Raw genomic sequence first — 57,671 nt, forward strand, 5'->3', positions numbered from 1 at the left:
CAAATGATTATGTATTTAAAGACCAGCTTCCTGTTGCTCCCTTAAAGATTGCAGCACTGGAAAGCTGCAGGGAACTGGCTGAAAAAGTAAATGACCATATTGTTGGTTTCCGCAGAAATGATATCGAGGAATTAAAGCGCCGGGAAGCCGATCTTCACTACCGGGGATACGATGTCAATTCTTATCTTCTTGACTGTGAATGCCCTCGCTTCGGAAGCGGAGAAGCAAAAGGGATTATCAATGAATCTGTTCGTGGGACAGACGTTTTTGCAATGGTGGATGTGACCAACTACAGCATTCCCTATACCGTCAATGGTTATATCAACCATATGTCACCGGATGATCACTTCCAGGATTTAAAGAGGATTTTAGGTGCCTGCTGTGCCACTGCCCACAGAGTAAGTGTTATTATGCCTTTCTTATATGAAAGCAGACAGCACAAAAGAAGCAAAAGAGAATCCTTAGATTGTGCAATGGCTTTAGAGGAACTGGTTCATATGGGCGTCACCAATATCATCACCTTTGATGCTCACGACCCAAGAGTCCAGAACGCCATTCCTTTAAGCGGATTTGATAATTTCATGCCAACCTACCAGTTTATCAAGGCAGTACTCAAACAGTATCCGGATTTAAAAATTGACAAAGAGAAAATGATGGTTATCAGCCCGGATGAAGGTGCCATGGACCGTGCCGTGTATCTTGCCAACAACTTAAGCGTTGATATGGGTATGTTCTATAAAAGAAGAGATTACTCCAAGGTGGTGGGCGGACGCAATCCTATCGTTGCTCATGAGTTCCTGGGTGCCTCTGTGGAAGGCAAGACAGTATTGATCGTAGATGACATGATCTCCTCCGGCGAAAGCATGCTGGATACTGCCAAGGAATTAAAAGAACGCAAAGCCGATAAAGTGATCGTATGCTGTACCTTCGGTCTCTTTACCAATGGATTGGACAAGTTTGACGATTATTACAGAAAAGGTTACATTGACCGGGTCGTTACTACAAACTTAAATTACCGTCCAAAGGAATTATTTGAAAGAGAATGGTATGTGGAAGCTGATATCAGCAAATATCTGGCTGCAATTGTGAATTCATTGAATCACGATGTACCCATCAGCACTGCACTTAGTTCCACAGAAAAAATCCAGAATCTTTTAAGAAAATTCAAGGCTTAATTATTTAATCAATGACTGCAGCATATGAGAATGAAAAACACTCATTTGCTGCAGTCATTTTATTGTTGCGGACCGTTATTCTCTGAAAGTGAGAGAAATGCCGCAAGATTTCCTCTCTCATTGCCTGTCGTCCGGTGGGAAAACAGATAATCAGAATTGCAGTGTGTACAAATATCCGTAATCTGAATATTTTCTTTTCTCAGACCAGCTTCTAAAAGCACGATCTCATTTGCCCGCCAAAGATCCAGTAAGAACTTTCCATTTTCTTTTTCTGTCAGAATGTCCTTCCAGTATGTTTCTTCAAAACTTTTCCGGAATGCCTCAGCCACATCATTTCCCACCTCATAGCAGGTTCTGCATATGCTTGGGCCAATGCAGGCGATCAAATCTTCCGGTCTGGTTCCAAATGACTCTTCCATCCTTTTTACCGTTACATCTCCCATACGTTTTACCGTTCCCCGCCAGCCGGAATGACTGAGTCCAATGGCTTTATGGACCGGGTCCAGAAAGTAAAGAGGAACACAATCCGCATAAAATGTTACCAGGGTAATTCCAGAAACATTAGTGATCAGTCCGTCCACATCTTTATATTCCCGTTCCTTTGTGATTCCCTTCCCCGCATCAGACTCGGTCACCCGCTTTACATTGGTGGTATGGGTCTGGTAGGACAACACCATTTTCTCTGGATCAACTCCCAGGGCTTTTGCCATGCGCCGGTAATTTTCATGTACATGGTCCGGATTATCGCCGCGGGTAAACGTAAAATTCATCGTAGCATACTTTCCCTGGCTGACACCTCCCATTTTTGTAGAAAATCCCTGTTTTACAAGCCCTGTTTTCTCCAGAATGGGAAAAGATAGAAAGGGGACTCCCTCCACCGTTTTATAAACCAGGATTTTATTATGTCCTTTCCGCTTCCATATATCGTTCATCCGCTTCCCTCCATTAAAATGCATTTTTAATCAGTCTGATTTCCTCCCCCAAAATGGCTACCACATCAAACCGGCAGGGGATATCTTCCTCCGGATGATGGCGATATAAGTATCCTCTGGCACCATTTTGGAGCCTTATCTGTTTTCTTTTGCCTACAGCTTCCGCCGGATCTCCTTTTGAAAGGTTGAGCCGGTACTTTACTTCAACAAAGACCAGTTCTCTTCCATCCTTTGCGATGATATCAATCTCTCCAAGCTTATCCCGGTAATTGCGTTCTATTATTTCATAGCCGAAGCTCTGCAAATAGGAAGCTGCCATACTCTCATATTCATTCCCGATCTCTCTGGTACTCTTCTTCAAAAGCCTAACGCTCTCCTTCATTCACAAATTTTTTTATAAAGCTCCGTCTATGAATTGGACAAGGCCCATACTCCTTTAATGCACTGATATGTGCTGCCGTCCCATACCCCTTATGTTTGGCAAAGCCGTATTGGGGAAATAATGTATCATACTCTTCCATCATATGATCTCTGGTGACTTTTGCCATAATGCTGGCCGCTGCAATGGACACGCTCTTTCCGTCTCCTTTGATGATGGGCACCTGTTCCATGGTAAGTCCGGGAATGGTAACCGCATCATTTAAAAGAACGTCCGGCTGAAGGCCCAGCTTTCCAACTGCCAGTCTCATCGCCTCATAAGTCGCCTGCAATATATTGATCTCATCAATCCTGTCAGCTCCTACCACACCAACAGCAACTGCTAACGCTTTCTCCTGAATCTCCAAATATAACGCTTCCCGCTTTTTTTCAGACAGCTTTTTGGAATCGTTTAAGTATAAGATCTCACAGTCTCCCGGCAGTATGGCGGCGCCTGCGACTACCGGGCCTGCCAAAGGTCCTCTGCCGGCTTCATCAATGCCGCAGACGATGATATGCTCCTCATACCGGGATTCGTATTCCTTCATCTTCTCTAAACGTTCCTGCTCTGCCTTAAGTTTTTCTTCTGTTAATTTTCTCATTTCCTCTGCTCCCACATTTTGATTGAAAAACAGGGCCGCCCTTTTAAGAGCCGCCCGTGTATTTTTGTATTACTCTTTTGAAGGAAATTCCATGGTCATTCGGCCAAGTTTCCCGTTTCTGAAATCATCAATCAATAAATTGGAAGCCTTAATAAGATCCAGTTCTCCGCCTTTTGCAAGACAGGATCTGGCTCTTGCCACCTCTTCCAATATATGAAACGGTTCTTCCGTTTCTATCCCATACCGTTCTTTCAGTACATTGGGATAATGCTTCACAAGAAAGCGGATCAGTTCCATTGCCAATTCATCTTTGTTTAAAATCTCATCATTAATAGAGCCGATCAAAGCCAGCTTAATCCCTACCTGCTGATCTTCAAACCTGGGCCAGAGAATTCCAGGAGTATCAAGCAGTTCCAGACTCTTATTGAGACGGATCCACTGGTTTCCTTTGGTCACTCCCGGCTTATTGCCTGTTTTTGCACATGCTTTTCCGGCAAAGGAGTTGATAAATGTAGATTTCCCTACGTTTGGAATTCCTACTACCATGGCCCGGACGGGACGGTTTAAAATTCCTCGTCTTCGGTCCCGCTCAATCTTTTCTTTACAGGCGATCTGAACCACATGATTGATCTGCTTCAAACCGGAACCGCTTTTGGAATTTACCTTTACCACGTGGCAGCCCAGAGCCTCAAAGTATTCCGTCCATGCCCCGTTCAAACGCTCATCCGCAAGATCGGACTTATTGAGAAGGACCATCCGGGCTTTCCCGGCTCCCAAATCATCAATATCCGGATTCCGGCTGCTTAACGGCACTCTTGCATCTACCAGTTCTATAATCAAATCAATTAATTTGATATCTTCCTTCATAGCTCTTTTGGCTTTGGTCATATGACCTGGATACCATTGTATATTCATAACATTCCTCTATTTTGAACGAATTAATTCCATCTTTACAAAAGGCATAATCCGAAACCAGACTCTTCCCTGGATCTGACTGCCGCTTACATTGCCGATATTGGAAAACCGGCTGTCCTCACTGCTGTCTCTGTTGTCTCCCAACAGAAAATATTCATCTTCTCCCAGCTTTACAGGCTTTTCTGCCAGTCCAGCCAGAGATACCCGGCCAAGACCTGCCGGTTCTTTCAGCTTCTCACCATCAATATAGATCTCATCGTTTTTAATCTGCACAGTTTCCCCCGGCAGACCAATGACACGTTTTACATTCATCTTCCGGTCTTCTCGCTGAAACACAACCACATCAAAGCGGCCAGGATGACCGAAATCATATGCCAGCCGGTCCATCAAAACCACATCCTCTGATTGAAGGAGGGGATCCATGGAATGTCCAGCGATTACAATCTGAGTGCCAAAAGCATAGACCAGAAACCACGCAAATGCAATCACAACTACAATATCAACAATCCAGTTGACTACATGGCGGAGCTTATTATTGTCTTCACTATGATAAAAATCCATATCAAACACCCCACCTACTAAAGAAAGGGACAATTTACATTGTCCCCTCACATGTTCCGGAATTATCTAACTAATTCTTTAACCTTAGCAGCCTTACCGATTCTGTCTCTTAAGTAATTCAGTTTTGCTCTTCTTACTTTACCCTTTCTAACAACTTCGATGTTGTCTACGGAAGGGGAATGTAATGGCCAGGTCTTCTCAACGCCGATACCGTTTGAGTTCTTTCTTACGGTAAATGTTTCTCTTGCTCCGCCGTTCTGTCTCTTAATGACAGTTCCTTCAAAAATCTGGATTCTTTCGCGGGATCCCTCTTTGATCTTGTTGTATACCTTAACGGTATCACCAACATGGAACTCCGGTACGGACTGCTTTAACTGTGCTGCTTCGATATTCTTAATAATTTCGTTCATTGTGTGAACCTCCTTGATTTTATTTGATGTTCTTAATACTTCATACTGAAATCCGTAACAGAGGAGCATCGCCTTTTCATCACAACATTCTGTATTTTATCATAAAGGACTATGGAATGCAAGTCCTTTCTCTCTTAAATTATTCCCGGTTTTCCTGCTCTTTTTCAAGTTCTTTCAAATATTCTTCTTCTTTTTTTGACAGGACGGCTCCTGCCAGTAAATCGGGTCTTCTCTCTAAAGTTCGTTTGATGGACTGCTCCCGTCTCCAGGTATCAATCTTCTTATGATGTCCGGACAAAAGCACCTCCGGAACCCGCAGTCCCTTGTACTCTTCCGGTCTGGTGTACTGTGGATATTCCAATAAATTGTCATAAAAGGATTCAAACTCTGCAGAAGCATCGTTATTCAAGACTCCGGGAATCAATCTTGAAATGCAGTCGATCATGACCATGGCAGGAAGTTCTCCGCCGGTCAGAACATAATCGCCGATGGATAAGTAATCCGTGGCAATCAGTTCCAACGCCCTTTCATCAATTCCTTCATAATGGCCGCACAGGAACACCAGATCCTCCTCTTTTGCAAGCTCCTTAGCAATCTTCTGATTGAATACCCGTCCCTGGGGAGTCATGTAAATCACACGGGGCTTCTTGCCAATTCTTTCGCAAAGGTCATCATAAGCATCGCAGATGGGCATTGGCTGCATAACCATTCCCGCTCCGCCTCCATAAGGATAATCATCCACATGACGGTGCTTGTCCGTTGAATATTCCCGGATGTCAATGGCCTCAATGGAAAGTAAGCCTTTTTCCGCCGCTCTCCCGATGATACTGGTATTTAGTCCGTTTAAAACCATTTCAGGAAACAGCGTTAATATGTGATAATTCATTCGTACCGCTCCTCCATCTTAATCCAGAAGACCATCCATGATGTGGACAGTAACCGTTTTGTTCTCCAGATCCACCTTTAATACGCATTCCCGGATTGCAGGAAGCAAAACTTCCTTTCCATCGGTTGTCTTCACTTCGTAAACATCATTGGCACCTGTCTTCAGTACATCTGTCAGAGTGCCAAATTCATTGCCGTCTTCCGTAATGACACGGAGACCGATCAAATCAACGATAAAGTTCTCATCCGGTCCAAGGTCTACTGCCTGGTCTCTCGTGATCAACAAGTCTTTGCCCTTGTATTTTTCTATCTCATTGATGGAATCATATCCTTTAAATTTAAGGATTACCATGTTTTTAAAGAATTTTACTCCCTGGATCTCTAAATCCATCTGTTCCCGTCCGGTATCCAGGATTACTTTTTTTAAATTTTTAAAACGGCCTGCGTCATCTGTCGTTGGAAAAACCTTAACTTCTCCCTTTACCCCATGGGTAGAGGAAATCACACCGACTCTCAACAAATTTTCCATCTGTCTCTCCATGTCATACAAAAGAAACCGGATAAGCCTACCCGGTTTTTTCGTATATTTTCACATACCTCTTTTAAAGAACAAAAGAAGACCGTCTTCCCGACAGGCCGGCGGTCTTTCAAGGTTACTGAATCTCTACAGTAACCTTTTTGTCTTCTTTGGAAGCTGCTGCTTTTATAACGGAACGGATTGCTTTTGCAATTCTGCCCTGTTTGCCAATAACCTTACCCATATCGGAAGGTGCAACTGTAAGCTCAAGAATGACTTCATCATCCTTTAAAGTCTCAGTAACAGCAACCTGATCTGGATTATCAACCAGTGCTTTTGCAATTACTTCTACTAATTCCTTCATATGCTTCACCTCTCACTACTGGATACCGGCGATCTTTAAAAGCTTGCTTACAACTTCTGTTGGCTGAGCACCTGTTGCTAACCATTTCTTAGCGTTCTCTTCGTTGAACTTGATTACGCTTGGTTCTGTGTTAGGATCATAGTAACCAACTTCTTCGATAAATCTGCCATCTCTGGGAGATCTGGAATCTGCAACTACAATTCTATAAAAAGGAGCCTTTTTCTGACCCATTCTTTTTAATCTCATCTTTACTGCCATTGTGAAATTCACCTCCTTAAATCTTAAATTTAAAAACTATATATAGCGAACGCAGATACCTGCCTTGCTAACATCAAAGTAAATTAAAACGGTAATTTGAGTTTGCCAAACAATCCGCCGCCATGACGTTTGCCTCCTCCCATCAAACCGGGAAGCTGTTTCATCATCTTCTTCATCTGGTCAAACTGTTTGACGATACGGTTGACTTCGCTGATATCCACGCCGGCACCTTTCGCCACGCGCTGCTTTCTGGAAGCATTCTTCATAAGCTCCGGATTGGTCCGCTCTTTGTCTGTCATGGAAAGAATGATGGCTTCCACACGGTCCATGGCTTTTTCATCAATATCAATATCTTTCAATTGATTCATGCCTGGCATCATGCTCATAATGCTGGCCATTCCGCCCATATTCTTGACCTGGCTCATCTGTTCCAGGAAGTCATTATAATCAAATTCCGCTTTTCGGAGCTTTTGGGATAGCTCTTTTGCCTTTTCTTCGTCGACCTGGTTTTCTGCCTTCTCAATCAGAGAAAGGATGTCTCCCATGCCAAGAATTCTGGAGGCCATACGATCCGGATAAAACTGTTCTAAATCAGAAAGCTTTTCGCCCATACCCACATAAAGAACCGGCTTTCCGGTAACCGCACGGATCGAAAGAGCCGCACCTCCTCGGGTATCTCCATCAAGCTTTGTAACGATAACACCGTCAATGCCAATCTTATCATTGAACATTCCGGCAACATTCACCGCATCCTGTCCAGTCATGGCATCAACCACCAAAATGGTCTGGTCAACCGCTACCACCTCTTTGATTTCAATCAGCTCATTCATCATGTCCTCATCAATATGAAGACGTCCGGCTGTATCGAGAATCACCACATTCTGATCATTCTTTGCGGCAGACGCAATGGCTGCCTTAGCAATGTCAGCCGGTTTATGATTTTCCCCCATGGAAAAAACCGGGACACCCTGCTTCTCTCCGTTGATCTGGAGCTGCTTGATTGCGGCAGGACGGTAAACGTCACAGGCAACCAGCAGAGGCTTTCTGCCCTTTGCCTTTAACTTACCGGCAATCTTGGCTGTGGTTGTGGTTTTACCGGCACCCTGAAGACCGGCCATTAAAATGACAGTGATATCACTGGCAGGCTTTAACTGGATTTCTGTTGTATCAGAGCCCATTAAGTTTACCAGTTCTTCATTCACAATCTTTATTACCATCTGTCCCGGAGTCAGGCTGTTCTGGACATCTTGTCCAATGGCACGCTCCTGTACAGCACTGATAAACTGCTTTACAACCTTAAAGCTAACATCGGCTTCCAACAAAGCCATTTTGACTTCTTTAAGTGCTGTTTTTACATCGGCCTCAGACAAACGTCCTTTGCCTCTCAAATTCTTAAATACGTTTTGTAATTTGTCGGATAAGCTCTCAAAAGCCATCTAACGCCCTCCTAATGAGCTTCCAGCTCGATGATTTCGCCCGATATCTCTTCGATGCGATGGATCAGATCCATGTTCCTGCTCCCGGAAAATTCTTTCGTCAGGTGTTGGATTTCTCTGGCCAGTTTTTTTGTCTGTTCAAACTTCTCCATAAGATGAAGCTTTTCTTCATAACCTTCCAGAATCTTATTGCACCGCTTGATCAGGTCATGTACCCCCTGGCGGCTGATTCCCTGTTCCTCTGCAATCTCACTTAAAGACAGGTCGTAAAAAACCACATCTTCATAGACGTGTCTCTGATGCTCCGTTAAAAGCGCACCATAGAAATCATACAGCAATCCTTGTCTTGCAATCTTTTCCATATCATCACCTGTGATATCATACAATATTTTTTCTATGGTGTCAAGTATTTTTTCTTTACACCCTTTCCGTCTGCTGGTTTGTTATCCTCTGACGCAGGGGAGCGGAAAGAAAATTCTTCATAATATAGTATAGTTTTTTGCTGTGAACAATATAGCTTCCATGACTTTCTCCCGGTAAAATCCTTAGAGCACTGTGCCTGATCTGAGAGGCAAGATAACGGGTATGAGCCTCACGGACCATGTCCTTTTCCCCTGCCAGTATGAGTGTCGGCACAGAAATCTGCCGCAGTTCTTTTCCCGTAATGACAGGTTCTTTTTGTATCATCCGTCTCCGGTGATCTCCTGTCACTGCTTCTGTGACCGCAAAAATTTTAAGCCACCAGAATTTTAAACCACGGGGGCAGAAATTGGCACCGCAAAGCACCAGTTTTTTAAAAAGTCCCGGATACCGGATGCCCAAAAGAAGGCCGATGATTCCACCGTCGCTGAAGCCGCAGAAATAAGGATTTTTTAGCTTCAATGCTCTGGCAAACGCTGCTACATCCGCTGCCATGGCTTCATACCCAATTGATTTTACACGCATGCTTTTTCCATGGCTCCTGGAATCCAGCAAATATACGGTATAACTTTTTTTGAGCATCTGCGCCGTTTCATAAAAAATACGGTGATCCTGTGCGTTCCCATGGACAAGAATTATGGGCCGGCCCCTTCCTGCCTTCTCATAAAACAGTGTAACTCCATTTACCTCAATATACACGAAACAGCTCCTTATCCGGCCGGTACAATCTCGATCCAGTATCCGTCCGGGTCACTGATAAAATAAATGCCCATTCCAGGGTTCTCAAAGCAGATGATCCCCATCTCATCATGCTTTTTATGGAGTTCATCAAATTCATCTACATGGAAAGCCAGATGAAATTCGCATTCTCCCAGGTTATAGGGTTCTTTTCTGTCTGTCAGATAAGTAAGCTCCAGTGTAAAATCGCTGATTCCGTCTCCAAGATATACTAACTTAAAGGAACCGTCGTCCGCAACTTTTTCCCGGACAGGAGTAAGTCCCAGAGCATCGTTATAAAATTTCAGGCTCTTATCCAAATCCAGGACATTAAAATTAAAATGGTTGAATTTTATCATATTTTTCCCCTTTCTTCTTTTAAATAAAGGCTGCTGCAAAATGGAGACCAGATATTCTTCTATCTGCATTCTGCAACAGCCCTGTAACATGACTATTTGGTCGGCACAAGCGCCTTCACGCCACCCATATATGGCTGTAACGCATCCGGAATCTTAACGGTTCCGTCTGCCTGTAAGTTGTTCTCTAAGAAAGCGATTAACATTCTTGGGGGAGCAACCACGGTGTTATTCAAGGTATGAGCAAAATACTTTGTTCCATCTTCTGCTGCTACCCGGATTTTCAGTCTTCTTGCCTGAGCTTCTCCTAAATTGGAGCAGCTTCCTACTTCAAAGTACTTTTTCTGTCTTGGAGACCAGGCTTCCACATCCACGGATTTCACCTTTAAATCCGCAAGGTCACCGGAACAGCACTCCAGAGTTCTTACGGGAATATCCAGGGAACGGAATAAATCAACCGTATTCTGCCATAACTTTTCATACCAGTCCATGCTTTCCTCCGGCTTGCAGACCACAATCATCTCCTGCTTTTCAAACTGGTGAATGCGGTATACACCTCTTTCCTCCAGGCCATGAGCCCCCTTTTCCTTACGGAAGCATGGAGAATAACTGGTAAGCGTCTGAGGAAGTTTGGATTCCGGAAGAATGGTATCAATGAATTTTCCGATCATGGAATGTTCACTGGTCCCGATCAAATATAAGTCTTCGCCTTCGATCTTATACATCATGGCATCCATCTCGGCAAAACTCATAACCCCTGTCACAACTTCGCTGCGGATCATAAACGGGGGAATACAGTATTTGAATCCACGATTGATCATGAAATCTCTGGCATAAGAAATCACAGACGAATGAAGTCTTGCAATGTCACCCATGAGATAATAAAAGCCGTTTCCTGCGACTTTTCTTGCACTGTCAAGGTCAATTCCATCAAAGCTTTCCATAATGTCCGTGTGATACGGAATCTCAAATTCAGGAACCACCGGCTCACCGTAACGCTGGACTTCCACGTTCTCACTGTCATCTTTTCCAATTGGAACACTTGGATCAATGATATTGGGAATGGTCATCATGATTTTTTTGATTTTTTCCTCTAAATCACGTTCCTTTTCTTCCAGAGCAGCAAGATGATCCGAAGCATCCGTAACTTTCTTCTTCATCTCCTCTGCTTCCTCTTTCTTTCCCTGTCCCATCAAGGCCCCGATCTGTTTGGAAAGTTTGTTGCGCTCTGCTCTTAAGGCATCCCCTTCCTGCTTTGCCGCACGATTCTGCTCATCCAGTGCAATGACTTCATCCACCAATGGCAGCTTGCTGTCCTGAAACTTTTTTTTGATGTTTTCCTTTACAATTTCAGGATTTTCTCTTACAAACCTCAAATCTAACATGGTATTCCTCCTGGTTTCTCATAAATATTCTTTTGCGGAATCAGATCCACATAATAATCTGCCGTTGATTATACTACAAAAAAAGGGCAAAGAAAAGCCCTTTTCCTAAATTCCCCTTTTGCAATCTCATTCTCAGCTCCGGATAAGCACAGAAAGCAATTCTTCAAAGCATACCCCGTTTTCCCTTGGTACATTCAGCTGGTCCGATTTTATGATACAGCGTTTTACAAAATCAGCTGCTTTTTTTACCCCAGCCGTCAAAGGAACGCCTTTTACCGCCTGGGCAGCAACAATACTGGAAAAAACATCTCCCGTTCCCGGGCGTTCTCTTCCCACACGCAATGAACGGAGAAAATGTCCGGTCCCATCCTTTTGAAGGACCACATTGGTAATAAAGCCGCCTTCTGTCACTCCGGTAATCACCACTTCTTCCGGTCCCATCTGCTGTATCTCAGATGCCATCCGGATCAGCTCCGCCCGCTTCCAGCCATCTTTTCGGTACTCCCGTCCCGTGAGAATACATGCTTCTGTCAGATTGGGAGTCACGATATCTCCATATCCAACCAGCTCCTTCATCCGGCTGCACAGCAATGGCGTATAGGTCTCATAGGCTTTTCCGTGATCTCCCATGATCGGGTCAATGATCACCTTGGTATCCGGCAAAGAAAATTCCTTTATCATATCAATCACAATCTGGATTTGTGCTTCCGATCCCAAAAAACCGCTGTAAATACCATCAAAAGAAAGGTCCAGTTTTTTCCACTGTTCAATGTATTTTGGCATCTTTTCCGTATAATCATCAAAAAAATAAGTGGGAAAGCCGGTATGATTGGATAATATGGAGGTAGGAACCGGACAGCACTGGATCTTTAAGGCGGAAAGAATGGGTATGACTACGGTCAAAGAGCATCGCCCATAACCGGAAAGATCATTAATGACAGCAATTTTTTTCTGTTGTTTTTCTGACGTCATAAGAACTCCTAATGAATTTTTGAATATAAACCGGACTTGACCAGAGCATTCCTAAGCGGCAGGTAGATAACAACGGAAACGATGGCCGAAGTCACTGCATTGATCAAAGTAGCGGCGGCATTCCATACCAGAGAAACCTCTGCGGCAGGTTTTCCAAGAATCAATAACTTATAAAAATAACCGACCAAAGGATCAAAAATCACATTGAACAAAAGTCCCCCGGCGGCAGCCAGAGCAGTCCAGACAAGGATATGCATTTTATCGGAAGATTCCCCGATTCTTCCCAGTCGATGGGCCAGAAAACCGGTAATCAGACCAATGCATAACTTTAAAAGAAAGGTTTTGGGTGCATAGATTGCATAGACCGGATCAAAGAGATCCCCTATGGTCATTCCGACAGCACCGCCCAAGCCTCCATAAAGGCCCCCGAGAAGCAAAGCACCTAAAACACAGACTGCATTGCCCAGGTGGATGGAAGTGGCATCTCCTCCCGGAAGCGTGATCTTAAACTGCAAAAATGTGAACACCACATAGGACATTGCTGCAAAAAGTCCGGTGAGTGCAACCTTATAAATTCTTTTACTGGATTGATTCATAAATCGTTCCTCCCTTGCTGCATTTGCTGACCCTATCTTACCATGCAGGTGGAATGATATAAATATCCAGTTTTAATATATTAAACCATACCAGTCTAATCGTGGGATTCCACACAGATCAGAGTCCCGGAATCAAATTCCACTTTGCCGGATGCCCCCATCAGCTCATTGCTGATACAAAGACTGGTTCCGATGGTAATATCCTTTTTGAAAAGCGGATACTTAAATCCGGTGAGGGTAATGCCTTTTACCTCTTCGCTCAGAGGAAGGAAGGAAATGTATTTTCCATAGATCTTATCCGCTTCAAAGGTACGGGACTTCTCTATGACTGTGATCCAGTTTCTTTCATCTGCAATCGCTGCCTCCACCCCTTTTTTTAAGCAGGCATAAAGGAGATGGAGATTCCCAAGAAAATGATCCTGTCTTCCACCGGTGGCTCCCAGTAAAACCAGCTTTGTGCAGCCAAGTCTGATTGCCGTATTTAATGCCAGTTCCGTATCTGTCTCGTCTTTTTCCGGTTTATGGATTTCCCACGTGATATTCTCATGTTTGTTCTTATAATCCTGAAGCACCGATTCCTCTACGGAATCAAAATCTCCAACGATAACCTTGGGAGTCAGATTCAGCTTAAATACAGCATTGAGGCCACGGTCGACTGCGATCACCATGTCAAACTGTCTGTTTTCCAAAAAACCTTTGGCAAATTCATAGTCCAGAGGTCCTCCCGTTACAATCAAGCCTGTAATGTCTTTATTCACCGCTCATATTCCCCGAATATTTTCAAAAACTCTTTGGTGTTGGCAACAGCATCGCCTTTAAAAACGGCAGAACCTGCTACAAACACATTCGCTCCCGCTTCAATCAGCTGCCGCACATTTGCACATGTGACACCGCCGTCAACCTGGATATCTGTTTCAAGCCCCCGTTCCCTGCACATGGCTCTTAAAGCTTTAATCTTTGGAAGTGTATAAGGAATGAATTTCTGACCTCCGAATCCGGGATTTACGGACATGATAAGTACCATGTCAACCTCCGGCAGAATGCAGTCAAGGACAGAAAGGGGAGTTGCCGGATTTAAAGCGATTCCTGCTTTTAAGCCTGCTTCCTTAATTTGATTTACGGTACGGTCCAGATGGACGCAGGCTTCCGCATGGACGCAGATCAAATCAGCTCCGGCTGCTTTGATGTCGCTTACATACCTTCCCGGTTCCTCAACCATCATATGCACATCGAATACCCGGTCCGTGCAGCTTCTCAAACTGCTGATCACCGGCATCCCAAATGAAATGCTGGGTACAAATGCACCATCCATTACATCCAAATGAATATAGTGTGCTCCGGCTTCCGCTACCGCTGACACCTGCTGTCCAAGATTTTTAAAATCCGCAGCCAATATAGATGGGGCTAGTTTTAACATATTAATATCTCCTTTTTTCTTTCAGTTCCTGATATAAAAGCCGGTAATTCTCATAACGGTTCCGGCTGATGGTTCCTTCTTCCACCGCATCTTTCACACCGCAGTCTCTTTCTCCAATATGGACGCATCCGAGAAAACGGCAGTTTTCCTCATAGGCCTCAAACTCCGGAAAATAATTCTTTAAATGGCCGCATTCCATATCTTCGATATACATGGAGCTAAATCCAGGGGTATCCATCATATAGGTACTGTCCCCCATATCGAAAAGCTCCGAATGTCTGGTCGTGTGCTTCCCTCTTTGTATCTTTTCGCTGATGGTTCCGGTCTCCATCTCCGCCTGAGGATACAAAAGATTGGTAAGAGAGGACTTTCCTACACCCGAAGGACCTGCAAGAACCGTGGTCTTTCCCTTTAGGAGAGTCCTTATCTCTTTTATTCCCTGATTTTTCCGGGTACTGGTGAAATACACCGGATATCCTGCTGTTTCATAAATCTGTTTAAGCTCCAGCATCTTTTCATCGCCTGTTAAATCAATTTTATTAAAACAGATATTGACAGGAACCTCCTGAACCTCCATCATAACGAGGAAACGGTCCAGAAGGTTTAAATTAGGTTCAGGATGGGTTATGGAAAACAACACCAGAGCCTGGTCCACATTGGCAACAGAAGGACGGATGAGTGCATTCTTACGGGGAAGGATCTCATCAATGTTTCCTTTCCGTTCCGCTTCATCCAGTATGGTAATACTCACATCATCCCCTACCAGAGGTTTTAAATTCTTGTTGCGGAAAATTCCTTTTGCCTTGCACTCGTAAAGATTTCCGTCCATTGCATGTACATAATAAAATCCTGCAATTCCTTTCAATATTTTTCCTGTCATATATAATCCCTTACGATTGTGGTACCGGAACAAATGTGATGGAATAAGAATCAATCACTTCTCCAGTCTCCACATTTACAATTTCTACGGTTCCGCTTGTGACACCGTAAGCTCCTTCAATATTTTTAAATGATACGGGAAGCATCTGGTCACCATTCATAGTGACCGGTCCCATAAGTTCCCTTATCACATCTTTTCCGTTCACCGACTGCCGAAGCTGTATCTTGAGAGTCAGCTGGGTGCTTCCGGAGCCTGGTCCAATGATTCTCTGTAACGAATAGGATTTGTCAATGGAGGCTAAGTATCTGTATTTTGACTGTTGAGCGGTTCCGGTGCTGACAACATAATTCACCGCACTCCCTGCTTCTAGCTGCGTGCCTGCCGCCGAGGACTGGCTGATGACATTTCCTCTTGGTACCGTTTCAGAGGCGGCCTCCGTAATCGTACCTTCTGCCAGGCCAGCATCCGCAAGCAGCTCTCCAGCCAGTTCCCTGGTCTGGCCCGTAATATTGGGCACGGTTACCGGGTTTATGAGCGCAGGACCGCTGCTGGATACAATGGTTACCGTCTCTCCTTCTTTTGCTTCAAACGGACTGTAACTGATGACATAGCCGTTTGATACGCTGTCGCTGCTCTTTTGTTCCACTTCTACTTTCAGACCTTTTGCTTCCAGTGTTGACTTTGCAGTTGCCGCGTCCATTTTTTCAAGCCCAAGTTTTGATAAATCAATGGTGATGTGCTCCGGGCCTTTACTGATCACAACATATACCGCTGAGTACTTGTCAACCACAGTTCCGGCAGATGGTTCCTGAGAAACAATATCCCCTTCGGCAACGGATTCTGAAAACACATAATCACTGGTCTTCATATACAGACCGCCGCTGTTCTTTAATTTCTGCGATGCTATATCTGCAGCTAGTCCAATGACATCCGGCATCTTCACACTCTTATCGCTTAAAGTTTCTTCTTTCGATACCTCCGCCGTTGATTCCGGCATTTTAGAAGAACCGGAGCGAAACAAACCGCCGATCTTGGCAAAAACAACAAGCAGCACAATCACAATGATCACCGCAACTAAAATTCCTGCAGCAGTCAGAAGCTTTTCGATCTTGGGATTAATATCTTCCTCCGAATCTTCTTTTTTTGTTCTGCCTGCCGGCATCTGGGCATCCTGTTTTCTTTCCGGACGGCGTTCATTTCTCTGCTCCTTCTTCCGGTTGCCGGGAACATCAGAGGGCCGGTCTGACGAAACTTTTCTTCCCGAACGGATCTGCTCCAGCTCAGGTTTCCCAATGATAACCGTCTGGGAATCGTCTATCTGAGGATTGTGATGGACAAAATCTCCATCCGGGTCCACCAGCGCATGCCGTAAATCCGCAATCACTTCAACCATACTTGCATATCGGTATTCCGGTTTTTTTTCTGTGCTTTTTAAAATAATGTTCTCAAGCCCTACGGGAATGTCTTCGTTATAATAACTGGGCGGAGTAATGGGCGTTTCCAAATGTGCCAGGGCTACGGTAACCGTATTATCTCCCTGAAAGGGGACTCTGCCGGCCACCATCTCATACATGGTGATGCCCAGAGAGTAAATATCACTTCTTACATCGCTGTATCCCCCTCTTGCCTGTTCCGGTGATATGTAATGGACAGAGCCTACCGCAGTGGCACTAAGAGTCTGGGAAGTAGCGGCCCTTGCAATCCCAAAATCCGCCACCTTTACCTTGCCATCTCTGGCAATGATAATATTCTGTGGTTTGATATCCCTATGTATGATGCCCTGTTCATGTGCCGCAGAAATCCCCTGAGCCACCTGCATGGCAACACCAATGGCTTCCTTGACATCAAGGCAGCCTTTTTTTGATATATAATTTTTTAATGTAATTCCTTCAATCAGTTCCATTACGATGTAATGGAGATTCCCCTCATCCACAACGTCGTATATATTTACAATATTGGGGTGGGAAAGACGGGCGGCTGCCTGAGCCTCCATCTTAAATTTACTGACGAAACCACTGTCAGAACTGAATTCTTCTTTTAATAATTTTATGGCAACAAGGCGGTTTAATTTATGGCACAGGGCCTTAAACACATTTGACATGCCGCCGGAACCGATCTGTTCCAGTATTTCATATCTTTCTTGTAAAAATGTGCCAGGTCTTAGAATCATAAGCTTTCCTCCCCGCCAACTTCCGGATCAATCAAAACAACTGCTATGTTGTCTTTCCCGCCATTGTCATTGGCTACTGTTATCAATTTCTCTGCCTTTTCCTTCAGGTCCAGCTCTGAGCAGATAATTTCTTCCATCTCAGCGTCCTCCAGCATATTGCTGAGTCCATCGGAACACATAAGTATATAATCTCCCGGTTCCAGGCTGACCTCAAAAAAATCGATCTCCAGCTTATCTTCCGTACCAACTGCTCTTGTAATAATGTTCTTTTTTTCCCGGTAATCCCGGCTTCCCCGTTCCATCTGACCCAGGGAAACCAATTCTTCCACATAGGAGTGATCCTTCGTAATCTGCTTCAGCTGATTCCTGACCAGATACAGCCGGCTGTCTCCCACATTGGCTACATACATAGAGGAATCCTCGATCACAGCTGCCACCAGGGTCGTACCCATGCCATTCAATTCTGCCTTTTCCCTGGATTCCTTATAAAGCATACCGTTGACTTTTTCAATTCCCTCCCGCAAAAGAGGGATGATCCCGGTTTCACTGGCCTGTTTTAAATGTTCCACCAGATGTTCCGAAATATATCTGGAAGCATAATCTCCGGCCTGATGACCGCCCATTCCGTCTGCAACTATAAAAAGGTTAGGCAGCAAACCGACTGTTTCGGCAGAGGCATAGACATAATCCTGATTGGCCGTACGGACTCTTCCGATATCGGTCATAGCGTAAGCCTTCATCGTTTCTATCTCCCTTCCTCTTTACTCCTGATTGATAAAACTCTTTCTAAGCTGTCCACAGGCACCGTTAATATCACGTCCCATTTCTCTTCTTATAGTAACATTAATTCCGTTTTTTTCAAGATAATTTTTAAAGTCCAGGATCGCCTTCTTGTCTGATTGCACATAATCCCGTTCTTTGATCGGATTTACCGGTATGAGATTTACGTGGCCATGGATGCCTTTTAAAAGAGCAGAAAGAGCGGCAGCTTCTTTTAAATTATCGTTGACTCCGCTTACCAGGCTGTATTCAAACGTAAGCCTTCTTCCTGTTTTTTCAAAATATTCCTGACAGGCAGGCAATACCTCCGTCAAAGAATAACGGTTGGCAATGGGCATCAGACTCCTTCGCACTTCATCGTTAGGAGCATGAAGAGAAAGTGCCAGCGTGATCTGAAGATCTTCCTCTGCCAGTTTCCGGATTCCGGGCACAATGCCGCAGGTCGATACCGTAATATTCCGCTGACTGATATTCAAACCGTTTTCATCGGTGAGAAGGTGGATAAAAGCAATCAGATTGTCATAGTTATCCATAGGCTCTCCAGACCCCATGACCACAACGTTGGAAACCCTTTCTCCCGTAGCTTTCTGAATCCGGTATATCTGATCAAGCATCTCGGAAGGGGTCAGATTCCGTTCCAGACCATCAAGGGTGGAAGCACAGAAACGGCAGCCCATGCGGCAGCCCACCTGGGATGAGATGCAGACGGAATTGCCGTGTTTATATTTCATTAAAACACTTTCAATGATATTCCCATCGGAAAGGCCAAATAAATACTTTCTCGTTCCGTCTATTTTTGAAATTTTTTCCTCTACGACCACAAGGGATGTAAATGCTGCTGACTGCAGCAATTTTTCTTTCAGAGATTTTGGAAGGTTGGTCATTTCATCGTAATCAGAAGCCAGTTTCTTGTGCATCCACTCATAAAGCTGTTTTGCACGGAACGGTTTTTCTCCAATTGACATCATATAGGAAGTCAGTTTCTCCAGATTCAGAGATTTTATATCTGTTTTTACCATTTTATTTTACCTTTTTATAAATGCCGAAAGAAAGAACCCGTCACAAGGGTGGATTCCCGGCAATAACTGAATATATCCGTGTTTCATCGTATCAGCCGTCAGCTGATCTCCCAGCATTCCGGTTAAGTCCATAGGGTCAAATGGAAAGTGTTCAAGAAACCATCGGACATTTTCTTCATTTTCTTTTTTATTGATCGTACATGTGCTGAATACCAGTTTTCCGCCGGGTTTTACATAGGACTGGACCACAGTAAGTATTTCCCTTTGAAGGGAAGCCAGGGACGCAAGGTCCTCTTGTTTCAAACGGTATTTGATATCCGGCTTTCTGCCAATGATTCCAAGACCGGAACAGGGCAGATCCGCAATTACAATATCGGCTTTTTCTATGGATTCCTGATCTGAAACCAGCGCATCCTGAACTTTTGTCCGGATATTTTTAAATCCGCACCGGTCAATATTCTCCTTAATAAGGCTTACCTTATATTCGGTCAAATCCCGGACCTCCACCATGCCTGTGCCATGAAGCTTATCTGCCATATGAATGCTTTTCCCACCCGGAGCACCGCAGACATCTATCACATAATCGCCTTCTTTGGGGGCTGCCGCTTCTCCGACAAAGACTGAGCTTAAATCCTGAACCTGAATCAAGCCATCGTTAAAAGCTGCAAGCCCTTCCAGATAATCATAGTTTTCCAGATAGAGCACGCCTTCTGAAATACCGGACTCCGTTACATTTACTCCTTGTCCCTGCAGGCTTTTTATAATCTCTTCTTTGGAAGACCTGGCAAGATTGCAGCGGACCGTTGTCTTTTTGTTCTTTAAAAACGACTCCATCATGGTTACGGCTGTCTCTTTTCCATAGGCCTCCTCCCACATGGATACGATCCAGTCCGGCATGGAATAACGAACCGAAGCGTTGGGCCAGCTTAAGTGATCTTTATTTCTTGAAATATTGCGCAGAACTCCATTGACAAACCCCTTTAAGCCGGTGAACTTTCTCTTTACGGCAAGTTTCACAGCCTCATTGCAAACCGCAGAATCGGGTACGCGGTCCATGTATAAAAGCTGATAGACCGACATCCGCAAAATGGTGCGGATGACGGGCTTCATTTTCTTAACCTTTGTATTGGAAAAAGAATCAATGACGTAATCAATCTGGAGTAAATATTCCACGGTTCCCTCTGCAATTCTGGAGATAAATGCCCGCTCCGGTTTATCCAGATACTGATATTTATTCAGTGCCTGACGCAGGATGATATGGCTGTATCCCGACCGTTCCAATATTTCTATCAGGATATCAAGTGCAATTTCCCTGCTGTCTGTCTCTTTAGTCATCGTTTCTTCTTCCTCCAACTCCTCCGAACAGGAATATAAGTCTGGCAAGCTGCAGCACCGTTGCTGCCAAAGCAGCCACATAAGTAAGAGCTGCCGCTCCGAGAACTTTTCTGGTATGCCCCAGTTCCTCAGTTCCTAAAATTCCTACCTGTCCAAGCAAGTCTACCGCTCTCCTTGAGGCATTAAATTCCACCGGAAGTGTTACAAGCTGGAATAGAACTGCTAAAGAAAACAAAATCAGCCCCACATTTACCAGAGGGGAACCAACTCCGCCGATAAAAAAGCCCAGGAGAATAATAGGAAAAGCTGCCTGGGAGCCAATATTGGCCACCGGTACAATGGCACCTCTAAGCCTTAATGGAACATATCCAGTGTTATGCTGCATGGCATGGCCGCACTCATGGGCTGCAACCCCAATGGCTGCAACCGATGTGGAACCGTATACAGAATCTGACAAATTCACCGTCTTACTCCTGGGATCATAATGATCGGTCAGCTGGCCGCTTACCTGGCGGACTTCAACATCGTATATCCCCTGGGAATTTAAAAGGCGTTTTGCCGCTTCCGCACCAGTCATACCGGACATGCTTCTCACTTTTGAATATTTATTATAAGTGCTGCTTACTCTGGCAGATGCCGCCATTGATAAAACGGCTCCGATGATTACAAAAATTAAGGTAGGATCCAAATAATATCCCATCATTCCTCCATAAAACATAATCAAACACTCCTTTCAAAAACAGTACCTTCCGCAATGGAATATCCCCGCAGAAATGCGCCGACATCCATGCGCTTTTTTCCCTGTAACTGCAGTTCACAGATGGATAATCCGCCTTTTCCGGTCTTTACAACCAAACGATCCCGTCCGGCTTCCACCACCTGTCCGTAAACTCCTTCATACTCCTTATCCACCACAGAGGCTTCCCAAATCTTTATTACCTTATTATTCCAGGAGGTATAAGCGCTGGGCCATGGATTCAACCCGCGGACCAGGCGTTCAATGGCCTGGGCCTCCATCGACCAGTCAATGTCACCCATGGATTTTTTAATCATCCCCACATAGCTTGACTTGGTGTCATCCTGAGGCGTACGGACTGCGGTTCCTTCTTCCAATTTCTTTAAAGTCTTTAAAATCAGCGTGCCTCCCACTTCACTTAATCTGTCGTGAAGACTTCCTCCTGTTTCTTTTGGATTCAAAGCAAGAATCTCCTGATCCAGCATATCTCCGGTATCCAGTCCTTCCGCCATCATCATGGTGGTTATACCGCTTTCCTTTTCCCCATTGATCACTGCATGCTGAATGGGGGAGGCTCCCCGATATTTCGGCAAAAGGGAAGCATGAATGTTCACACAGCCATATTTGGGAATATCCAGAATGCTTTTCGGCAGTAATTGTCCAAACGCTGCAACCACCATAACATCCGGCGCCAGATCTGATAAGATTTTAACAAACTCTGGATCTCTTGCCTTTACCGGCTGGTAAACCGGAATGTGAAACTCCAGCGCCTGTTCCTTAACCGGAGTCATCTGAATTTCTTTTCCTCTTCCTTTTGGTTTATCCGGCTGAGTGACTACTGCGACCACATCATGGCCGGCTTCTACCAACGCCTTTAAAGCCGGTACGGAAAAATCAGGCGTTCCCATATAAACAATACGCATAGCTACTCTTCAACCTCCATGTCTTCCTCCAGCTCGGAGACATCTTCTAACTCGCCTTCTACTTTATCCACATATAGATCACCGTTCAAATGATCGCACTCATGGCACACGGCACGGGCCAGAAGCTCTTCCCCTTCCAGTTCAAAAGGCTTCATCTCAATGTCATAGGCTCTTACTTTTACATAATTAGGTCTGGTAACGATACCGGATTTTCCCGGCACGCTCAGGCAGCCTTCCGGTCCTGTCTGGCTTCCGGATGTCTCTAAAATCTCCGGATTAATGAGCACGTACTGATTGCCGTCCTCCACATCAATGACCACGATCTGCTTTAAAATGCCGACCTGGGGGGCGGCAAGACCGACTCCGTTGGCTTCGTACATGGTTTCAAACATATCTTCAACAAGCTCTATAATCCTCGGCGTAATTTCTTTTACCGGTTTGCAGTGTTTTCTTAAAATTTCATCTCCAATGGTTCTAATCTTTCTAATGGCCATTTTCACTTATCCTCTCATTTACGAAAAATCATATTGTATCATGATCTGATCAAACAACTCCGGATGAGTCTCTGAGAAACCATCAATCTGATCCCTGATTTTTATTAGTATATCATAGTTTTCATGTTTCAAGTATAAAATTTTTCTATATATATCATTAATTTTGTATACAGAAGCCTCTACCGGTCCGATGATCTGTACCCTTTCCTGCTCTGCCTGGGGCATGATAAATGCAGCGGCGGCATCAGATCCGTGGGTTAAAAGTTTCTCCTCTCTGGAGGAAAACTGAACGGTAAAAAGCACGTTTGCCGGAGGATATTTCATCAGACGGCGAAAAGCCATTTCCTGATTGTAAAAGGATTCATAATCCTGGCTTGCTGCTGTCACGATCCCATAGTGCTCCGGGCTGTAGGTCTGGATGATCACGTCTCCATGCTTAAAATCTCTTCCTGCCCTTCCGGCCGCCTGCGTCAAAAGCTGAAAGGTCCGCTCTGCGGAGCGGTAATCGGGAGTGTTTAAGGATAGATCCGCAGCCAGGACACCAACTAAGGTCACATTGGGGAAATCATGGCCTTTTACGATCATCTGCGTACCGATCAGAATGTCCGCTTCCCCTTCGGAAAAGGCGGTAAGAATTTCTTCATGTCCGCCTTTTTTCTTTGTCGTATCCAAATCCATGCGGAGCACTCTGGCAGAGGGGAACATTTTTTTCGTCATCAGTTCAATCTTCTGTGTCCCCACACCAAAATTGGCAATGTAAGGAGAAGAGCAGGCGGGACACCGGTCAGGCATGGGAACGGAGTGGCCGCAGTAATGGCATACGAGACGGCTGTTGTTATGAAGCGTCAGTGTCACATCACAGTGGGGACAGCGTATGGCTTCCCCGCAGGAACGGCAGGAAACAAAATTGGCGTACCCTCTCCGGTTGATGAACAGCATGATCTGCTCTTTTTTTGCCAGACGGTCTTCCATCAGCGCCTTTAACGGTCTGCTGAATATGGATTTGTTGCCTTCCTTTAATTCCTGCCTTAAATCCACCACGGATACGGCCGCAAGCCGGCTGTCTTTTTTGGCCCGTTCGGTAAGGCGGAAAAGCTGGTATTCCCCTCTCAGCGCCTTTGTATATGCCTCCAGAGACGGGGTCGCTGAACCTAAAACCAGGGATGCGTCCTGCATGGAAGCTCTTTTTTCCGCCACTTCTCTCGCATGGTATCTGGGAACCACTTCACTTTTATAGGCACCCTCGTGCTCCTCGTCGATAAGGATCAGCCCCAGGCGGGAAAACGGGGTAAACAGGGCGGAGCGTGGGCCTATCATAATATCAATATCCCCATTTCTGGCCCGCTCAAACTGATCGTAGCGTTCTCCGGCTGACAGCCTGGAATTGATGATGGAAACGCGGTTTCCAAACCTACCATAAAAACGCATTACGGTCTGATAGGTCAGGGCAATCTCCGGGATGAGAACGATGACCTGCTTCCCATCTTCAATAACCCGGTCAATCAATTCCATGTAGACCTCTGTTTTCCCGCTTCCTGTAACACCGTGAATTAAATACGTCTTACGGATATGGGCCGAATAATCTCTGCGAAATTCCTCCACTATGGCCTGCTGCCCTTTATTCAGCAAGACCCTGGACTTTCCAGTTGCTTCCAGCTTTATGGGATTGCGGTATACCTCCTCGGATTCAAGGCTTACATACCCTTTTTCTATGACCGGCTTTAATGTGGCAGACGAAAGATTCATCTGATTGACGGCGATTTCATAAGGAATCAGGGGATTATCCAGAAATGCCTGAAAAAGCCGGACTCTGGCCTTGTATTTCTTTTTTTCCGCTTCCTGCAAAGCGGTCAGAAGGTCTTTCTTTTGAAGCAGACAGCGAAGAACCTTTTTTTCCTTTGGTTTGATTTTCTGTTTTACCGGGAGCACCGTTTTAAGAGCCTGGTTCATGGTGGAACCGTATTGCTCCTTTAACCACCACGCAAGCGAAACCAGAAGGGATTCTGCCGTCACACCGTCTGTCACAATCCCTGCGATTTCTTTGATTTTATCTCTGTCGTAATCCGCATGGGAAGCAATGCCCACCACGTATCCTTTTCGCATGGCATTGCCTCTTCCAAAAGGAATCAGAACCAGAGATCCCACAGCTACATCTTCACATAGCCGTTCCGGGATCCGGTAATCAAAGGTCCTGTCAACTTTTTCATGGGAAATATCTATGATAATCCGGGCATATCGTTCTGCCATTCCTTCACCTGTTTCTGTATTTTTCTTTGCATTGTCAAATCAGATGAAACTGATCTGCCACCTGACTAAGTTTCATGCTGTTGGACCCTTTAAAAAGAACGCTGTCTCCTTCTTTTAATTCTTCTTTTAAGTATGCAACAAGTGTCTCCTGCTCCATAAACTCTTTTACAAGAATTCCCGTTCCTTTTTCCTTTACCGCCCGGGCAATTTCACCTGCCAGCTCTCCAAGGGTCACCACTTCGTAAATGGGGTGCTCCGCAATATATTCTCCTATTTCATAGTGATACTTAAAAGCATCTTCTCCCAGCTCTTTCATATCCGCCAATACGGCAATCCGTCTTTTGGCTTTTGTCAAGGAAGAAAGCACCTCCAGTCCGGCTTTCATGGAAACCGGGCTGGCGTTGTAGGTATCATCAATAATTGTCATACCGTTATGCGTATAGATCTGCTGACGGTTTTTAAAACCGGCGAACCCGGAAAGGCGTTTTGCTGCCGCTTCCATTGGGATGCCGCATTCTGCCGCAACCGCCAGAGAAACCATGGCATTTAATACATTATGGCTCCCCATAACCGCCAGTCTGACAGGAACTCTCTGCTCTTTGCAGACCGCAGTAAATGCAGGGAAGCCGTCCTCCAGACGAATCTCTTCCGCCCGGTAATCGGAATTTTCACCGGTACCATAATAGATGGTGCGGCAGCCGTCTTTGGCTTTTGTTTTCCGCAGCAGATCATCATCCCCATTGAGAAACAGGATTCCTCCCTGGGTCAGTCCATCCTGAATGGTCAGCTTCTCTTTATAAATATTCTCTCTGGAGCCAAGCTGTTCGATATGGGTAATTCCGATATTGGTAATCACCGCCATCTGGATTTGGGCGATTTTTGCAATCACCGTCAATTCCCCCGGTTCGCTCATCCCCAGTTCAATGACCCCAATCTCGTCATCGGGTGTAATTTCAGAGATTGTAATGGGAACGCCTACCTGACTGTTGTGATTGCCGGGAGTTTTATAGACCTTAAAACCGGCCGTCAGCGCACAGGCTACCATTTCCCTTGTGGTTGTCTTTCCTACGCTTCCGGTAATTCCAACCAAAGGCAGGGTAAGACGGCTTCTATAATAACTTCCGATCGCCTGAAGTGCTTTTTTTGTATCCTCCACGCGAATCCAAGGTTTCTCAGATTCCATGGTATCGTGCTCACTGGTCAAAGCTGCTGCCGCACCATTTTCAAATGCCTGTTCAATAAAACGGTGGGCATCCACGTTTTCCCCGATCAGAGGGACAAAGAGTGAACCCTCCTTTTGGCTCCTTGAATCTATAGTTATGTGTTCCAGAACCGTATGTTCATTTCCGCAGAGAAGTTTTCCTCCTGTTGCCAAAAGTATTTCCTGAACCGTTATATTTACCATTGTTTCCTCCGTTCTTATACGCCTGTGCGTATCACCCTTCCATTTACCGCGGAAATGCCGAAAGCACATATTTTCAGCTTCCGGCATCTTCTCTTTTCATCCAGGTATTTATTTGCTCAGCCTTTCTGCCACCTTTAAAACCTCTTCACGGTCTGAAAAATGATGGCGGACCCCATTCATCTCCTGGTAATCCTCATGGCCCTTTCCGATAATAGCAATCATGTCACCTGGTTGTGCATGGGTCATGCTGTACTCAATGGCCTCTCTGCGGTCAGGAATCTCGATGAATTTTCCTCCGGTCTTTTCGATGCTCCCACGAATGTCGGCAATAATATCCTCGGTCTTTTCAAATCTGGAGTTATCTGCAGTAATAATCGTAAAATCTGCCAGACGGCCTGCACTGTCCCCCATAGAATACCGGCGGTCCTTAGAACGGTTTCCGCCGCATCCAAACACGCATACCAGACGTTTTGGCTTATAATCCCTTAGTGTGGTAAGAAGGCTTTCCATGCTGACCGCATTATGGGCGTAATCTACGATCACGGTACACGTTTCAGAGGTATATACGATCTCCATACGTCCGTTTACACTTAAATGCTCCAGCCCATGGCAGATCCTTTCCTTAGGAAGCTCAAGAAAACTCAAAACACTGACAGCTGCCAGCGCATTGGCAACATTGAACCGTCCGGGAATGTTGACCCGTACGGAAAGCTCATAACGGCCTTTTACATCAAATTCCAGGCCCACAAAATCCGGCTGGGACACATAGTGGATATTTTCTGCCTTAAAGTCCGTTCCTTCTTCATCCATGGAAAAAGAATAAAGCTCACAGGCGGCATCCTTTGTCACCTCAGCCCAATGGGTATCATCCCGATTCATGATACCCTTCCTGGAGCAATGGAAAATACGGGACTTATAATACAGATATTCTTCAAAATCATCGTGTTCATCCGGGCCGATATGGTCAGGAGAAATGTTGGTAAACAATCCGTAATCAAAGGTGATCCCATCTACCCGGTGCATTTTAAATGCCTGGGAGGATACTTCCATTACCATATATTCGCATCCGGCATCTGCCATATTGCGGAAGGCTTCATGAAGTTCATAGGACTCCGGAGTCGTATTCTTCGTAGGGGTAACGGTTTGCCCGATGACGATACCAGTGGTGCCGATCATTCCCACCTTTTTCCCGCAGGATTCCAAAATCGTTTTGATCATATGAGTGGTCGTGGTTTTCCCCTTGGTTCCTGTGACTCCAATGGTCACCATCTTCTTTGCCGGATAATCAAATCTGGCGGCAGACAAGAGAGCCAGTGCTTCTCTTGCATTATGTACGAGGACAGCCGTAACGCCCTCAGGAACCGGCACCTTTTGTTCTACTACCAGAACCTTGACACCAGCTTCCACCACGGAAGGGATAAATTCATGAGAATCAATTTTGGTTCCCTTCATACACACAAACACAGCACCTTCTCTGGCTTTTCTGGAGTCATATACCACTTCCTCCACTTCCACATCAAGGTTTCCCTGTATTGCTTCATATTTTAAGTCCTTGAGCCATTCTTTAAACTTCATAGAAACCTCCAAATCAGAATAATCCTGTGATTACTCCCTCGTTATTAATATCAATATTGTCTGCCGCCGGTTTTTTGGGAAGCCCCGGCATGGTCATAATCGCTCCCGTCATCACCACGACAAAACCTGCACCCGCCGATACAAAGGCATCCCGGACGGTAATCTCAAATCCTTCCGGCCGTCCAAGCTTTGTCTGGTCATCCGACAGAGAATATTGAGTCTTGGCCATGCATACAGGCAGATGTCCGAATCCCATGTCTTCAAATTTTTTTAGGGCCCTTGAAGCTGCCGGTGCATACGTCACGCCGCCGGCACCATAGATCTCCCTGGCAATGGTCTCCACTTTTTCTTTTAATCCCATCTCAGACGGGTAAAGGGGTGCAAAATTACTTTCTTTGTGCTCCAGAGTATAGAGAACTTTTTCAGCCAGCTCCATACCGCCCTGACCGCCTTTTTCCCAAACCTGGGATAAGGCAAATTCACAGTTTCGTTCTTCACAGAATGTTTTTACAAATTCATATTCCGCCTTGGTATCCGTAAGGAAGGAATTCAGGGTAACGATTACCGGAACTCCATACTTGTGCATGTTTTCAATATGTTTTTCCAGATTGGAAATCCCCAGCTCCAGCGCGGGAAGATTTTCTTTATCCAACTGGTCTTTTGGAACTCCTCCGTTGTATTTTAATGCTCGTATGGTGGCTACCAGGACTATGGCATCTGGTTTTAATCCGGCCATCCGGCATTTGATATCCATAAATTTTTCGGCACCTAAATCAGCTCCGAAGCCGGCTTCCGTCACCACAATATCCGCCAGCTTTAGGGCAGTCTTTGTAGCGCGGACACTGTTGCAGCCGTGGGCAATGTTGGCAAAGGGTCCGCCATGAACGATGGCACCGGTGTGTTCCAGGGTCTGGATGAGGTTGGGCTTCAGCGCATCCTTTAACAAGGCCGCCATCGCTCCTACCGCATTTAACTGGGCAGCAGTTACAGGTTCTCCTGCATAATTATATGCAACGATGATTCTTCCCAACCGTTCTTTTAAATCTTCCATGTCATCAGCCAGACAAAGAATTGCCATGATCTCCGATGCGACTGTAATGACAAAGTGATCTTCTCTCACAAACCCTTCTGCTTTGGACCCAAGACCCACTACGATGTTGCGGAGTGCCCGGTCGTTCATATCCAGACAGCGTTTCCAAAGGATCTGTCGGGTGTCGATTTCCAGGGCATTGCCCTGATGGATATGATTATCCAATAAAGCTGCCAAAAGATTGTTGGCCGATGTTATGGCATGAAAATCACCGGTAAAATGAAGATTTAAATCTTCCATGGGAACTACCTGGGCATAACCGCCTCCCGCAGCCCCGCCCTTTATACCGAAGCATGGTCCAAGAGATGGTTCCCGGAGCGCAATCATTGCCTTTTTCCCCATAGCTCCAAAGGCTTCTCCAAGGCCTACGGACGTGGTGGTTTTTCCTTCGCCTGCAGGAGTGGGATTGATGGCTGTTACCAGTACCAGCTTTCCGTCTTTTTTGTCTTTCACCTGCTGCCAAAGCTCCTCGGACAGCTTTGCCTTATATTTTCCGTAAAGTTCCAGTTCATCCTCTGTGATTCCGTAAGAAGCAGCCACTTCCTTAATGGGGATCATCCTTGCTTCCTGTGCGATTTCAATGTCTGTCTTCATCTGTATGTTCCTCCCTTATATGTAATGATGCCGTTCCATCTTAATAACCTTGTTCCAACATCTCTTCAAACTCTTCCATACTCATGAGCACCTTCCGGGGCTTTGTTCCTTCTTCTTCTCCTACCACACCCGCTTCCGCCAGCTGGTCCATGATCCGGGCCGCCCGGTTAAAGCCGATTTTAAACATCCTCTGAAGCATTCCGATGGAGGCTTTGTCCTTCTCAATGATAAATTTGCCTGCCTGTAAAAAATACTCATCCCGGTCATTGCCTCCGCCTTTCATCTCACCGCCGGAGGGGGCAGAAGCGATCATGCTTTCTACATTCTTATCGTAGTTGGGCGTCATCCCCTGTTCTGTCAGGAAATCCACCACCCGGGATACTTCCGTGTCAGATACAAATGCACCCTGAACACGCATGGGCTTTGGATATCCTGCCGGATAAAACAGCATATCCCCTTTTCCTAACAGCTTTTCGGCACCGTTCATATCTATGATGGTTCTGGAATCCACGCCGGAAGAAACTGCAAAGGCCACCCTTGATGGCACATTGGCCTTGATAAGTCCGGTAATAACGTTTACCGACGGACGCTGCGTGGCAATGACCAGATGAATTCCCGCTGCTCTTGCCAGCTGTGCAAGCCGGCAGATGGAATCCTCTACCTCTCCAGGCGCCACCATCATTAAGTCCGCAAGCTCGTCGATAATGATAATAATCTGCGGCATCTTTTGGGGCTTATTTTCATCGTCAATATCTTTGATGCTCTCCACTTTGGCATTATACCCCTTTATTTCCCGCACATTATACTGGGCAAACTTGTTATAGCGGTCTGTCATCTCTGCCACCGCCCAGTTCAGTGCGCCAGAAGCCTTTTTCGGGTCCGTGACCACAGGAAGAAGCAGATGAGGGATGCCGTTGTATACACTTAGTTCCACTACCTTGGGGTCCACCATAATCAGCTTTACATCTTCCGGGTTGGCCTTATAAATAATGCTCATGATCAGCGTATTGATGCAGACGGATTTACCGGAACCGGTGGCTCCTGCAATCAAAAGGTGGGGCATCTTTGCAATATCCGTAACAACAACCTGCCCGCCAATGTCTTTGCCCACCGCAAACGCAATTTTCGAGGAATGATTCCTGAAATTATCCGCTTCCAGTATATCCCTCAGATACACGACGTTATTTTCTTTATTAGGAACTTCGATCCCCACCGCAGACTTTCCGGGGATGGGGGCTTCAATTCGGATATCCGCAGCCGCCAGACTTAACTTGATGTCATCTGCCAGACTTACAATCTTGCTGACCTTTACCCCTTGCTCGGGATGAAGCTCATATCTGGTTACGGAAGGACCGCAGCTGATGTTGGTTACCGTAACGCCTACACCGAAATTCTGAAGGGTCTTTTGCAGCTTAATAGCAGTTTCTCTGTATTCCCGATCAGAAAAAACAGCTGCTTTTCCTTTTTTCAGCAGCGTAAGAGGAGGAAACTGATATTCTTTTTTCACAATGTCCTGTTTTTGCCTGATCTCCTGGGTAACGCTTAAATCACCTTCTTTGGCGGCTTCTTCCCGCTTTTTGACCAGTTTTTTCTGCAGAGCCTCCGTATCGGTCTCAATGACTTTACCGGAAGCGGTTACCACCTGCTTCGGTTCTTCCGGAATTGAGAAGGTATCTCTTTCCGCTTCCGGATAGATATCCTCTTCTACTACTTCCATCTCTTTTAAGGTCCGGTTGTCTTTCTTCATATATATAGAAGATTCTTCCAGTTCCTCCATCAAAGGCTCGTCCTTCCAATCCGGTTCAAAGGGAACTGAATCTTCTTCCGCTTCCTGCACCGGTGAAATACTGCCCCTAAATTCATCTGCCGGATTGGGTCTGGCTGCTTCTGCTGCCGTAACTGCAGATAACCGGCTGGCCTGAATGTCGATATCTTCAGACATATCATCAGCCATGACCGGAATGGTCTCTTTTTCAAGAGGGGCATCCACAAAATTCAAAGGTTCCGGCTTTTCATACTCCTCCGGCTGATGGTCGAATAAATTGGTGGCATCCAAATTGACACCGCGAAGCTTCTGCTCCTCCCGGAGCCTTCTTCGCTCCTCCTGGCGTTCCGCACGGATCTCTCTGCGGATATCCATGTTTTTTCTGGCATGGCGATAGGCTTTTCCGCTTCCCATTTTCACCACATTCACAAAGGACTTTTCCGTAATACAGACTGCGGAAATGATAAGAAGGACTATAATCACCAGATAGGCACCGATCACGCCGATCACAGCTGCCAGTCCTTCCGCAAGAAGGCCGCCGATCAAACCGCCGCCTCTGCCACTCACTGACGCTTCTAAATAAATATCAATCAGAGTCATTCCCTCACCGGTCTTTAAACCAAAAACGAGCTGCAAAAATCCACACAAAGAAACCAGCGCCAGTAAAAAAGACGCCAGCTTAAATGTCGCTCTGGGATTTCCCTGATTGGAAAGGTAGAACGCCGTTCCTGCAAACAGGATCACCGGTGCAATATATCCGATTCCTCCAAAAATGCCAAGCTGCACACTGCGTAAGAAATCACCAACCACACCGCACAGACCGAAATTGCTTAAAAACAATATGGCTGCTGCAGCAAATGATATCATAATAACTATTTCTGAGTGGATAAATTCCGGTTCTGGCAGGACCACTTTTTTTCTGGAGCTGCTGTTTGTTGTTCTCCCGCTTTTTGCTCTTGTCCTTCTTGTCCCTTTTTTTTCTGTTGTCTTCTTCTTTATAGTCTCAGGCACAATACTTCCCCCTTCTATCCATTGGTAACAGTATACAAAAAAATCGGGAGAATTGCAATGATTAACAGGAAGCAGTTTCCATCAGATCATATAATTTTTTTAGAGCGTCCTTGATTCCGCCCACCTCATCTATGAGACCTTCTTTTACGGTTTCTTCCCCCACCAGTACGGTTCCAAGGTCCCTGGTCAGCATTTCCGTATTTAACATGAGCCGTTTCAACTGGTCATAAGCAATCTTTGCATGACTGGACACAAAGCTTAAAATCCGGTCCTGAATCATTTCAAAATACTCGTAAGTCTGGGAGGCTCCGATTACCATTCCCGTCATTCTCACCGGATGCACCATCATGGTTCCGGTCGGTACTATAAAGGAATAATCGGTGCAGACCGCAAGGGGAACTCCGATGGAATGGCTTCCTCCAAGAACCAGGGAAACGGTGGGAATGCTTAAAGAAGCAATCATCTCTGCTATGGCAAGACCTGCATCCACATCTCCGCCGGAGGTATTTAATAAAATCAAAAGTCCCTCCACAGAATCATCGTCTTCAATCTCAGCAAGCTTTGGAAGAACATGGTCATACTTGGTGGCCTTGCTGTTGCTGGATAAGTTTTCATGTCCCTCAATTTCTCCAATGATGGTAAGCAAATGAATTTTGCGTTTTTGTGCATTGTCATCAAGCGTCATCTGTCCGTATTCTTCCAGTTTCTCATCTTCTTTTTGCTCTATGTCTTTTTCTGTCTTTTTTTCGTTAAGATTTTCTTTGTTCCCATCGTTTGATGAAGTGTCCTCTTGCTGTCTGTCACTTTCCTGATACTCTTTCACCTTAATAATCCTCCTGTTAGCTTTATATTTGGTAGTTTTCTTATGATGTGGAGAAAACACGAAAAATATGCCTGAAAATGCAAACACGGAGCGGTACATTTTTTATAAACCGGTCCATCGTTTCAAACACTAACAATATTTTAATTGTGATTGTAACAAGTTATTGACTTTGATACTTTTCCATGTTAAACTATCAAACAATAAAAAAAATCATTTACATTCCATTGCCAAGGAAGGCAGCGCCGGAAGGATCCGTATGCGCTGCTTTTGCATAAAAGGATCTATGCCTTAGGGCTGTGACTTAATCTGAAAAAAGGAGAGAGCATCCCATGAACAACTTTTTCATTGCACAAACTTTTGGCAAATCATCCAATTACACGGATATACCAAATACTTTGTTTAAAGAGCATGATGTAAAAAAAGGACTTCGCAACGAAGATGGAACCGGTGTTATCGTAGGGCTGACCCGGGTATCGGACGTTGTCGGGTATGAATATGTGGAGGGGAAAAAGACGAACGTTCCCGGAAAGCTGTATTACCGCGGAATTGAGATCAGCGATTTGGTGAACGGAAAAGGAAACGACCGCTATGGTTTTGAAGAGACTTGCTTTCTTCTGCTCTTTGGTTATCTTCCAACTGACAGGGAATTAAAGGAATTTACAGCCATTCTGCAAAAGCATTATCTTCTTCCCAATGAATTTTTTGAAAGAAATATGCTTCGGACTCCTTCCTGCAATTTAATGAACAGTCTGCAAAAAAGCATTCTGGCTCTTTATGATTACGACAATGATCCGGATAATACGGAACCGTACCAGACCCTTTTAAAAGGAATCAATCTTCTGGCAAAGCTTCCTACCCTTGCGGTGTATGCATATCAAAGCAAAATTCATTATTACGACCGGGAAAGTCTGGTCATACATTATCCGAAACCAGAGTACTCCGTGGCAGAAAACATCCTGTATCTGCTCCGCCATGACGGTATGTTCACAAAGCAGGAAGCCAACCTTCTTGATGTAATGCTGATGATTCACGGCGATCATGGCGGCGGAAATAACTCTACCTTTACCAATGTGGTGATCTCATCCACCGGAACCGATATTTACTCTGCTATCTCAGGTTCTATCGGGTCCTTAAAGGGACCTAAACACGGAGGCGCCAACATTCGGTGCAGCGAGATGATTTCAGCCATCGAAAAAGAAATCGGGTTTAAGGCAACGGAAAACCAGATGAAAGCGGTTATAGAAAGAATTCTTGCCAAAGACTTTTATGATAATTCCGGCCTTGTGTATGGCCTTGGCCACGCGGTTTATACGATGTCTGATCCCCGCGCCAATCTTTTGAAAGCCTGCTGTGAAAAACTGGCCAAACAGAAGGACCGGGTTGAGGAATACGAATTTCTTACGAAATTTGAATCCGTTGCCAAAGCCTGTCTTGCCGGGAATGGCAAAACACTGTCCAATAACGTGGACTTTTACAGCGGTTTTGCTTATAACATGCTGCAAATCCCCGAGGATATGTACACTCCTCTGTTCGTCTGTGCGCGTATGGCTGGCTGGCTGGCCCATAATATAGAAAATAAAATGTATGACGGAAGAATCATGCGTCCGGCAACAAAATACGTAGGCAATGCAAATCCCTACATAAAAAGAGAGGAACGATAGCTATGGTAAAATTATATGAAGGCGGAGCTTACCTTGTAAATGGAACCGAACTCATTCCGGAAGAAGAAACTTCAAAGGTTACTGCCCTGACAGGAAAAACAGCAAATAAGGAAGAAGCCAAAAAAGGGACCATCTCCTATTCTATTTTAGAAGCCCATAATACTTCAGGCAATATGGAGCACTTAAAACTGCGTTTTGATTCCATGACCTCCCATGACATCACATTTGTAGGAATCATCCAGACTGCCCGTGCCTCCGGACTCAAGGAATTCCCAATTCCTTACGTTATGACCAACTGTCATAATTCCCTTTGTGCAGTTGGCGGTACTATCAATGAGGATGACCATGTATTCGGACTTTCTGCAGCGAAAAAATACGGCGGTATTTTTGTGCCTCCCCATATTGCAGTCATCCATCAGTACATGCGTGAAATGATGGCGGGATGCGGACGCATGATCCTTGGTTCCGACAGCCATACCCGTTACGGTGCTCTGGGCACTATGGCAATCGGGGAAGGCGGCGGTGAATTGGTAAAACAGCTGCTTCGTGATACCTATGATGTAACCTACCCCGGCGTTGTGGCAATTTATCTGACCGGAAAACCATCGCCTGCCGTAGGACCTCATGATGTGGCTCTTGCCATTATCGGCAAAGTGTTTAAAAGCGGATATGTCAAGAACAAAATCATGGAATTCGTAGGACCTGGCGTAGCCTCCATGGATACTGATTACAGAAACGGTGTGGATGTTATGACCACAGAAACCACCTGTCTCTCTTCCATATGGAGAACGGACGAAGATACCAAAGACTACTTAACCATTCATGGCCGCGGGCAGGACTATAAAGAATTAAATCCAGCAGAAATCGCTTACTACGACGGCGTTGTAACCGTTGATTTAAGCACCATTAAGCCAATGATCGCCCTGCCCTTCCATCCAAGCAATACTTATGAAATTGATGAGCTCAACAACAACCTGGAGGATATTCTCCGGACTGTGGAAAAGGAAGCGGAGCAGATCGTGGGGAAATCCAATGCAAGCCTTTCCCTGACTGATAAAATTACCGATGGAAAGCTCATGGTCCAGCAGGGTGTCATCGCAGGCTGTGCAGGAGGCAACTATACCAACGTTATGATGGCCGCTCACATTTTAAACGGCAAAAACTGCGGCAACGATATCTTTAATTTATCCGTATATCCTTCTTCCCAGCCGGTTTACATGGATTTAGTGAAGAAAGGTGCTGTTACGGAACTAATGGCGGCTGGTGCCACCATCCGCACTGCATTCTGCGGTCCTTGTTTTGGTGCAGGAGACACTCCCGCCAACAACACGCTGAGCATCCGCCATACCACCAGAAACTTCCCCAACCGGGAGGGCTCCAAGCCTGGGAACGGACAGATCTCCTGTGTTGCCCTCATGGATGCAAGATCCATTGCAGCTACAGCAGCTAACGGAGGATGCCTCACTTCTGCGGAAGAGTATATGGACGATTATGAGGTTCCTGCTTATGAATTCGATTCCTCATCTTATGACAGAAGGGTTTATCAGGGATATGGAAATCCACAGGAAGAATCTGATTTAATAAACGGACCAAACATCAAAGACTGGCCGGCTATGAGTTCTCTGACCGAAAACATCATGCTTCAGGTATGTTCAAAGATCATGGACCCGGTTACAACGACCGATGAATTGATTCCCTCCGGAGAAACCTCCTCTTACCGTTCCAATCCACTGGGACTTGCTGAATTCACATTATCCCGCCGTGATCCGGAGTATGTGGCCCGTTCCAAGAAAGTGAATGAGCTGGAACAGATTCGTAAAAGCGGAGCCTGTCCGTTAAAAGCCAGCGAAGACTTGGACCGGGCTTTCCATGCGCTGCGCATCCACTTAAACCAGCCAGAGCTGAACGCTTCAGAAACAGAAATCGGAAGTGTTATCTATGCGGTAAAACCTGGAGACGGTTCTGCCAGGGAACAGGCGGCAAGCTGCCAGAGAGTGCTTGGAGGTCTGGCAAATATTGCCAGGGAATATGCGACCAAACGTTACCGTTCCAATGTGATGAACTGGGGAATGATTCCCTTCCTTCTTGATGAGGAACCTGATTTTGAAGTGGGGGACTTTATCTATGTAGCCGGAGTAAGAACTGCTCTTGACGGAGAAATGAAGTACATTCCAGCCTATGTCATCAAGAATACGGAAGGAAATCCCATTCGTAAAATCAATCTTCACATTGCGGAAATGACACCGGAAGAACGGGAAATTGTAAAGTCCGGATGTCTCATCAACTACAACCGTAATAAAATCAAACACTAAAATCTTAAAGCCCCTGTTTGGGAACTGGAATCATATCCACTCCCAACAGGGGCTTTTTCATCGTCTGATCGAATTACTTGCCTATTATATTACGGATCTTTACAGGGGTACGGTAATTCCAGGTGGAAATCTTAATTCCACTTCGTCTGCTGGCAGCATTTACGATCTGGCCGTTACCGATATAAATCCCTACATGATTGATGGTTCCTCTGCTGTTGGCATAAAACACCAGGTCACCAGGCTGCATATCCCCGGATTTTACAGGAGTACCCATTTGTGCCTGAGAGCCGGAGTAATGAGGAAGTCCGATACCAAAGTGTGAAAAGACCGACATGGTAAATCCGGAACAGTCTGCTCCCTTTGTAAGGCTGGTTCCGCCCCATACATAGGGATTTCCAAGGAACTGCAGTGCATAATTTACGATCTGGGTCCTTAATGACGCCTGTTCATTGGCTTTCTCTTCCAATGGGGAGAATTTGATCGCCTGAGGAAGTGCATAGCGCACATCCACAAAATCAGTGGATACATAGGCACTGCTGTCTTCCTCCAGCTCGATCTCAACCCAGCCGTCGATCTGCTTTAAAACAGGATAACGTTCATTATTGGAAATCTGGGTCCATATCTTAGAGTCTGTGCTCGGTTCAGACCTTGCGTTTAGCATATCGGTGCTCACAATAGCCATCAGTTCCGCCACCTGCATGGCCTCATCCTTGGCTGCCGGACCGGTTAAAATATAATCTGATTTCACATAGCCGGTAATGCTACCGGACTGGATCTTATACCACCCATCGTCTGTCTTCTCTAAAATATCTCCCGCTGCCTTACTTGGCATCTTGGCAATGATCTTGCCTTTTTCATTGGGTTCTTCCCTTACATTCAAATAGTTATCCACATCAGAAATTCCGATGTTCTTATAGTAATTAAAGATCATGGCCTTTAAGTCCAGTTTTCTTGCTTCATTTAAGGAGTATTCCAGCTTGACATAATCAGAGGACAAATACCCGGAGGCAATCTTTACCCAGCCATCGGTCTGTCCCAATACCTCATACCGTTCATTGTTAAGTGCCTGCCCCACAGAATCCGAACTTTTAGAGGCTTCTTTTCTGATATTCATACTGTCCGCAGTGACCACTGCGCGTAATTTCACCAGACTTTCCGCTTTTTTCTTCGCTTCCTCCCCTGTAATCACATACTGGGAATTGATATAGCCCTCAATTCCTCCGGAAGTTATCTTATACCAGCCGTCTTCGGTCTTATCTAAAATATCACAGGCACCGTCTCCCTGCAGCTTTCCAATCACATCCGCTTCTGTGCTGGGTTCTTTTCTGACATTCAAATAACCGGACGCTTTTACAATTCCAAGATTTTTATACGAGTCTATGACTTTTTTAATCTCCTGGGTTTCCTTGGCGGCTTCTTCGGAAGATTTGGTATTATTCCCTGTAGAATTTAACTCCTTTTGTCCATTGGCCTGCGAAGCGGTTGCCAATGCGGCCGGAGCTGAAGCTCCATTCCTTTTCACAGCTACCCCGGCTGTGACGATGACTGCCACCAGAACGACACCGGCACCGCCCATGATCAATAACTTTTTATAATCACTTTTGGTACGTTTTTTTCTTGCTTTATCCAAACGAATCACATAATCTTTTTTATCGTTGCTGTTTTCCATTCTGTCTTTCTCTCCATCCTCAACTATTCTATCGGATCACCGATTCAGACTATGAGCCTATTCGACTAAGTATAGCATATTCTGTCACGTTTTGCGATATTTGACATGCAAAAAATTATTAAGATTCTGTTACATCGCCGAACAAAACCATCCAATTTTATTAAGATACCAAACAAAAAGAAAACATGGGCCATGCCTTCATAGAAACAGCATCAAACCCATGTTATAAGCGTTTTATTTTGCCAGTATCATACGGTCATTGGTGAATTCTTCTCCGCTTGCTTCTTCAAATTTCTTTAACAGGTCTTCGACTTCCAGCTTCTTCTTCTCATCTCCGGACACGTCGTAAATAATACGTCCTTCATGCATCATAATCAAACGGTTTCCGATCTGAATGGCATCCTTCATGTTATGAGTGATCATCAGTGTGGTCAGGTTCTGTTCTTCCACGATTTCTTCCGTGATCTCAAGAACCTTTTTTGCCGTCTTAGGATCAAGAGCCGCGGTATGCTCATCAAGGAGAAGGAGCTTTGGTTTCTGCAGCGTTGCCATTAAAAGAGTAAGTGCCTGTCTTTGTCCTCCGGAAAGAAGTCCCACCTTGTTGGTCATACGGTTTTCAAGACCCAGACCCAGCTTTTTAAGGGCTTCCTGGTAAAATTCTTTTTCACTGGATTTGATCCCCCAGGCAAGACTCCTGTTCTTGCCTCTCCGGTAAGCAAGAGCCATATTTTCCTGGATCTCCATACCGGCAGCGGTTCCCATCATAGGGTCCTGGAAGACCCTGCCGATGTACTTTGCTCTCTTATATTCTGGAAAACGGGAAATATTGACCCCGTCAATTTCAATTTTACCGGAATCAATGGGATAAACACCGGCAACCATATTGAGTGTGGTGGATTTTCCGGCTCCATTTCCTCCAATAACCGTAACAAAATCGCCCTCATCCAGATGGAGGTTAATGCCGTTCAATGCTTTTTTCTCGTTGATGGTATTTTTATTAAACGTCTTTCTCACATTCTTAATATCCAGCATAATCATTCCCCTCCTTCGGTATAGGCTGCGTTTAAGCGCCATTTACGAATGACCACAGGAACGCAGAGCGCCACCGCTACAATCACAGCGGATAAAAGTTTCATATCGTTGGCATTCATGCCCATCCTTAAAACAATGGCCCGGATCACAAAATAGATGACGGAGCCTACGACTGCAGACGCCAGCTTGCTTCCAAAGGAGCGGAGTTTTCCCATAAGCACTTCCCCGATCACAATGGCAGCCAGACCGATTACAATGGCACCGGTCCCCATGCCGATATCCGCATATTTCTGGCTTTGGCTCACCAGACCTCCGGAAATGCCCACAAGTCCGTTGCTGATGGTAAGCGCCAAAAGCTTGGTCCAGTTGGTATTCACTCCCTGTGCCCGGATCATGGCTTCATTGTTGCCGGTAGCACGCATGGCACTTCCGATCTCGGTTCCAAAAAACCAGTACAGCAGCACGATCATAAGAATGGCGATTCCCACACCGATCACCAGAGCGGACGCCTGTTTTCCAAACCCTGTCATTTCGATAAATTTGGAAAACACCGTATCCGCTTTCAACAACGGAATATTACTTTTTCCGCTCATGATCCGCAGGTTGATGGACCAAAGCCCGATCTGAGTCAGGATTCCTGCTAAAATCGCAGGTATATCAAAAATTGTATGTAACAGTCCCGTCACCGCACCGGCTGCCATTCCTGCGACTCCGGCCACAAGCAAAGCAACCCACGGGTCCATATGAAACATCAATACCATGACCGCACAAACGCAGCCGCCCATGGCAAAGCTTCCGTCAACGGTTAAATCTGCAATGTCCAAAAGCTTATAGGTAATGTAAACTCCAAGCACCATAATTCCCCACAAAACGCCCTGTACCACCGCATCCTGTAAGGATACCAGCAAACCACTCATCTATCATTCCTCCACATATATTCTCATTTTACAGGCATAAATGCCTTACATAAAAAATGTCAGTATCATTTTTTATGTAAAGCATCTATGAGGGAATCAGGAGAACCGGTGAAACGGTCCGCCCGGGATTCCCCTGTTATAATTTGTTATTTAAGATTGGAAACATCAATCCCCAATGCTTTTGCTGTCTCTTCATTGACAGAAAGCTTGCATTTTTCTGCAGGAAGATATTCAATGGCCATTTTGGAAATATCCTCTCCATCCTTTAAAACCCGCACTGCCTGCTGACCGGTCAAGTACCCAAGCTCAAAATAATCAATTCCGTAAGTGGCAAGCCCGCCAGCCTTTACCATGCCTTCTTCTCCACAAATGGTAGGAAGGCCGTTTTCATTGGCAATCATGGCTACCGTGGTCATTCCAGCCGCAATGGTGTTGTCTGTCGGTGCATAGATGGCATCCACCTTACCTACCATGGAAGTAACCACGGTCTGGATCTCATTGGAACTTGATACGGTATAATCCACTGCTGTCATCCCTTCTGCTTCAATGGCTTCCCTTGCCATCTTTGCCTGGATCTCAGAGTTGGACTCTGCGGAAGCATAGAGGATCCCTACTGTCTTCGCTTCCGGAAGAATTTTCTTTAACAGGGCAATCTGCTCTTTGACAGGGGTTAAATCAGAAGTACCGCTTACATTTCCTCCAGGAACTTCGTTGCTTTCAACCAAATCGGAGGCTGCCGGATCAGTCACTGCAGTCACCAGAACCGGAATATCACTGGTGGCACCTGCTACTGCCTGAGCCGCAGGTGTTGCAATGGAAAGAATCAGATCATTGCCGTCATTGACCAGCTTGCTGGCAATGGTCTGGCAGGTAGACTGGTCCCCCGCCGCATTCTGCTGATCTACGGTATAGTTAAGGCCTGCATCATCAAGGGCTTTGATAAATCCTTTATTTGCTGCATCCAAAGCGGTGTGCTGTACTAACTGAAGCACTCCGATCTTAAACTGCTTGCCGTCTGCCGTTTTTTCTCCGGTTGTCTCTGCTCCGCCTGCAGACTCCTGACCGGTGGCAGCCTCTGTTCCTTTGCTCTCCTGGGTTTTTGCCCCGCACGCGGCCAGGGACATCATCATGGCACCGGCAAGAATCAGTGATAACACTTTCTTCGTTTTTTTCATAATCTTCTCTCCTCTACCTTTCAAAAAACTTGTCCTATTTTGAACTTATTTTGTATCATACTACAAAATACACCCCTCGTCAATTTTATTACTTTAAAATTATATGTTTTTAAAGCGTTAAAGCGTAACTTTGTTAAAAATGTCCTATAAAATTGCTTTAAAAGCATTTTTATTGCATCAAAAAACCGAAGCATAATACGCTCCGGTTTTAAATACTAACTGGTTAAAAATCCCTTTCCTATAATTTCACTGGAATTGGAAATCAGGATAAAGGCAGATGGCTCTACGTTTCGTATATAGTTTCTAAGTTTCAGCGCCTGAGACCGTTTCATAGTGGTCAATATGACGGTTTTCTTATGATGACTGAACGCTCCCTGTGCCTCGTAGACGGTAGCGCTCCGGTTCAGTCCATGAATAATGTAATCACAGATGGGAGCCGGATCATCACAGATAATACTGAAACACTTGCACAAATTGATATTCTCTATTATATCGTCAATCACCAGGGATTTCGCCATAAGTCCCAAAGAAGAAAACAACCCTGTCTGAGGACCAAATACGAAATAAGCCAGAATGACACCTGTTACATCCACAAGCAAAAGCACAGTTCCAATGTTATAACTGGTGTACCGCTTTAAAATCATGGCGATCACATCGGTTCCCCCGCTGGAGGCTCCCACATAAAATAGGATTGCCGAGCCCACACCTGGTAAAAGAATGGCAAAAATCAATTCCAAAAGCGGCTCTGAAGTCAGAGGCCCTTTCATTGGATACAGCCGTTCCAGAAAATATAAGAATATGGACATCAGGATGGTTGCATATATGGTCTTGATACCAAAGCCCTTTCCTAAAAACAGAAATCCAACTGCCAGCAGAACCCAGTTCACAATATTCGTAAACTGACCGGCCGACCAATGTGTTAATGCACTGATCACAGTGGCAAAGCCTGTAACACCTCCAAAAGCAAAATTATTTGGGAATTTAAAGAAATATATCCCCACCACCATAATCCAAATGCTTACTGTAATCAGTCCATATTCCGCAAGCGTTCTCAGTGTCTTATTCTCTATCTGCTTCATGACAATTTCTAAGTCTCCCTCCGGCTCATTCCGTCCGGTTTCGTATGTTTTTTATGTAAATCAGAACACTTCTCCTGATTCCAAATAGAATATAACTCAAAGGGAAAATAATTACAAACATCAATCTATCTGATAGTCTCACAATGTTTCTATTGTAAGACAGGAACAAAACCAACGCTGGTCAAAAACCGTTCAAACCTCCTGCGCCCTTCTTCATTGCATTTATAAACACCTGCGTCTTCCAGTACCCGTTCAAATACCCGTCCCACTTCCGTTTTCAAGATGTCCTCCACGTTGTCTCCGTTCACGGATTCATAGCCAGGAAGAAAAGCCTCCACCCAGTCAGCATGCTTTTCAATCTCCGGGTTCGATCGGATGCTTTTTCCTTCTATCAGGTATTTGGCCAGGAGATTAAGCTCATCCTTTAGTCTGGAGGGCAGAACAGCAAGCCCCATGACCTCGATCAGGCCGATGTTCTCTTTCTTTATATGGTGAAGCTCCTGATGGGGGTGGTAAACGCCTAAGGGAAACTCCTCTGTGGTGATGTTATTTCTTAAAACAAGATCCAGTTCATACATTCCATCTTTCCTTCTGGCAATGGGAGTAATGGTGTTATGAGGCTGTCCTTTGGTTTCAGCAAAAATAAAGGCTTCCTCATCGGTATAACCCCTCCATGCTTCAAGAACCTTTGTACCAAGTGCAATCAATTCTTCCGGATCTTTGCTTCTGGTACGCAGAACCGACATGGGCCATTTCACAATGCCTGCTTCCGTTCCTTCAAAGCCTTGCAAACGGTATTCGCGCTCCATCCGGGCCTTTGCCATGGGAAAATCATAATTTCCTCCCTGAAAATGATCATGGGAAAGAATGGACCCTCCTACGATGGGCAGGTCTGCATTGGAGCCAAGGAAATAATGAGGAAACTGCTTTACAAAATCAAACAGCTTTACAAACGTCTCCCGTTCTATCTTCATGGGAATATGCTGTCCGTTAAATACGATACAATGCTCATTATAATATACATACGGAGAATACTGGAACCCCCACTGGCTGTTGTTGATGTTTAACCGGATAATCCGGTGATTGTTCCTGGCCGGATGATCGGTCCTGCCTGCATATCCCTCATTCTCCATGCATAGCAGGCATTTGGGATATCCGCTTTGTTTGGCAAGCTTTGCCGCTGCGATGGCCTTGGGATCTTTTTCAGGCTTTGATAAATTAACGGTAATGTCTAAGTCTCCGTATGGGGTAGCGGTGATCCACCGCATGTCCTTTTTAATCCGGTATCTCCTGATATAATCAGAGTCCTGAGAAAGTTTGTAATAATAATCTGTGGCAGCAAGGGGGGATTGTTTATGATAAAGTTCCCAGAACTTCTGTTCCACTTCACTGGGTCTTGGCATCAGGCAGTTCATAAGCCTGGTATCAAATAAATCCCGGTAGGTAACGGTATTCGCTTCCAGCAGTCCCATCTCCCAGGCGTAATCCAGCAGTTCTTTTAAAACCTCCTCCAGATCAAGTTCCATTGCTTCTGCAGCCGGTTCCTCATATTCGTCCAGCTGTAATACATCTAACAGCTGATTCACCGCATAATGTTTGTCCGCTTCCTTGAGTAACCCTGTATTGAGTCCATACTGTACCAGCTTTTTAATTGCCATGTAAATCATCCTGCTCATCCTCCTGGTTTCTTTCGCCTAGTTTTTCTTATTATATCTTTCTGAGACTGGTAAAACAATACAATATCTTTTGATTTTACTGCACTTTTTTTAGATAAATGCCAATTCGTTCAATCATCATATTTCCAAGAATACCAATGACAAGGCCGGCAGCTGTACCAGCAATCAAAAGCATAGGCAGATAATAAAACACACCCGTCTGCCTGACAACATAGGCTGCCACACAGAGCTGTCCGATGTTATGGGCCACACCGCCTGCAACACTGATCCCAATGGTTCCGAACCATTTGTACTTTTTGCATAGTATCATCATCAGAATACTGAAAAAAAAGCCTCCCAGACTGTAAAATACTGCAAATAAATTGCTGAAGGTAAAGCCCACCAGCAGGATCCGTAAAAAGGCAACAGCAATTGTTCCTTTTGTTCCGATGGTGGAAAGCCCCACAATCGTCACCAGATTTGCAAGCCCTAATTTCACTCCTGGAATCCCCAGGGAAATGGGGATCAACGTTTCAACAAAGCTGAGAACAAAAGCAAGTGCGATTAGCATTCCATAGAGCGATGCCATTTGTGCTGATTTCTTCCCCTTCATGAAGTAACTCTCCTTTTCCTTCCTCTGGGTCTATGTAAAATCCCGGAGACCGGTCTTTTTTATCAAAGCCTCTCTCCGGGATATCTCAATGGACCTGTTACTTTGATGCCTGACTTAAACAGTCTTTCACCCCGTTTACGAAACCAGAAAGGTTGATGCTCACTGACGCAATGGAATCAGAGTAGCCTTCTTTATTGACAAGGCCCTCGACTCCCTGATGATCCAGCACATAATTCACCACAGCTTCTGCCTGCTCATGCCACTTGGGTCCGTTCTCCGTCATGACATACTTGCCCTCCATGGACAGTTGACTCTTTTTGGTCCCATCCTCCTTCAAACAATCCCAGGTAAGGCTTGTGATGGTATTTCCTTTAATGGTCATCTCCACCTGATCTTTAAACCCGTTTTCGTCAAATTCCGGGGATTCATAGGAATATGTTCCGTCTTTTAAAGAGGATTTGGCTTCCTCCGATCCTTCGGAAGCCTGACTCAAACAGTCTTTCACCCCGTTTACGAAACCAGAAAGGTTGATGCTCACTGACGCAATGGAATCAGAGTAGCCTTCTTTATTGACAAGGCCCTCGACTCCCTGATGATCCAGCACATAATTCACCACAGCTTCTGCCTGCTCATGCCACTTGGGTCCGTTCTCCGTCATGACATACTTGCCCTCCATGGACAGTTGACTCTTTTTGGTCCCATCCTCCTTCAAACAATCCCAGGTAAGGCTTGTGATGGTATTTCCTTTAATGGTCATCTCCACCTGATCTTTAAATCCGTTTTTATCAAATTCCGGGGATTCATAGGAATATGTTCCGTCTTTTAAAGAGGATTTGGCTTCCTCCGATCCTTCGGAAGCCTGACTCAAACAGTCTTTCACCCCGTTTACGAAACCAGAAAGGTTGATGCTCACTGACGCAATGGAATCGGAGTAGCCTTCTTTATTGACAAGGCCCTCGACTCCCTGATGGTCCAGCACATAATTTACCACAGCTTCTGCCTGCTCATGCCACTTGGGTCCGTTCTCCGTCATGACATACTTGCCCTCCATGGACAGTTGACTCTTTTTGGTCCCATCCTCCTTCAAACAATCCCAGGTAAGGCTTGTGATGGTATTTCCTTTAATGGTCATCTCCACCTGATCTTTAAACCCGTTTTCATCAAATTCCGGAGATTCATAGGAATATGTCCCGTCTTTCCATTGGGAAACGGTTTCTTCCTCTGTCTCTTTTACTTCCCCTCTTGCCTGGGAAAGTGCCTCATCCACAGCTTTTTTAATCGCATTGCTGCTTAAAGTAGCTCCTGATACCGCATCAACTTCCGTGGACTGCTTGGAAATAATGGAATCCGTAAGTCCCGGCAATACCATGTTTAAAAGCGTTTCTTTTTCTCCGTTTACTTCTATGGACTCTATAGACTTTCCAGATACTGTTACATCTGCCTGAACGGTTCCTCCATATCCTCTGGCAGTTCCTGTATAAGTTCCGGGAATATATACATTGGCCCCTGCCCGGCTGTCAATGGCTTTATAGAGAGGGTCTGATCCTAAAATGGTGGCACCCGCAAGCACAATCATTACCCCCAGTCCGATATATCCGTTCCTTTTTGCATTTGAGTTTCCTTTTTTCATAGCTTCCTCCTGCCTGATAAAGTTTGATTTTATTTTAACATATCATTGGAACATCCATCAATCTTTTTATTGATTATTTATCTTTTGGAAAGAGTAGAGATTATGTGTTATAATGAAAAAAATCAGATTTTTTTATTCTTCTGATTTTATAGACCATAGAGAAGAAAAAGAAGGATTGGGTAATATGTCATTGAAAAAACACAAAAAAGAGATTCTGCTAATTGTAATTATTTTAACTGCAGCCGGTGCCCTGCTTCTGGTTAATCAGGTCCTTTTTGCAAAACCAGCGGAAAAAGCAGAAATATCTGTAGATGGCAATGTGATAGACACACTGGACCTTTCCAAAGATACCGAAATAACCGTGAACGGTTATAACGGCGGCACTAACCGCATTGTTATAAAAAACGGCAAAGTCCATGTTTCGGAAGCCACCTGTCCGGATAAAATCTGCGTACACCAGGGCTGGGTAGAACATACCGGAGAAAACATCGTATGTCTTCCCAACCATCTGATTGTCCGGGTCACCGGAGAATGACCCGCTGTAAAAATCATTTTATTATCACAGCTTTCCCTGAATTGGGATCTTAACCGTAAACTCCGTTCCTACATCAAGTTCTGACTCCACGGTGATGGTGCCTTGATAAAAATTCACAATATGCTTTACAATGGAAAGCCCCAGCCCCGTACCGCCCTGTTTCTTGCTGCGCCCTTTGTCTACCCGGTAAAAGCGTTCAAAGATCCGCCCCAGGGAATCTTTGGGGATTCCCATCCCGTTATCTTTTACGCTGATGATCACATACCGGTCTTCTTCTGTTACCTTGACCCACACTTCTCCTCCCGGCTTATTGTACTTTACCGCATTTGTGATCAGATTTCCAAAAAGCTCCTTCATCTGCTGCCCATTGGCATAAATACAAAGAGGTTTGCAGTCCATATGGATCGTAACCTCATGGGAGGCAGCTAAGGGCTTTAGGGATTCAATCATATCGTCCAGCACAATGGACAGGCGGACATCACTTTTTAAGACTTCCGCTTCTTTTGTTTCCAGCTTGGAAATCATTAAAATATCATTGATCAGATTGTTCATATTGACCGCTTCTTTTTTTATACGGTTTACAAAATCTCTTTTCTGGCTTTCATCTGCAATGATCCCGCTTTCCAAAAGTTCTGCATATCCCTGTACTGAAGTGATGGGAGTTTTCAGTTCATGGGAGGCATTGCTGAAAAATTCCTGCCGGATCTGCTTTTCCATTTCAATCTGATTCAAATAATCCTTAACATTCCTCGACATCTTTGTGGTGGTTTCGGCAATGATGTTAATTTCGGGATACTGGTAGGTTTCAAAGGAAAGGTCTGTATAATCCCCATTTACCTTCAACATTTCCTGAGAGATCTCTTTCAAAGGTTTTGTAATGGATTCGGCAAAGTTGTCTGCGGAAAAGGCGGAATACATGATGGCAACCAGGAAACTGAGCCATACGGCAGGCAGCAAAAGCATCAAGTATTCCTTCATGCCTGTATAGGGAATGGCCATGCGCAGGATGTAATCCGACTCAGAAGAACGGATCGCCACATAAAGCATGTTTTCTTTCAGGGTTTCCGAGTAACGTCTGGAATAGCCTTCTCCCCCTTGCATTGCCTCCTTTACCTCTTCCCGCTGCGAATGGTTATCAAGAGAAGCTACCGGCACGTCTCCCGTATCGGCCACAACCACTCCATCCATGCGGATAACGGTAAACCGGCTTTGCTTATCATCTAACACTGCCTTCAGCTTCTCCACCTCACCGGTAAGGTCCCCTCTGTAATCAATGACTTTATCAACAGCCCCCAGCGTATAGAGCATATCCTTTCTGGAATTTTTAAGCAGTGCGCTGCTGGAAGCAATATAGAATATGAATGTACTGAGCAGCAGCACCACCAAAATCACCTGAAGAAACTTTGCAAATATTGCCCTTCTCATGAAAACCTCCGCTTCTTGATTTACTCATCTGTCCGAATGAACCGGTATCCTACTCCACGTACCGTTTTGATGCAGGCACTTCCTTTTTCCCCCAGTTTCTGCCTTAATGTCCGGATATGCATATCCAGAGTCCTGGTTTCTCCGTCATAATCATATCCCCAGATCTGATTGAGCAGTTCGTCTCTGGTAACGACTTTGTTGTGGTTTTCCATCAGATACTGGAGAAGTTCAAATTCCTTGAGGGTCAGCTCTACCTTAACACCATCACAGTAAACTTCTCTGGTTTTTTTATTCAATGTCAAACAATACAGTTCCAGTTCATCATCCGGTGCATTGGACCGTGTGCTGCGGCGCAGAAGGCTTCTGATCCTGGCAGCAAGCTCCATGACCCCAAAGGGCTTTGTCATATAATCGTCTGCTCCGCCATCCAGACCAGCTACCTTATCAAATTCCCGGTCCTTCGCGGTAAGTACCAGAATGGGAAGATCCTTTAAAGATTCAATTTTCCGAATCTTACGAATTGCGGTCAGACCATCCATGCCTGGCAGCATCAAATCAAACACCGCAAGAGAAGGCTTGTCTGATTCAATCTGCTTTAAGCAGTCTTCTGCCATCTCAAAGGCAGCCACTTCATAGCCAAATCCTTCCAGGGCTATCTTTATCAAGTCTCTGATGTTATCATCATCTTCAATTACATAGATTCGTTCCATTTTCGTCTCCCTTTCCTTACATTTCATCTCTAACAAAGCCAGCGATATTATGGGCATGGTCTGAAATGCGTTCCAGATTGTTTAAAGCATCTAAATAGATCACACCGTTTTCCGGCTGGCAGGTTTGCGCCGACAGCCGGCCGATGTGGCGTTCCCGGAATTCCTCTTCTAAGTTGTCCACCAGTTCTTCGCTTCGGACAACCGCCCGGACTTCGGTCATATCCGCGGTTTCTTTTGCCTTTATGGCATGTTCCACAGAGGAGCGGACGGCATGGAACATTTCCCTCAGTTCTCTGTCCGCGTCTTCGGAAAATACAATATTCCGTTTTGCTTTTTCCACCGCCAGTTCGGACAAATTTTCACAGTGGTCGCTGATTCGTTCAAAATCACTGACAATATAGAACAGATTTTTTACAATGAGGTGCTGTTCTTCATTCAAAGACTGGTTGCTGATCTTTATTAGATAGTCTGTGAGGATTTTTTCATAATCATCAATTTTTTGTTCCATTTTATTCACTTGTACGGCTTCCCCTGTATCATCTTTTAAAAGGACCTGGGCGGCTAAATCAAAATTATGAAGTGCAGCATACCCCATATTGACCACTTCATGGCTTACGCCTTCAATGGCAAAGGACGGGGTATCTAAAATCCTGCGGTCCAGGTGCCGCTTCATTTCATCCGTGGAATCCAGGGTGCATTCCTTCTGTTGCCCGTCATCTTTCACCAGGATTCCTGAGGCTTTTACCAGAAGTCCTGCAAACGGATATAAAAGAATGGTATTGCTGACGTTAAATACCGTATGGAATATGGAAATCTCCACACTGTTGACGGATGCGGCTGCAAAAGCAGGATTCCATCGAAATACAGCTGCCATAATTACGCCAAAGACCATCGCCCCCGCCAGATTAAAGAGAAGATGAATGACTGCTGCCCGTTTGCCTGTGGCATTTGCCCCAACACTTGAATGAAGAGCCGCCGCACAGGAACCGATGTTTTGTCCTAAATTAATGAAAACAGCAGTCTGCCAGTTTACCATTCCATTCAGTGCAAGAACCTGCAAAATTCCCACGGATACGGAGGAGCTTTGAATCAGGCAGGTGACAAAGAGTCCTGCTGCCACTCCAAGAAGCGGTTTTTCTCCAAGAAAAGTAAATATATGGAGCAAAACCGGGTTGGTACGGTAGACTGCGGCACAGCCGGACATAAAATCAAGTCCCAGGAATAAAAGGCCGAATCCCACCAGAATTTCACCGGTCTGTTTTCTTTTTCCGCTTTTGGATAGAAAGCCCAAAAGCGCTCCGACAACAATCAGAACCGGCGAAAACAGCTCCGGCTTTAACATCTCGCCCCATTCATTTATGGAAACGATCCAGCTGGTGACGGTAGTGCCTATATTGGCACCCATAATGATTCCGACTGCCTGGGAAAGATTTAAAATTCCGGCATTGACAAAGCCCACCACCATGACCGTCGTTGCAGAGCTGCTGAAAATGATGGCAGTAATTCCGGTTCCCAGAAGGATTCCCATAATCCGGTTTTCGGTCAGTGCACCCAAAAGCTGCTGCATTTTATGACCGGCCGACTTTTGAAGCCCGTCAGCCATCCGGTCCATTCCATAAAGGAACATTCCAAGTCCCCCCAAGAATTGGATGAATCGTTGTAAATCTTCCATCGACATAGTATCCCCCCGATCTTACCGCATGTCTTGTAAGTACTATATCAAATCTATGTAAAGTATCATGCCCTGAAAGGTAAAATTCTTGTAAATTTTTTAATTAATGTAAAATTTCTTTATAAACACGTAAAACATTTTTATAAAAAACAGCCTCAATTTCACGTTCTGTAAAACCGGACTTTTTCATGGCTGCTTCCAGCACAGGCAGATCTTCCGGGGATTTCATCTCCAGATCCCCGCCGATGCCGTCAAAATCCGAACCTAGTCCAATGCACTCAATACCGCCAACCTGCTTCATATGTTTGATATGGGATATCATATCCTCCACACGGCTGATGGCTCCTTCCCCTTTTTTCCAGTCATGGAGAAAAGCCGCACAGTAATTAAGTCCCGCAACTCCGCCCCGCTCTGAAAGACGGCGAATCATATCATCGGTTAAATTTCTCGGATTGGAGGCCACCATACGGGCATTGGAATGACTTGCTACAAAAGGTTTGGTGGTATAACGGAACACATCTTCAATTCCTGCATCGGATAAGTGGGATATATCTACGATAATTCCCAGGCGTTCCATTTCTTTTAAGAATTCAATGCCTTTTTCTGTAAGTCCGTGTTCCATGTCCGGTTCAAAAAACACCTCGTCATGTTCCTGCCAAATGCGGTTTGGATAAGCCAGCTCATTCTTATGGTTCCACGTGAGGGTCATCATGCGGACCCCAAGCCGGTAAAAATTCCTTAAAAATGCAAGCTCTCCCTGGCACACTCCGCCCTCTTCAATGGTAAGCATAGCTGACATCTTTCCTGCCAACCGGTTTTCTTCAATATCTTTATAGGAGGTAACCACGCCGATCAATTCCTGATTTTTTTCCATTTCCGTATAGAAAAGATCCACAAGCTTCATACAGTATTCAAAGGGGCGCTCGTGCCTGGGCAATTCTGTAAACAGTGCAAAGTTCTGCAGATAATAATCCCCTTTTTTCATGCGTTCTAAATCAATGTGGCAATCATTTTTTAAAAGAGAGTATTCTTTGCCCCCCTCCCTTCGGTAAAACAGCTCTGATATCGTATCACAATGCATATCAATCACTTTCATATTTTCAGTCCTTTCTCGAACCTCGTGATTTTTACATACACAGAAGGAGTAACCCATAATGAGCTACTCCTTTTGTAATTATGCAAATGGGATTCCAGTTATGTTACATTTACAGGAAAAATTCGTTGCTCACTCCTGCCCTTCCGGAGAAATCCTTTAAATCTATCAATGATCATTATTTGTGACTGCTATTCCCTGAGCTTCAATCTTTTTTCTAATGTTGAGCATCCTCTCGTCGGTGTTTGCAATCACATCTGCACAGTCCCGCAGTTCTGCACATATTTCTTCGGAATACGCTTCCACTTCTTTTTTATATTTTAGCTGATGGTCAAGACTTGCCCAAAAGTCCATGGCAATGGTACGGATCTGAACCTCCACTCTCATCCATTTTTTCTGTTCGGAAAAAAATACCGGAATCTCCACAATCATATGATAACTGCGGTAGCCGTTGTTCTTTGGATGGCGGATATAATCCTTAATCGCAATGATATGGACGTCATCCTGACGGGTCAGCATCTCAGCCACCGCATAAATATCATCTAAAAATGAGCAGATAACCCGGATTCCTGCCACATCATCAAGATTTTCCATCATGGATTCCAGGGAAACAGGAAGTCCCCTGCGCTGCAGCTTTTCAACAATACTGACAGGCTTTTTTACTCTTGATTTCACCAATTCAATGGGGTTTCTTGAGTTTCTTACGGATAATTCATCGTTTAAAACCTCTAATTTCGTTTTAAGCTCCCGAATGGCACAGGTGTACATCATCATCGCTTCCTGAAACTGATAGGCCTGCTTGATTAATGGGTCGGGAACCTGAACGAGATTCGGAACGTTCACTATTGACTGGACCAGTTCACTATTAGGGTTCATGCTTATATTCATATTTGCACCTCATTTGTTGAGAAATACTCTTAAGCCTTTTCAACCGCAGAAACAGCGGCATCAAACCAGGGAGCTTCCAAGTATTCAACCATACCACCATCCACAGCTGCCGCGATCTTCGGGTCAATGGGGATTTTTGCCAGAACTTCAAGCCCATGGCTCTCCGCCACTTCATCAATATGGCTTTCCCCAAAGACGGTTATCTTTTTCCCGCAGTCCGGGCAGTTTAAGTAGCTCATGTTCTCAATAAGCCCCAGGATCGGCACGTTCATCTTCTTTGCCATGTTTACTGCTTTTGCAACGATCATGGAAACCAGCTCCTGAGGAGAGGTTACAATGATGATCCCATCCACAGGCAGGGACTGAAATACGGTAAGGGGAACGTCGCCGGTACCGGGAGGCATGTCCACAAACATATAGTCAATATTTTCCCAAAGCACCTCCTGCCAGAACTGTTTTACCGTTCCCGCAATTACAGGACCTCTCCAGATGACCGGATCTGTTTCATTATCTAATAAAAGATTGGCAGACATGATTTCAATTCCTGTATTGGAAACTGCAGGAATCATAAGACCGTTTGCTGCCATTCCCACACCTGCATCGGAAAGACCAAATGCCTTTGGTATGGAAGGGCCGGTAATATCCGCATCTAAAATTGCCGTTTTATATCCCTTTGCTTTCATATGGACTGCCATCATAGTGGTCACCAGTGATTTGCCCACCCCGCCCTTTCCGCTGACAACACCAATTACTTTTTTCACTGAACTGGCAGGATTTAATGGTTCCAGAAAACTTTTAGGTCCTTCCTGTCTGCTTGGACAGCTTTCCCCGCAGCTATTGCAATTATGAGTACAATTTTCGTCACTCATGATTCATTCCTCCTAACAAATAATCAAATAAATAGAGCGGCCCAGTGGACCCGCCTCTGTTTTCTTTCAATGCATCTCTCTTATCCGTAAGAAAAACAGGATACGGATACTTAAGATTATAGTATGAAAGGAGCGTTCTGTCCATGGAATTTATACAGAGTAATGCAAGATATTGGCTTATTTTTAATACAATATCACCAATTGGCTTTGTTTAGCCGGAGAAAAGCCTGCGGTCTTCTCCTGAAAACCGCAGGCCCTCCTGCTTATTTCAGCCCTGCTGTCCCGGGCTTTTGTATGATTTTAAATACTCCAATAGAATCCAGTGCTTTGACCATAGAATAGAAAATCATGGAATCAATGGGCCACATCACAAGGTTTTTTAACGCTCTTGCCGGAAGGAGTACCATAAACCCCTTTCCATACAGTATGGATAAGCAAAGGGTGTTCAGGACCACATTACAGATCAGCATAACAATGAGTTTGGATATCAGGACCCGTTTTAAGGTGATGGCTTTCTTATAATAGAAGCAGCCATAAATGACACCCGATAATACGGTCACCAATGTAAGTCCCGGAAAGAAGGCTCCATTAGGCTTTAATAGATATTTGAGCACATCCATACTTCCGGAAAACAAACCGCCTACCACAGGCCCAAACAGACAGGATATCAGTCCATTGGGAATGGAGGCAAAACTGAGCCTGATATAATTGCCAAAATTAATGGAAAACATACCAAGAATTATTGCAATGGCACCAAACATGGCGGCAATGGTGATGGTTCTTACATATCGAAGTTCTTTGTAAGAAGCGGTGAACAAAGTGACGAATTTTTTCATAAAAAAATACCTCCTTTGCAGACCTCAGACTACAACCGGAGATAATTAGACCTATCTTCTGATGCAGCGGGATGCGACTTGTGTACCGCAAGAAAATCTTTTCGTCCGAATGACAACTCCCTGTTCACTCAGCACTTAACGCACACTAGTCTACTCTGCGACTTTTCTTATTGAATTTTGTAACCCCATCAGTATATCATAAATTCTTATGAAAGCAAATATTTTTTTGTTCTGGTTTAAAACTAATTGACAAGCTGTAAATTTAAGTTTAGGATAAACCATAGCTGTAAATTCGACAAAAAACGCGGGAGGCGTAGTTATGAAATACTTAAGACAATTCAGCATAATTCTTTTCATATCCTTAATCGGAGAAATTATTCATTTATTTGTTTCTCTTCCTATCCCTGCCAGCATTTACGGCTTGCTGCTTATGTTAATCGGACTGAAAACAAAAATCATACCTTTATGCGCTGTGGAGGACGCCAGTATTTTTCTCATTGAGATCATGCCGGTAATGTTCATTCCGGCGGCCGTAGGGCTTTTGGATTCCTGGGGAATCCTTGGACCCATTCTGGTACCGTTTATTGTGATAACCCTGCTTTCTACGATCGTGGTTATGGCAATTACCGGCAGAGTGACCCAATTTTTCATTCGGATCGACAGAAAAAGAAAGGACAAAGAAAATGAGTAACACAATTAACAGTTTTTTATTTTTCGGTGCAGCGGTAAGTCTATTAAGTTATGAACTGGGACTCTTATTGAAAAGAAAACTAAAATCCCCTATTTTTAACCCACTTTTAATATCTATTGTGGTTGTTATGGCTCTTTTATCTGTATTTAAGATCAAATATGAAGTCTACAACCAGAGTGCAAAATACATCAGCTATCTTCTCACTCCGGCCACCATTTGCCTGGCCGTTCCGTTGTACCGGCAGATAGAGCTTTTAAAGAAGCACTCCAAAGCAATTTTAGCCGGAACGCTGACCGGAGTCATTACCACGATGGTCACAGTACTGCTCCTTGCCACCGTATTTGGTCTGAATCACCAGGAATACGTTACTTTTCTTCCTAAATCCATTACAACGGCCATTGCCATGGGGATTTCGGAGGAGATGAAGGGCTTTGTAACCATTACCGTTGCAAGCATTATTATCACTGGAATTTTAGGCAATATCATTGCAGAAACCGTCTGCCGGGTGTTCCATATTACAGAACCGGTAGCCATCGGCATTGCCATCGGTTCCTCCGCCCATGCCATAGGAACTACAAAAGCTCTGGAAATGGGAGAAATCGAAGGTGCCATGAGCAGTCTTGCCATTGCGACGTCAGGACTCTGTACGGTGGTTTTTGCATCTATTTTTGCCAATTTTCTATAATGAACAATTTAGAGACAATAAAAAAGAGGTCCTGAGACCTCTTTTTTTTAATAATAGCTTCCAGCTGCTGCAATAAGACTTGCAAAAATAGTCAGATATAAGATAACAAAAAGAACAACGGCGACTGCTTTAACAATCAGAAAGGCCCTGCTGAAATTTTTGCGGTTTTCATTGCCGTTCCCAAAAGCCCAGATAAGCAGCATGATAATATCAACACATGGTATCATTGTAATAATCAGAGTGACCACCCACTCTCCCATTGTCATTACACTTTTGTTTGGATCTGCCTGAGTGAAATTCTGGCTTCCCTGGTAGCTTACATTGTTGTCGTTTTCCATACTTTTCCTCCTTGGTAAACTCTAAATATTTTATAACGTTTAACATTATATCATAGATTATTTGAATTTGGTATAATTTTCTACATTTTTCGTCTATTTTATCTGTAATGCTCTTAAAATACGACACAAAAGACTATTGTCATAAAATACATAAGGCTCCCTATAAGGAAAGTACAGCTTCATCCGGATGAGGTACAAAACAAGGGCTATGACCACACTGACAAACAGCAATATACCGGCAAGCTGTTTGTTTCCTCTGTTGAAATAGTTTACTCGAATCTGATTCAGCAGGCATAAAAAAATAAGGGGCGCCGATGGATTTAATTCTATGCATCCGGATATGTCCCCTCTTGCCAGGTGAAGAAGTGCTCTGGTCCCTCCGCAGCCAGGGCAGGGAATTCCAATCAAGCCTTTCAATGCACACAGACCGCCTGTCATGGCATACATTACGGCACAATAGACGGCAAACAAGCTCAAAATTAAAACGGAAAATCCCACATTGGTTCTCTTATGTTTCTTTTCTGCATTAATGTATTTTGTACGATCCACAAGGCACCTCCCTATAAAAGGGATAGGATGGAATCCAGTCCAAACCTTGAGTCCGTGCAGAATATACGGTCCAACGCATTTAAGTTCTGGTCCGAATGCTCTACTTCTCTGGAAAAACGATGGGATAGGTGAACAAATTCGGAAAAGTCCAGCCTGCCTTCCCGCATTTTAAAGACTGCCTGTGCCATTTCCTGAATCAGAAGTGTGCTTACCACGGCAAGCTTCATCTTCGCATAGGGCTGTCCATCGTACACGGCACCGCAATAATAAGTGAATACAAAATACACCAAAAGCTGTTCACTCCACAGCTCCCACTGTTTTTTGCGCTCCTCATCTTCTATTAAATAGCGGTAAAAAGAAATACGGTTGTCTTCATAAACAGCGGCCCCTTCGTCAAAGAGCAGCTTCTTCAAAGTACCTATGTACCGGGGCCAGTCGGCATTTAAAACTTCCAG

General features: G+C 44.9%; 57 protein-coding genes and 1 riboswitch (2 of these 58 running past the window's edge). Of the genes, 6 read left to right on the forward strand and 51 right to left on the reverse strand.

What is annotated here, in order from left to right:
- On the forward strand, window positions 1-1,175 hold the 3' portion of the coding sequence (locus VIG27_RS09075) for a ribose-phosphate pyrophosphokinase (RefSeq protein ID WP_394522173.1). It extends 4 nt beyond the left edge of the window; the window shows 1,175 of its 1,179 coding nt (coding positions 5-1,179); the start codon falls outside the window, past its left edge; its stop codon occupies window positions 1,173-1,175.
- A 59-nt stretch (window positions 1,176-1,234) separates the two neighbouring features.
- On the opposite strand, the gene pgeF is transcribed toward VIG27_RS09075, so the two are convergent.
- The 33 genes from pgeF to VIG27_RS09240 all read right to left on the reverse strand — a co-directional run bounded on the left by pgeF (window position 1,235) and on the right by VIG27_RS09240 (window position 33,182).
- The gene (gene pgeF / locus VIG27_RS09080) at window positions 1,235-2,107 is read right to left on the reverse strand and encodes a peptidoglycan editing factor PgeF (protein ID WP_394522174.1); all 873 of its coding nucleotides are present in this window, start codon (window positions 2,105-2,107) and stop codon (window positions 1,235-1,237) included.
- A gap of 13 nt (window positions 2,108-2,120) precedes the next feature.
- Complete coding sequence (locus VIG27_RS09085) at window positions 2,121-2,468, reverse strand: YraN family protein (protein ID WP_394522175.1); 348 nt, start codon at window positions 2,466-2,468, stop codon at window positions 2,121-2,123.
- 4 nt (window positions 2,469-2,472) lie between these two features.
- Entirely contained in the window at window positions 2,473-3,126 is a 654-nt protein-coding gene (locus VIG27_RS09090) for a ribonuclease HII (protein ID WP_394522176.1), read from the reverse strand.
- 69 nt (window positions 3,127-3,195) lie between these two features.
- Window positions 3,196-4,041 (reverse strand): ribosome biogenesis GTPase YlqF, encoded by an 846-nt coding sequence (ylqF, locus tag VIG27_RS09095; RefSeq protein WP_394522177.1) that lies wholly within the window; start codon window positions 4,039-4,041, stop codon window positions 3,196-3,198.
- 9 nt (window positions 4,042-4,050) lie between these two features.
- The gene (gene lepB, locus VIG27_RS09100) at window positions 4,051-4,602 is read right to left on the reverse strand and encodes a signal peptidase I (RefSeq protein ID WP_394522178.1); all 552 of its coding nucleotides are present in this window, start codon (window positions 4,600-4,602) and stop codon (window positions 4,051-4,053) included.
- 62 nt (window positions 4,603-4,664) lie between these two features.
- Entirely contained in the window at window positions 4,665-5,012 is a 348-nt protein-coding gene (gene rplS, locus VIG27_RS09105; protein ID WP_394522179.1) for a 50S ribosomal protein L19, read from the reverse strand.
- Between the two features lie 139 nt (window positions 5,013-5,151).
- Window positions 5,152-5,898, reverse strand: a complete 747-nt coding sequence (gene trmD, locus VIG27_RS09110) for a tRNA (guanosine(37)-N1)-methyltransferase TrmD (RefSeq protein WP_394522180.1) — start codon at window positions 5,896-5,898, stop codon at window positions 5,152-5,154.
- 18 nt (window positions 5,899-5,916) lie between these two features.
- Window positions 5,917-6,426 (reverse strand): ribosome maturation factor RimM, encoded by a 510-nt coding sequence (gene rimM, locus VIG27_RS09115; protein WP_394522181.1) that lies wholly within the window; start codon window positions 6,424-6,426, stop codon window positions 5,917-5,919.
- Window positions 6,427-6,550: 124 nt separating this feature from the next.
- Complete coding sequence (locus VIG27_RS09120; protein WP_394522182.1) at window positions 6,551-6,778, reverse strand: KH domain-containing protein; 228 nt, start codon at window positions 6,776-6,778, stop codon at window positions 6,551-6,553.
- 15 nt (window positions 6,779-6,793) lie between these two features.
- Window positions 6,794-7,036, reverse strand: a complete 243-nt coding sequence (gene rpsP, locus VIG27_RS09125; protein WP_394522183.1) for a 30S ribosomal protein S16 — start codon at window positions 7,034-7,036, stop codon at window positions 6,794-6,796.
- Between the two features lie 83 nt (window positions 7,037-7,119).
- Complete coding sequence (gene ffh, locus VIG27_RS09130; protein WP_394522184.1) at window positions 7,120-8,472, reverse strand: signal recognition particle protein; 1,353 nt, start codon at window positions 8,470-8,472, stop codon at window positions 7,120-7,122.
- An 11-nt stretch (window positions 8,473-8,483) separates the two neighbouring features.
- Window positions 8,484-8,834 (reverse strand): YlxM family DNA-binding protein, encoded by a 351-nt coding sequence (ylxM, locus tag VIG27_RS09135; RefSeq protein ID WP_394522185.1) that lies wholly within the window; start codon window positions 8,832-8,834, stop codon window positions 8,484-8,486.
- Window positions 8,835-8,889: 55 nt separating this feature from the next.
- Window positions 8,890-9,591, reverse strand: a complete 702-nt coding sequence (locus tag VIG27_RS09140) for an alpha/beta fold hydrolase (protein WP_394522186.1) — start codon at window positions 9,589-9,591, stop codon at window positions 8,890-8,892.
- Between the two features lie 11 nt (window positions 9,592-9,602).
- Entirely contained in the window at window positions 9,603-9,968 is a 366-nt protein-coding gene (locus tag VIG27_RS09145; RefSeq protein ID WP_394522187.1) for a VOC family protein, read from the reverse strand.
- 92 nt (window positions 9,969-10,060) lie between these two features.
- Window positions 10,061-11,350: a serine--tRNA ligase gene (serS, locus tag VIG27_RS09150; protein WP_394522188.1), complete on the reverse strand. Its 1,290-nt coding sequence runs from the start codon at window positions 11,348-11,350 to the stop codon at window positions 10,061-10,063.
- Window positions 11,351-11,482: 132 nt separating this feature from the next.
- Window positions 11,483-12,322: a pyridoxamine kinase gene (locus tag VIG27_RS09155; protein WP_394522189.1), complete on the reverse strand. Its 840-nt coding sequence runs from the start codon at window positions 12,320-12,322 to the stop codon at window positions 11,483-11,485.
- Between the two features lie 8 nt (window positions 12,323-12,330).
- Window positions 12,331-12,918 (reverse strand): ECF transporter S component, encoded by a 588-nt coding sequence (locus VIG27_RS09160; RefSeq protein ID WP_394522190.1) that lies wholly within the window; start codon window positions 12,916-12,918, stop codon window positions 12,331-12,333.
- A 95-nt stretch (window positions 12,919-13,013) separates the two neighbouring features.
- Complete coding sequence (locus VIG27_RS09165; protein ID WP_394522191.1) at window positions 13,014-13,676, reverse strand: thiamine diphosphokinase; 663 nt, start codon at window positions 13,674-13,676, stop codon at window positions 13,014-13,016.
- On the reverse strand, window positions 13,673-14,335 hold the full coding sequence (rpe, locus tag VIG27_RS09170) for a ribulose-phosphate 3-epimerase (protein WP_394522193.1): 663 nt from the start codon (window positions 14,333-14,335) through the stop codon (window positions 13,673-13,675). The genes VIG27_RS09165 and rpe overlap by 4 nt, the downstream gene beginning before the upstream one ends.
- Before the next feature lies 1 nt (window position 14,336).
- Window positions 14,337-15,215, reverse strand: a complete 879-nt coding sequence (rsgA, locus tag VIG27_RS09175; protein ID WP_394522194.1) for a ribosome small subunit-dependent GTPase A — start codon at window positions 15,213-15,215, stop codon at window positions 14,337-14,339.
- Window positions 15,216-15,225: 10 nt separating this feature from the next.
- Entirely contained in the window at window positions 15,226-17,385 is a 2,160-nt protein-coding gene (pknB, locus tag VIG27_RS09180) for a Stk1 family PASTA domain-containing Ser/Thr kinase (RefSeq protein ID WP_394522195.1), read from the reverse strand.
- Complete coding sequence (locus tag VIG27_RS09185) at window positions 17,382-18,125, reverse strand: Stp1/IreP family PP2C-type Ser/Thr phosphatase (protein WP_394522196.1); 744 nt, start codon at window positions 18,123-18,125, stop codon at window positions 17,382-17,384. The genes pknB and VIG27_RS09185 overlap by 4 nt, the downstream gene beginning before the upstream one ends.
- A 21-nt stretch (window positions 18,126-18,146) precedes the next feature.
- Window positions 18,147-19,184, reverse strand: a complete 1,038-nt coding sequence (gene rlmN / locus VIG27_RS09190; RefSeq protein ID WP_394522197.1) for a 23S rRNA (adenine(2503)-C(2))-methyltransferase RlmN — start codon at window positions 19,182-19,184, stop codon at window positions 18,147-18,149.
- A gap of 6 nt (window positions 19,185-19,190) precedes the next feature.
- On the reverse strand, window positions 19,191-20,519 hold the full coding sequence (gene rsmB / locus VIG27_RS09195; protein ID WP_394522198.1) for a 16S rRNA (cytosine(967)-C(5))-methyltransferase RsmB: 1,329 nt from the start codon (window positions 20,517-20,519) through the stop codon (window positions 19,191-19,193).
- Entirely contained in the window at window positions 20,512-21,237 is a 726-nt protein-coding gene (locus tag VIG27_RS09200) for a zinc metallopeptidase (protein WP_394522199.1), read from the reverse strand. Before VIG27_RS09200 ends, rsmB begins: the two co-directional genes overlap by 8 nt.
- Window positions 21,238-21,239: 2 nt before the next feature.
- Entirely contained in the window at window positions 21,240-22,178 is a 939-nt protein-coding gene (fmt, locus tag VIG27_RS09205; RefSeq protein ID WP_394522200.1) for a methionyl-tRNA formyltransferase, read from the reverse strand.
- Between the two features lie 2 nt (window positions 22,179-22,180).
- Window positions 22,181-22,672: a peptide deformylase gene (def, locus tag VIG27_RS09210; protein ID WP_394522201.1), complete on the reverse strand. Its 492-nt coding sequence runs from the start codon at window positions 22,670-22,672 to the stop codon at window positions 22,181-22,183.
- 18 nt (window positions 22,673-22,690) lie between these two features.
- Entirely contained in the window at window positions 22,691-24,919 is a 2,229-nt protein-coding gene (gene priA, locus VIG27_RS09215) for a replication restart helicase PriA (protein ID WP_394522202.1), read from the reverse strand.
- A 34-nt stretch (window positions 24,920-24,953) separates the two neighbouring features.
- Window positions 24,954-26,324, reverse strand: coding sequence for a UDP-N-acetylmuramoyl-tripeptide--D-alanyl-D-alanine ligase (locus VIG27_RS09220; RefSeq protein WP_394522203.1), 1,371 nt, complete (start codon window positions 26,322-26,324; stop codon window positions 24,954-24,956).
- Between the two features lie 108 nt (window positions 26,325-26,432).
- Window positions 26,433-27,899 (reverse strand): UDP-N-acetylmuramoyl-L-alanyl-D-glutamate--2,6-diaminopimelate ligase, encoded by a 1,467-nt coding sequence (locus VIG27_RS09225; RefSeq protein ID WP_394522204.1) that lies wholly within the window; start codon window positions 27,897-27,899, stop codon window positions 26,433-26,435.
- Window positions 27,900-27,912: 13 nt separating this feature from the next.
- A complete protein-coding gene (locus VIG27_RS09230; RefSeq protein ID WP_394522205.1) occupies window positions 27,913-29,583 on the reverse strand; it encodes a formate--tetrahydrofolate ligase in 1,671 nt (556 codons plus the stop codon).
- A 40-nt stretch (window positions 29,584-29,623) separates the two neighbouring features.
- On the reverse strand, window positions 29,624-32,359 hold the full coding sequence (locus tag VIG27_RS09235) for a DNA translocase FtsK 4TM domain-containing protein (protein WP_394522206.1): 2,736 nt from the start codon (window positions 32,357-32,359) through the stop codon (window positions 29,624-29,626).
- 61 nt (window positions 32,360-32,420) lie between these two features.
- Window positions 32,421-33,182, reverse strand: coding sequence for a ClpP family protease (locus VIG27_RS09240; protein WP_394522207.1), 762 nt, complete (start codon window positions 33,180-33,182; stop codon window positions 32,421-32,423).
- Between the two features lie 329 nt (window positions 33,183-33,511).
- On the opposite strand from VIG27_RS09240, the gene VIG27_RS09245 reads away from it, so the two are divergent.
- The gene (locus VIG27_RS09245; RefSeq protein ID WP_394522208.1) at window positions 33,512-34,843 is read left to right on the forward strand and encodes a citrate synthase; all 1,332 of its coding nucleotides are present in this window, start codon (window positions 33,512-33,514) and stop codon (window positions 34,841-34,843) included.
- A gap of 2 nt (window positions 34,844-34,845) precedes the next feature.
- Window positions 34,846-37,155 (forward strand): hydratase, encoded by a 2,310-nt coding sequence (locus VIG27_RS09250; RefSeq protein ID WP_394522209.1) that lies wholly within the window; start codon window positions 34,846-34,848, stop codon window positions 37,153-37,155.
- Window positions 37,156-37,228: 73 nt separating this feature from the next.
- On the opposite strand, the gene VIG27_RS09255 is transcribed toward VIG27_RS09250, so the two are convergent.
- The 8 genes from VIG27_RS09255 to VIG27_RS09290 all read right to left on the reverse strand — a co-directional run bounded on the left by VIG27_RS09255 (window position 37,229) and on the right by VIG27_RS09290 (window position 46,925).
- The gene (locus VIG27_RS09255; protein WP_394522210.1) at window positions 37,229-38,824 is read right to left on the reverse strand and encodes a C40 family peptidase; all 1,596 of its coding nucleotides are present in this window, start codon (window positions 38,822-38,824) and stop codon (window positions 37,229-37,231) included.
- 234 nt (window positions 38,825-39,058) lie between these two features.
- Entirely contained in the window at window positions 39,059-39,856 is a 798-nt protein-coding gene (locus tag VIG27_RS09260; protein ID WP_394522211.1) for an ABC transporter ATP-binding protein, read from the reverse strand.
- Between the two features lie 2 nt (window positions 39,857-39,858).
- A complete protein-coding gene (locus VIG27_RS09265) occupies window positions 39,859-40,773 on the reverse strand; it encodes an ABC transporter permease (protein WP_394522212.1) in 915 nt (304 codons plus the stop codon).
- A 146-nt stretch (window positions 40,774-40,919) separates the two neighbouring features.
- Window positions 40,920-41,948, reverse strand: coding sequence for an ABC transporter substrate binding protein (locus tag VIG27_RS09270; protein ID WP_394522213.1), 1,029 nt, complete (start codon window positions 41,946-41,948; stop codon window positions 40,920-40,922).
- Between the two features lie 215 nt (window positions 41,949-42,163).
- Window positions 42,164-43,027 (reverse strand): YitT family protein, encoded by an 864-nt coding sequence (locus tag VIG27_RS09275; RefSeq protein ID WP_394522214.1) that lies wholly within the window; start codon window positions 43,025-43,027, stop codon window positions 42,164-42,166.
- Between the two features lie 149 nt (window positions 43,028-43,176).
- Complete coding sequence (gene galT / locus VIG27_RS09280; protein ID WP_394522215.1) at window positions 43,177-44,694, reverse strand: UDP-glucose--hexose-1-phosphate uridylyltransferase; 1,518 nt, start codon at window positions 44,692-44,694, stop codon at window positions 43,177-43,179.
- A gap of 85 nt (window positions 44,695-44,779) precedes the next feature.
- Window positions 44,780-45,295: a Gx transporter family protein gene (locus VIG27_RS09285; protein WP_394522216.1), complete on the reverse strand. Its 516-nt coding sequence runs from the start codon at window positions 45,293-45,295 to the stop codon at window positions 44,780-44,782.
- A 97-nt stretch (window positions 45,296-45,392) separates the two neighbouring features.
- Window positions 45,393-46,925, reverse strand: coding sequence for an FMN-binding protein (locus tag VIG27_RS09290; RefSeq protein ID WP_394522217.1), 1,533 nt, complete (start codon window positions 46,923-46,925; stop codon window positions 45,393-45,395).
- Window positions 46,926-47,109: 184 nt separating this feature from the next.
- On the opposite strand from VIG27_RS09290, the gene VIG27_RS09295 reads away from it, so the two are divergent.
- Complete coding sequence (locus VIG27_RS09295) at window positions 47,110-47,460, forward strand: NusG domain II-containing protein (RefSeq protein ID WP_394522218.1); 351 nt, start codon at window positions 47,110-47,112, stop codon at window positions 47,458-47,460.
- 24 nt (window positions 47,461-47,484) lie between these two features.
- On the opposite strand, the gene VIG27_RS09300 is transcribed toward VIG27_RS09295, so the two are convergent.
- From VIG27_RS09300 to VIG27_RS09330, 7 genes are all read right to left on the reverse strand, one after another.
- Entirely contained in the window at window positions 47,485-48,885 is a 1,401-nt protein-coding gene (locus VIG27_RS09300) for a sensor histidine kinase (protein WP_394522219.1), read from the reverse strand.
- Between the two features lie 20 nt (window positions 48,886-48,905).
- Window positions 48,906-49,595 (reverse strand): response regulator transcription factor, encoded by a 690-nt coding sequence (locus VIG27_RS09305; protein WP_394522220.1) that lies wholly within the window; start codon window positions 49,593-49,595, stop codon window positions 48,906-48,908.
- A gap of 16 nt (window positions 49,596-49,611) precedes the next feature.
- Window positions 49,612-51,273, reverse strand: a complete 1,662-nt coding sequence (locus VIG27_RS09310; protein WP_394522221.1) for a Na/Pi cotransporter family protein — start codon at window positions 51,271-51,273, stop codon at window positions 49,612-49,614.
- A 97-nt stretch (window positions 51,274-51,370) separates the two neighbouring features.
- Window positions 51,371-52,363 carry a dipeptidase gene (locus tag VIG27_RS09315; RefSeq protein ID WP_394522222.1) on the reverse strand — a complete coding sequence of 331 codons (993 nt, stop codon included), beginning with the start codon at window positions 52,361-52,363 and terminating at the stop codon, window positions 51,371-51,373.
- Window positions 52,364-52,528: 165 nt separating this feature from the next.
- Window positions 52,529-53,248 carry a GTP pyrophosphokinase gene (locus VIG27_RS09320; RefSeq protein WP_394522223.1) on the reverse strand — a complete coding sequence of 240 codons (720 nt, stop codon included), beginning with the start codon at window positions 53,246-53,248 and terminating at the stop codon, window positions 52,529-52,531.
- Between the two features lie 29 nt (window positions 53,249-53,277).
- Window positions 53,278-54,117 (reverse strand): P-loop NTPase, encoded by an 840-nt coding sequence (locus VIG27_RS09325; protein WP_394522224.1) that lies wholly within the window; start codon window positions 54,115-54,117, stop codon window positions 53,278-53,280.
- A gap of 263 nt (window positions 54,118-54,380) precedes the next feature.
- Window positions 54,381-54,953 (reverse strand): folate family ECF transporter S component, encoded by a 573-nt coding sequence (locus VIG27_RS09330; RefSeq protein ID WP_394522225.1) that lies wholly within the window; start codon window positions 54,951-54,953, stop codon window positions 54,381-54,383.
- Window positions 54,954-55,015: 62 nt separating this feature from the next.
- Window positions 55,016-55,113, reverse strand: a riboswitch (THF riboswitch).
- A 159-nt stretch (window positions 55,114-55,272) separates the two neighbouring features.
- On the opposite strand from VIG27_RS09330, the gene VIG27_RS09335 reads away from it, so the two are divergent.
- Together VIG27_RS09335 and VIG27_RS09340 are read left to right on the forward strand one after the other, a co-directional pair.
- The gene (locus tag VIG27_RS09335) at window positions 55,273-55,644 is read left to right on the forward strand and encodes a CidA/LrgA family protein (RefSeq protein WP_394522226.1); all 372 of its coding nucleotides are present in this window, start codon (window positions 55,273-55,275) and stop codon (window positions 55,642-55,644) included.
- Window positions 55,637-56,329, forward strand: a complete 693-nt coding sequence (locus tag VIG27_RS09340; RefSeq protein WP_394522227.1) for an LrgB family protein — start codon at window positions 55,637-55,639, stop codon at window positions 56,327-56,329. The genes VIG27_RS09335 and VIG27_RS09340 overlap by 8 nt, the downstream gene beginning before the upstream one ends.
- 47 nt (window positions 56,330-56,376) lie before the next feature.
- On the opposite strand, the gene VIG27_RS09345 is transcribed toward VIG27_RS09340, so the two are convergent.
- The 3 genes from VIG27_RS09345 to fliB form a co-directional block, all read right to left on the reverse strand.
- Window positions 56,377-56,667: a hypothetical protein gene (locus tag VIG27_RS09345; protein WP_394522228.1), complete on the reverse strand. Its 291-nt coding sequence runs from the start codon at window positions 56,665-56,667 to the stop codon at window positions 56,377-56,379.
- Between the two features lie 93 nt (window positions 56,668-56,760).
- On the reverse strand, window positions 56,761-57,216 hold the full coding sequence (locus VIG27_RS09350; RefSeq protein WP_394522229.1) for a DUF2752 domain-containing protein: 456 nt from the start codon (window positions 57,214-57,216) through the stop codon (window positions 56,761-56,763).
- A gap of 11 nt (window positions 57,217-57,227) precedes the next feature.
- A protein-coding gene (gene fliB, locus VIG27_RS09355) for a flagellin lysine-N-methylase (RefSeq protein WP_394522230.1) crosses the window boundary here: on the reverse strand, window positions 57,228-57,671 show its 3' portion. The gene runs 717 nt beyond the window's last position; the window shows 444 of its 1,161 coding nt (coding positions 718-1,161); its start codon lies off the right edge, out of view; the stop codon is at window positions 57,228-57,230.

Source organism: Lacrimispora sinapis, assembly GCF_043633585.1.
Taxonomy (GTDB): domain Bacteria; phylum Bacillota; class Clostridia; order Lachnospirales; family Lachnospiraceae; genus Lacrimispora; species Lacrimispora sinapis.

Coding starts and splice junctions, on each gene's coding strand:
- pgeF (WP_394522174.1), bottom strand. CDS start 2,107: ATGAACGATATATGGAAGCGGAAAGGACATAATAAAATCCTGGTTTAT.
- VIG27_RS09090 (WP_394522176.1), bottom strand. CDS start 3,126: ATGAGAAAATTAACAGAAGAAAAACTTAAGGCAGAGCAGGAACGTTTA.
- ylqF (WP_394522177.1), bottom strand. CDS start 4,041: ATGAATATACAATGGTATCCAGGTCATATGACCAAAGCCAAAAGAGCT.
- lepB (WP_394522178.1), bottom strand. CDS start 4,602: ATGGATTTTTATCATAGTGAAGACAATAATAAGCTCCGCCATGTAGTC.
- rplS (WP_394522179.1), bottom strand. CDS start 5,012: ATGAACGAAATTATTAAGAATATCGAAGCAGCACAGTTAAAGCAGTCC.
- trmD (WP_394522180.1), bottom strand. CDS start 5,898: ATGAATTATCACATATTAACGCTGTTTCCTGAAATGGTTTTAAACGGA.
- rimM (WP_394522181.1), bottom strand. CDS start 6,426: ATGGAAAATTTGTTGAGAGTCGGTGTGATTTCCTCTACCCATGGGGTA.
- VIG27_RS09120 (WP_394522182.1), bottom strand. CDS start 6,778: ATGAAGGAATTAGTAGAAGTAATTGCAAAAGCACTGGTTGATAATCCA.
- rpsP (WP_394522183.1), bottom strand. CDS start 7,036: ATGGCAGTAAAGATGAGATTAAAAAGAATGGGTCAGAAAAAGGCTCCT.
- ffh (WP_394522184.1), bottom strand. CDS start 8,472: ATGGCTTTTGAGAGCTTATCCGACAAATTACAAAACGTATTTAAGAAT.
- ylxM (WP_394522185.1), bottom strand. CDS start 8,834: ATGGAAAAGATTGCAAGACAAGGATTGCTGTATGATTTCTATGGTGCG.
- VIG27_RS09145 (WP_394522187.1), bottom strand. CDS start 9,968: ATGATAAAATTCAACCATTTTAATTTTAATGTCCTGGATTTGGATAAG.
- serS (WP_394522188.1), bottom strand. CDS start 11,350: ATGTTAGATTTGAGGTTTGTAAGAGAAAATCCTGAAATTGTAAAGGAA.
- VIG27_RS09155 (WP_394522189.1), bottom strand. CDS start 12,322: ATGACGTCAGAAAAACAACAGAAAAAAATTGCTGTCATTAATGATCTT.
- VIG27_RS09160 (WP_394522190.1), bottom strand. CDS start 12,918: ATGAATCAATCCAGTAAAAGAATTTATAAGGTTGCACTCACCGGACTT.
- rpe (WP_394522193.1), bottom strand. CDS start 14,335: ATGTTAAAACTAGCCCCATCTATATTGGCTGCGGATTTTAAAAATCTT.
- rsgA (WP_394522194.1), bottom strand. CDS start 15,215: ATGACAGGAAAAATATTGAAAGGAATTGCAGGATTTTATTATGTACAT.
- pknB (WP_394522195.1), bottom strand. CDS start 17,385: ATGATTCTAAGACCTGGCACATTTTTACAAGAAAGATATGAAATACTG.
- VIG27_RS09185 (WP_394522196.1), bottom strand. CDS start 18,125: ATGAAGGCTTACGCTATGACCGATATCGGAAGAGTCCGTACGGCCAAT.
- rlmN (WP_394522197.1), bottom strand. CDS start 19,184: ATGGTAAAAACAGATATAAAATCTCTGAATCTGGAGAAACTGACTTCC.
- rsmB (WP_394522198.1), bottom strand. CDS start 20,519: ATGACTAAAGAGACAGACAGCAGGGAAATTGCACTTGATATCCTGATA.
- VIG27_RS09200 (WP_394522199.1), bottom strand. CDS start 21,237: ATGTTTTATGGAGGAATGATGGGATATTATTTGGATCCTACCTTAATT.
- fmt (WP_394522200.1), bottom strand. CDS start 22,178: ATGCGTATTGTTTATATGGGAACGCCTGATTTTTCCGTACCGGCTTTA.
- def (WP_394522201.1), bottom strand. CDS start 22,672: ATGGCCATTAGAAAGATTAGAACCATTGGAGATGAAATTTTAAGAAAA.
- priA (WP_394522202.1), bottom strand. CDS start 24,919: ATGGCAGAACGATATGCCCGGATTATCATAGATATTTCCCATGAAAAA.
- VIG27_RS09220 (WP_394522203.1), bottom strand. CDS start 26,324: ATGGTAAATATAACGGTTCAGGAAATACTTTTGGCAACAGGAGGAAAA.
- VIG27_RS09225 (WP_394522204.1), bottom strand. CDS start 27,899: ATGAAGTTTAAAGAATGGCTCAAGGACTTAAAATATGAAGCAATACAG.
- VIG27_RS09230 (WP_394522205.1), bottom strand. CDS start 29,583: ATGAAGACAGACATTGAAATCGCACAGGAAGCAAGGATGATCCCCATT.
- VIG27_RS09245 (WP_394522208.1), top strand. CDS start 33,512: ATGAACAACTTTTTCATTGCACAAACTTTTGGCAAATCATCCAATTAC.
- VIG27_RS09250 (WP_394522209.1), top strand. CDS start 34,846: ATGGTAAAATTATATGAAGGCGGAGCTTACCTTGTAAATGGAACCGAA.
- VIG27_RS09255 (WP_394522210.1), bottom strand. CDS start 38,824: ATGGAAAACAGCAACGATAAAAAAGATTATGTGATTCGTTTGGATAAA.
- VIG27_RS09260 (WP_394522211.1), bottom strand. CDS start 39,856: ATGCTGGATATTAAGAATGTGAGAAAGACGTTTAATAAAAATACCATC.
- VIG27_RS09265 (WP_394522212.1), bottom strand. CDS start 40,773: ATGAGTGGTTTGCTGGTATCCTTACAGGATGCGGTGGTACAGGGCGTT.
- VIG27_RS09270 (WP_394522213.1), bottom strand. CDS start 41,948: ATGAAAAAAACGAAGAAAGTGTTATCACTGATTCTTGCCGGTGCCATG.
- VIG27_RS09275 (WP_394522214.1), bottom strand. CDS start 43,027: ATGAAGCAGATAGAGAATAAGACACTGAGAACGCTTGCGGAATATGGA.
- galT (WP_394522215.1), bottom strand. CDS start 44,694: ATGATTTACATGGCAATTAAAAAGCTGGTACAGTATGGACTCAATACA.
- VIG27_RS09285 (WP_394522216.1), bottom strand. CDS start 45,295: ATGAAGGGGAAGAAATCAGCACAAATGGCATCGCTCTATGGAATGCTA.
- VIG27_RS09290 (WP_394522217.1), bottom strand. CDS start 46,925: ATGAAAAAAGGAAACTCAAATGCAAAAAGGAACGGATATATCGGACTG.
- VIG27_RS09295 (WP_394522218.1), top strand. CDS start 47,110: ATGTCATTGAAAAAACACAAAAAAGAGATTCTGCTAATTGTAATTATT.
- VIG27_RS09300 (WP_394522219.1), bottom strand. CDS start 48,885: ATGAGAAGGGCAATATTTGCAAAGTTTCTTCAGGTGATTTTGGTGGTG.
- VIG27_RS09305 (WP_394522220.1), bottom strand. CDS start 49,595: ATGGAACGAATCTATGTAATTGAAGATGATGATAACATCAGAGACTTG.
- VIG27_RS09310 (WP_394522221.1), bottom strand. CDS start 51,273: ATGTCGATGGAAGATTTACAACGATTCATCCAATTCTTGGGGGGACTT.
- VIG27_RS09315 (WP_394522222.1), bottom strand. CDS start 52,363: ATGAAAGTGATTGATATGCATTGTGATACGATATCAGAGCTGTTTTAC.
- VIG27_RS09320 (WP_394522223.1), bottom strand. CDS start 53,248: ATGAATATAAGCATGAACCCTAATAGTGAACTGGTCCAGTCAATAGTG.
- VIG27_RS09325 (WP_394522224.1), bottom strand. CDS start 54,117: ATGAGTGACGAAAATTGTACTCATAATTGCAATAGCTGCGGGGAAAGC.
- VIG27_RS09330 (WP_394522225.1), bottom strand. CDS start 54,953: ATGAAAAAATTCGTCACTTTGTTCACCGCTTCTTACAAAGAACTTCGA.
- VIG27_RS09335 (WP_394522226.1), top strand. CDS start 55,273: ATGAAATACTTAAGACAATTCAGCATAATTCTTTTCATATCCTTAATC.
- VIG27_RS09340 (WP_394522227.1), top strand. CDS start 55,637: ATGAGTAACACAATTAACAGTTTTTTATTTTTCGGTGCAGCGGTAAGT.
- VIG27_RS09345 (WP_394522228.1), bottom strand. CDS start 56,667: ATGGAAAACGACAACAATGTAAGCTACCAGGGAAGCCAGAATTTCACT.